Annotated in this window: 42 protein-coding genes and 1 pseudogene; 30 read left to right on the forward strand and 13 right to left on the reverse strand. The window is 68.8% G+C overall.

All coding sequences use genetic code 11. From position 1 onward, the window contains the following. The 15 genes and pseudogenes from B4M62_RS12580 to B4M62_RS12650 form a co-directional block, all read left to right on the forward strand. Window positions 1-1,666, forward strand: a pseudogene (locus B4M62_RS12580) (hypothetical protein); the annotation flags it as partial. 22 nt (window positions 1,667-1,688) lie between these two features. After that, entirely contained in the window at window positions 1,689-2,279 is a 591-nt protein-coding gene (locus tag B4M62_RS12585; protein ID WP_290713463.1) for a phosphatase PAP2 family protein, read from the forward strand. Between the two features lie 205 nt (window positions 2,280-2,484). Further along, window positions 2,485-4,830 (forward strand): hypothetical protein, encoded by a 2,346-nt coding sequence (locus B4M62_RS12590; RefSeq protein WP_290713466.1) that lies wholly within the window; start codon window positions 2,485-2,487, stop codon window positions 4,828-4,830. Between the two features lie 5 nt (window positions 4,831-4,835). Continuing rightward, the gene (locus B4M62_RS12595; RefSeq protein WP_290713469.1) at window positions 4,836-5,648 is read left to right on the forward strand and encodes an MBL fold metallo-hydrolase; all 813 of its coding nucleotides are present in this window, start codon (window positions 4,836-4,838) and stop codon (window positions 5,646-5,648) included. Continuing rightward, the gene (locus tag B4M62_RS12600; protein WP_290713472.1) at window positions 5,648-6,616 is read left to right on the forward strand and encodes a hypothetical protein; all 969 of its coding nucleotides are present in this window, start codon (window positions 5,648-5,650) and stop codon (window positions 6,614-6,616) included. The genes B4M62_RS12595 and B4M62_RS12600 overlap by 1 nt, the downstream gene beginning before the upstream one ends. 15 nt (window positions 6,617-6,631) lie before the next feature. Then, complete coding sequence (locus tag B4M62_RS12605) at window positions 6,632-9,331, forward strand: beta-ketoacyl synthase N-terminal-like domain-containing protein (RefSeq protein ID WP_290713475.1); 2,700 nt, start codon at window positions 6,632-6,634, stop codon at window positions 9,329-9,331. Next, window positions 9,328-12,390 (forward strand): non-ribosomal peptide synthetase, encoded by a 3,063-nt coding sequence (locus B4M62_RS12610; RefSeq protein WP_290713478.1) that lies wholly within the window; start codon window positions 9,328-9,330, stop codon window positions 12,388-12,390. The genes B4M62_RS12605 and B4M62_RS12610 overlap by 4 nt, the downstream gene beginning before the upstream one ends. Beyond that, on the forward strand, window positions 12,387-15,788 hold the full coding sequence (locus tag B4M62_RS12615) for an AMP-binding protein (RefSeq protein ID WP_290713481.1): 3,402 nt from the start codon (window positions 12,387-12,389) through the stop codon (window positions 15,786-15,788). Before B4M62_RS12610 ends, B4M62_RS12615 begins: the two co-directional genes overlap by 4 nt. A 34-nt stretch (window positions 15,789-15,822) precedes the next feature. Beyond that, window positions 15,823-16,083 (forward strand): acyl carrier protein, encoded by a 261-nt coding sequence (locus B4M62_RS12620; RefSeq protein ID WP_290713484.1) that lies wholly within the window; start codon window positions 15,823-15,825, stop codon window positions 16,081-16,083. After that, window positions 16,076-17,170 (forward strand): SDR family oxidoreductase, encoded by a 1,095-nt coding sequence (locus B4M62_RS12625; protein ID WP_290713487.1) that lies wholly within the window; start codon window positions 16,076-16,078, stop codon window positions 17,168-17,170. Before B4M62_RS12620 ends, B4M62_RS12625 begins: the two co-directional genes overlap by 8 nt. After that, window positions 17,158-17,856 (forward strand): ABC transporter ATP-binding protein, encoded by a 699-nt coding sequence (locus tag B4M62_RS12630; protein WP_290713490.1) that lies wholly within the window; start codon window positions 17,158-17,160, stop codon window positions 17,854-17,856. Before B4M62_RS12625 ends, B4M62_RS12630 begins: the two co-directional genes overlap by 13 nt. Continuing rightward, on the forward strand, window positions 17,853-20,330 hold the full coding sequence (locus B4M62_RS12635; RefSeq protein ID WP_290713579.1) for an ABC transporter permease: 2,478 nt from the start codon (window positions 17,853-17,855) through the stop codon (window positions 20,328-20,330). Before B4M62_RS12630 ends, B4M62_RS12635 begins: the two co-directional genes overlap by 4 nt. Then, entirely contained in the window at window positions 20,327-23,038 is a 2,712-nt protein-coding gene (locus B4M62_RS12640) for a phosphoenolpyruvate synthase (RefSeq protein ID WP_290713493.1), read from the forward strand. The genes B4M62_RS12635 and B4M62_RS12640 overlap by 4 nt, the downstream gene beginning before the upstream one ends. Then, window positions 23,035-23,670 (forward strand): hypothetical protein, encoded by a 636-nt coding sequence (locus B4M62_RS12645; RefSeq protein ID WP_290713496.1) that lies wholly within the window; start codon window positions 23,035-23,037, stop codon window positions 23,668-23,670. Before B4M62_RS12640 ends, B4M62_RS12645 begins: the two co-directional genes overlap by 4 nt. Then, a complete protein-coding gene (locus B4M62_RS12650) occupies window positions 23,667-24,506 on the forward strand; it encodes an AAA family ATPase (protein WP_290713499.1) in 840 nt (279 codons plus the stop codon). The genes B4M62_RS12645 and B4M62_RS12650 overlap by 4 nt, the downstream gene beginning before the upstream one ends. 20 nt (window positions 24,507-24,526) lie before the next feature. Here B4M62_RS12650 and B4M62_RS12655 read toward each other — a convergent pair whose 3' ends face one another. Continuing rightward, entirely contained in the window at window positions 24,527-24,793 is a 267-nt protein-coding gene (locus B4M62_RS12655; protein ID WP_290713502.1) for a DUF2530 domain-containing protein, read from the reverse strand. Window positions 24,794-24,816: 23 nt separating this feature from the next. On the opposite strand from B4M62_RS12655, the gene B4M62_RS12660 reads away from it, so the two are divergent. Beyond that, the gene (locus B4M62_RS12660; protein ID WP_290713505.1) at window positions 24,817-26,295 is read left to right on the forward strand and encodes an NCS2 family permease; all 1,479 of its coding nucleotides are present in this window, start codon (window positions 24,817-24,819) and stop codon (window positions 26,293-26,295) included. A gap of 95 nt (window positions 26,296-26,390) precedes the next feature. Here B4M62_RS12660 and B4M62_RS12665 read toward each other — a convergent pair whose 3' ends face one another. Next, window positions 26,391-27,629, reverse strand: a complete 1,239-nt coding sequence (locus B4M62_RS12665; protein WP_290713508.1) for a GNAT family N-acetyltransferase — start codon at window positions 27,627-27,629, stop codon at window positions 26,391-26,393. An 18-nt stretch (window positions 27,630-27,647) separates the two neighbouring features. Here B4M62_RS12665 and B4M62_RS12670 point away from each other — a divergent pair, with 18 nt between their 5' ends. Then, entirely contained in the window at window positions 27,648-28,502 is an 855-nt protein-coding gene (locus tag B4M62_RS12670; RefSeq protein WP_290713511.1) for a TrmH family RNA methyltransferase, read from the forward strand. A 98-nt stretch (window positions 28,503-28,600) separates the two neighbouring features. Next, window positions 28,601-30,022, forward strand: a complete 1,422-nt coding sequence (locus tag B4M62_RS12675; RefSeq protein WP_414651840.1) for a lipase family protein — start codon at window positions 28,601-28,603, stop codon at window positions 30,020-30,022. A gap of 3 nt (window positions 30,023-30,025) precedes the next feature. On the opposite strand, the gene sepH is transcribed toward B4M62_RS12675, so the two are convergent. Further along, window positions 30,026-30,865 (reverse strand): septation protein SepH, encoded by an 840-nt coding sequence (sepH, locus tag B4M62_RS12680; protein ID WP_290713514.1) that lies wholly within the window; start codon window positions 30,863-30,865, stop codon window positions 30,026-30,028. Window positions 30,866-30,988: 123 nt separating this feature from the next. Next, window positions 30,989-32,125, reverse strand: a complete 1,137-nt coding sequence (serC, locus tag B4M62_RS12685; protein WP_290713517.1) for a phosphoserine transaminase — start codon at window positions 32,123-32,125, stop codon at window positions 30,989-30,991. 94 nt (window positions 32,126-32,219) lie between these two features. On the opposite strand from serC, the gene B4M62_RS12690 reads away from it, so the two are divergent. The 5 genes from B4M62_RS12690 (at window position 32,220) to B4M62_RS12710 (ending at window position 38,227) form a co-directional block, all read left to right on the forward strand. Next, complete coding sequence (locus tag B4M62_RS12690) at window positions 32,220-33,137, forward strand: ABC transporter ATP-binding protein (RefSeq protein ID WP_290713585.1); 918 nt, start codon at window positions 32,220-32,222, stop codon at window positions 33,135-33,137. Further along, window positions 33,134-34,732, forward strand: coding sequence for an ABC transporter permease (locus tag B4M62_RS12695; protein WP_290713520.1), 1,599 nt, complete (start codon window positions 33,134-33,136; stop codon window positions 34,730-34,732). The genes B4M62_RS12690 and B4M62_RS12695 overlap by 4 nt, the downstream gene beginning before the upstream one ends. A 161-nt stretch (window positions 34,733-34,893) precedes the next feature. Beyond that, window positions 34,894-36,381: an NAD(P)/FAD-dependent oxidoreductase gene (locus tag B4M62_RS12700; protein ID WP_290713522.1), complete on the forward strand. Its 1,488-nt coding sequence runs from the start codon at window positions 34,894-34,896 to the stop codon at window positions 36,379-36,381. Further along, complete coding sequence (locus B4M62_RS12705; RefSeq protein WP_290713526.1) at window positions 36,381-37,625, forward strand: hypothetical protein; 1,245 nt, start codon at window positions 36,381-36,383, stop codon at window positions 37,623-37,625. The genes B4M62_RS12700 and B4M62_RS12705 overlap by 1 nt, the downstream gene beginning before the upstream one ends. Next, the gene (locus B4M62_RS12710) at window positions 37,622-38,227 is read left to right on the forward strand and encodes a TetR/AcrR family transcriptional regulator (protein ID WP_290713529.1); all 606 of its coding nucleotides are present in this window, start codon (window positions 37,622-37,624) and stop codon (window positions 38,225-38,227) included. The genes B4M62_RS12705 and B4M62_RS12710 overlap by 4 nt, the downstream gene beginning before the upstream one ends. Here the strand turns inward: B4M62_RS12710 and nhaA are convergent, their stop codons facing one another. Both nhaA and B4M62_RS12720 read right to left on the reverse strand, forming a co-directional pair. Beyond that, window positions 38,228-39,487 (reverse strand): Na+/H+ antiporter NhaA, encoded by a 1,260-nt coding sequence (nhaA, locus tag B4M62_RS12715; RefSeq protein ID WP_290713532.1) that lies wholly within the window; start codon window positions 39,485-39,487, stop codon window positions 38,228-38,230. It abuts the gene before it with no gap. Window positions 39,488-39,493: 6 nt separating this feature from the next. Next, window positions 39,494-40,630, reverse strand: coding sequence for a citrate synthase 2 (locus B4M62_RS12720; protein WP_290713535.1), 1,137 nt, complete (start codon window positions 40,628-40,630; stop codon window positions 39,494-39,496). Between the two features lie 76 nt (window positions 40,631-40,706). On the opposite strand from B4M62_RS12720, the gene pdxH reads away from it, so the two are divergent. Beyond that, on the forward strand, window positions 40,707-41,414 hold the full coding sequence (gene pdxH / locus B4M62_RS12725; protein WP_414651841.1) for a pyridoxamine 5'-phosphate oxidase: 708 nt from the start codon (window positions 40,707-40,709) through the stop codon (window positions 41,412-41,414). Between the two features lie 6 nt (window positions 41,415-41,420). Further along, the gene (locus B4M62_RS12730) at window positions 41,421-42,698 is read left to right on the forward strand and encodes an MFS transporter (protein ID WP_290713538.1); all 1,278 of its coding nucleotides are present in this window, start codon (window positions 41,421-41,423) and stop codon (window positions 42,696-42,698) included. A gap of 74 nt (window positions 42,699-42,772) precedes the next feature. Here B4M62_RS12730 and B4M62_RS12735 read toward each other — a convergent pair whose 3' ends face one another. The 3 genes from B4M62_RS12735 to B4M62_RS12745 are packed head-to-tail and all read right to left on the reverse strand — an operon-like array spanning window position 42,773 to window position 45,388. Further along, on the reverse strand, window positions 42,773-43,792 hold the full coding sequence (locus tag B4M62_RS12735; RefSeq protein ID WP_290713542.1) for an oxygenase MpaB family protein: 1,020 nt from the start codon (window positions 43,790-43,792) through the stop codon (window positions 42,773-42,775). 49 nt (window positions 43,793-43,841) lie between these two features. Continuing rightward, a complete protein-coding gene (locus B4M62_RS12740) occupies window positions 43,842-44,726 on the reverse strand; it encodes a biotin-dependent carboxyltransferase family protein (protein ID WP_290713545.1) in 885 nt (294 codons plus the stop codon). Beyond that, window positions 44,723-45,388 (reverse strand): 5-oxoprolinase subunit B family protein, encoded by a 666-nt coding sequence (locus B4M62_RS12745; protein WP_290713548.1) that lies wholly within the window; start codon window positions 45,386-45,388, stop codon window positions 44,723-44,725. Before B4M62_RS12745 ends, B4M62_RS12740 begins: the two co-directional genes overlap by 4 nt. A 160-nt stretch (window positions 45,389-45,548) precedes the next feature. Here B4M62_RS12745 and B4M62_RS12750 point away from each other — a divergent pair, with 160 nt between their 5' ends. Both B4M62_RS12750 and B4M62_RS12755 read left to right on the forward strand, forming a co-directional pair. Then, window positions 45,549-46,820, forward strand: a complete 1,272-nt coding sequence (locus B4M62_RS12750; RefSeq protein WP_344716369.1) for a citrate synthase — start codon at window positions 45,549-45,551, stop codon at window positions 46,818-46,820. A 2-nt stretch (window positions 46,821-46,822) separates the two neighbouring features. Next, entirely contained in the window at window positions 46,823-47,191 is a 369-nt protein-coding gene (locus B4M62_RS12755) for an FKBP-type peptidyl-prolyl cis-trans isomerase (protein ID WP_290713555.1), read from the forward strand. Here the strand turns inward: B4M62_RS12755 and B4M62_RS12760 are convergent. Beyond that, window positions 47,184-47,627: a hypothetical protein gene (locus B4M62_RS12760; protein ID WP_290713558.1), complete on the reverse strand. Its 444-nt coding sequence runs from the start codon at window positions 47,625-47,627 to the stop codon at window positions 47,184-47,186. The two genes, B4M62_RS12755 and B4M62_RS12760, sit on opposite strands and share 8 nt — an antisense overlap. Window positions 47,628-47,683: 56 nt before the next feature. Here B4M62_RS12760 and B4M62_RS12765 point away from each other — a divergent pair, with 56 nt between their 5' ends. Then, on the forward strand, window positions 47,684-48,415 hold the full coding sequence (locus tag B4M62_RS12765) for an enoyl-CoA hydratase (RefSeq protein WP_290713561.1): 732 nt from the start codon (window positions 47,684-47,686) through the stop codon (window positions 48,413-48,415). Window positions 48,416-48,471: 56 nt separating this feature from the next. Here B4M62_RS12765 and B4M62_RS12770 read toward each other — a convergent pair whose 3' ends face one another. The 3 genes from B4M62_RS12770 to B4M62_RS12780 are packed head-to-tail and all read right to left on the reverse strand — an operon-like array spanning window position 48,472 to window position 51,679. After that, a complete protein-coding gene (locus B4M62_RS12770; protein ID WP_414651842.1) occupies window positions 48,472-49,791 on the reverse strand; it encodes a D-arabinono-1,4-lactone oxidase in 1,320 nt (439 codons plus the stop codon). Further along, the gene (locus B4M62_RS12775) at window positions 49,779-51,029 is read right to left on the reverse strand and encodes an alanine racemase (RefSeq protein ID WP_290713567.1); all 1,251 of its coding nucleotides are present in this window, start codon (window positions 51,027-51,029) and stop codon (window positions 49,779-49,781) included. The genes B4M62_RS12770 and B4M62_RS12775 overlap by 13 nt, the downstream gene beginning before the upstream one ends. An 11-nt stretch (window positions 51,030-51,040) precedes the next feature. Next, window positions 51,041-51,679: a TetR/AcrR family transcriptional regulator gene (locus B4M62_RS12780; RefSeq protein ID WP_290713570.1), complete on the reverse strand. Its 639-nt coding sequence runs from the start codon at window positions 51,677-51,679 to the stop codon at window positions 51,041-51,043. A gap of 86 nt (window positions 51,680-51,765) precedes the next feature. Here B4M62_RS12780 and B4M62_RS12785 point away from each other — a divergent pair, with 86 nt between their 5' ends. Together B4M62_RS12785 and B4M62_RS12790 are read left to right on the forward strand one after the other, a co-directional pair. Further along, on the forward strand, window positions 51,766-52,926 hold the full coding sequence (locus B4M62_RS12785; RefSeq protein WP_290713573.1) for an MBL fold metallo-hydrolase: 1,161 nt from the start codon (window positions 51,766-51,768) through the stop codon (window positions 52,924-52,926). Further along, window positions 52,923-55,323 (forward strand): HAD-IC family P-type ATPase (locus tag B4M62_RS12790; protein ID WP_290713576.1); only part of this gene is annotated, 2,401 nt, incomplete at its 3' end. The genes B4M62_RS12785 and B4M62_RS12790, both read left to right, overlap by 4 nt.

The following is a 55,323-nucleotide window of genomic DNA, read 5'->3' on the forward strand; positions in this document are numbered from 1 at the left end:
CGCGGATCTGGTGCCGGCGCGCACCCTCATCATCGCGGACCTGTCCGACGACCTCGCGGCGTGTCTGGGGCCGGTGCTCGGTTCGCTCGCCCACCCGGGCGTGTCCGGGCCGGTTGCGCGGGCCGGGCTGATCGCGGTCGGGGCGCGCGCGATCGGGTTGGCCGACATTGCCGAGGCGCTGGCCGGCATCGACCGCCCGGATCGGTGGTGGGCCGACCTCTACGAGGCGCTCGCGCCGCTGGTCGGAACCGCGGGCGACGCCGAGGAGCTCGGCGCGCTACCGGTACCGCGCGTCGACGGCCGGCGCAACCTGGGCGCGCGCGGACTTGGTCTCGCGCCGCCCGGCGTCCGGGCGTCGTGGGCGCCCATGGTCGCCCCCGACGCGGTGCACCCACTCCTCGAACGACTGGGGGCACATCGGGTCGGAATCGGGGAGCTGGTTGCGCATGAGGGCCTCGCCGCCGCGTTGGCCGATGTCGCCGACAACGGCGCCGACGCCGAGGTCCGCGCGCTCGGCGATGAGGTGCTCGCCCTGCTGGCGGCCGATCCGGATGCGGCACTGGCACCCGTCGTGGCCGCCGAGCTCCTCTTGCCCGACAGTGACGGGGAGCTGGTCCATGTGGACGAGCTCTTGCTCCCAGACTCACCATTGGCGGCGGCCCTCGGCGACGACCTGCCGTTTGCACTGGTCGACGCTGCGGTGGCGGATCGGTACGGATCCTCGGCGCTGCGCCGCGCCGGAGTCGGATGGGGGTTCCTGACTATCTCGGCGCAGTGGCCGACCGCGCCGGACCACGACCTCGACGACGAGGATCGGTGGTGGGCGACGCTCCCCGAGCCGCCGGCGGCGATCGTTGCGGTGCGCGACCTTGATCTGGTTCCCGATGACCGTTGGAGCGAGGCTTTGACACTGCTCGCCGGCGACCCGGTGACCGCCCCGCTGCTGGCCGACCGCGACGGCTACACCGCCTGGTGGCTGCGCACGAACGCCCGGATCGATGGCCGCGCGCTGGGGTCCTACCGCAGTCCGGACGCGCCCGCCTTCGCCGGCATCGTGGACCCCCTCGCGCATCCCGCAGCGGCCGCCCTGACCGGGGTCCTCCTGGGCGAAGCCGTGTCCGACGCGGCCTCGGCGGCGGCTCTTCTGACGAACCTCGGAGATCGGAACCGGGTCGTCGAGCCGGGGGCCGCGGTGCGGGCCTACGGCGAGGTCGTCGCCGCGCTCGGACGCCGCGACGTCGATCCCGAAGCGCTGGACGCGCTCCTCGACGGCCGGCCCGGTGTCCGCGTCCTCGACGGGTCGGTGGTCGAGGCTGCGGTGGTGATCGACGCGGTGCACTATCTGTTTGTGGTGGACCCCGGCCGGGCGGTCATCGCCGGCCTGCCGGTCGGTGCCGATGCGGCACACGAACTCGCCGAACTCCTCGATCTTCCGGTGGCGACGGAGGCGGTCGCGGCGCGGGTGGTCGGCGCGGGCCGGGCGACGACGTGGGGTGCCGACGCCGGCACCGTCGTCTTCGCGGCCGAGCAGGGGTTGGTGAACCCGCGCGGGACGGTCGTCGTGCACGACGACCTGATCGTCGCGACCGATACCGGCGACCATCACCTCCGGTGGTGGCGCGACGCTGCCGGCATCACCCACGTCGCACCCGCGACCCGGGCATAGCGACCTCCGATACGGTGGCGCCATGCGAAGCGATCTGTTGGGTGCGATGTCGATCCCGCCGGTGGACACCGGGGTCCTCGGTTTTGTTGTCGACAACCGCAGCGGATTCTGGACGGCCCTCGCGTATGGGCTGAGTTGGCTCGGCTCGACGGCGACGCTGACCGTTGTCACGATAGCGGCCAGCGCGGCATTCGCGGTGTTTCGCCAATGGCGCAGTTCCGCAATGATCCTGGCCGGTTCGTGGTCGGCGTATGTGGTGATGATCGTCCTCAAGCGGGCGTTCGACCGCGACCGTCCGCCGGCCGGGGATCGCCTTGCCCACGCCGCCTATCAGTCGATGCCGTCGGGGCACGCGATGATGAGCGCGGTCGTCTTCGGGCTGATCGCCGTCGCCCTGTTCCGGGGGTCGGCCTGGATCCGCGAGCATCCCGATGTGCTGCTCGCCGCACCGGTCCTGTCGCTCGCCATCGGACTGAGTCGGGTGTATCTCGGTGTGCACTGGATGACCGATGTGGTCGCCGGATGGGTCCTCGGCGCGCTCTGGATCACCGTCGTGGCGACCGTCGCGCGGCTGCGCCACCGGCGTGCTGCGGTGCCCGCTCCCACGGGGTGAGCGGTCCCCGGCAAATGCGGTGAATCACGCTCCGGCCATGAAGTGCTGTTGACCAGCGGGGGCGAATTGTGTGGACCGGGTAACACCAAGGCTGTGTTAACCTACCGGCTGGCAAGTTGCGGCCGTAACAAATTTTCGGTTGCGCGACCCGCTGATGCTGTGCCTGGATGGGGCGCATCGCGACCTGGAGAGAGGCGCTTTGCTGATGGATTCGACCGAGCCCGCGATGATGCGGGTGCCCGATCGTGGTCACGAGAACGAGCCCGCCCGGCGGCGGCGCCTGGACTGGGTCCGCGGCCTGAGCGGTTCCGCACTCAAGTCGCTCGACCGCTTCGATCTGGATCCAGCGCGCTTGGTCGGCAACATCGAGAATCTGGTTGGCAGTGTGGCGATTCCGGTCGGCCTGGCCGGACCGTTGCTGTTCGACGGTAACCGTGCCACCGGGTGGATTCCCGCGCCGTTCGCCACCACCGAGGGTGCGCTGGTCGCCTCGGCGACCCGCGGGGCGCACGCGGTGTCGTGCGCGGGTGGCGTGCGGACCCGGGTCCTCGGCCAGCAGATGGTGCGTTCGCCGCGCTTCGATTTCACCGACATTGTCGCGGCCAGCCGGTTTGCCACCTGGATCGCCGAGCAGACGCAGGACCTGTCCGTGCAGATCGCCGAGGTTTCCCGGCATGCACGTCTGATCGGGCTGGTGCCGTTGCAGATCGGTCGCAGCGTTGACGTGGTGTTCGAGTACGAGACCGGCGATGCCTCCGGGCAGAACATGACGACGGCCTGCACCTGGCGGTCGTGCCTGTGGATCGAGGAGCAACTTGCGCGGCACCCCGAGATGGCGCTGCGCTCGTTCTGCATCGAGGGAAACTCCGCAGGGGACAAGAAACTGAGCCAGCGCGCCCTGGCCAACGGTCGCGGGATGCGGGTCACCGCCGAATGTCACGTCGACGGCGAAACCCTCGAGCGCGTCTTGAAGGTGACCCGCGACGACATGCTGCGTGCCTACGGCATTTGCGTCACCGGCTCGGCGTTGGCGGGCGGCTTCCCGAACGTCAACGTCGCCAACGCGATCGCCGCGGTCTTCGCCGCCACCGGCCAGGACATCGCCTGCGTGCACGAGTCCGGGTCCGGCATCCTCACGATGGAGCCCGACGGCGACGGCATCTACGCCTCCCTGCTGCTGCCTACGCTCTCCATCGGAACCGTCGGCGGCGGCACGCAGCTGCCGCAGCAGAACGACTACCTCGAGATGATCGGCTGCACCGGCACCGGGTCCGCTGCGCGGCTCGGCGAGATCATCGCCGGGTACGCACTCGCCCTCGACCTGTCGACGATGTCGGCGGTGATCGGCGGCCAGTTCGCGACGGCGCACGAGCGTCTCGGCCGCAACCGGCCGGTGCAGTGGTTCACCCGGGACGACCTCAATCCCGCACTCTTGGGGTCGGTGCTCGATGCCGGTGCGGTCACCGCCGTCGACGTCGTCGGTGACACCGACGGCAACAGTGTCATCAGCGAACTCACCCAGCGGGTGTCGACGCAGAAGCTGGTGGGCGTCTTTCCGGTGGACGTCACCATCGACGGCGGGGCAGAACCGCTCGAACTGATCGTCAAGTCCAAGCCGCTGGACACCGAGGTGATGCTTGCCGCGCACCGCATGGTGACCCTGGCCGGCGGGCGCCTGTCCGAGGCGTGGTCGCGCGGTGGTGATGCCAGCGGGTTCCTCGGCACCCACATGCGTGAGCTGCAGCTGTACCGCGAGCCGGCGGTGGCCGCCGGACTGCTGCCGCATTGCTACGGGATTGTCGAGGACCCCGCACGCGAGGCCTTCCTCCTGTTCCTGGAGCGCTTGGGCGACGATGTGATTCTGATCGATTCGGCGGAGCGGCCGCAGGACTGGCGGCCCGAACACATCACCGGTGCGCTCACCGGGATAGCCCGCCTGCACGGGCGGTGGTATGGCCGGGTCGGCGAACTCGGTGAATTGGACTGGCTCGGCGAGCCCACCGAACCGGCGCGCGTGATCGACATGAGCGAACTCTGGCTGGGGCTGTTCGAGCACCATAAGAAGGAGTATCCGGACCTGCTCGACGATGCCTGGCTGGCGCAGATCGTCGCCTGGATCGACGACAGCGCCGACTGGTGGCCGGAGATGGCGGGCCTGCCACAGACCCTGGTGCACAACGATTTCAACTCGCGGAACATCGGTTTGCGCGTGGTCGCCGATGCTCCGGAGCGGTTTGAGTTGGTGGCCTACGACTGGGAGCTCGCCACCGTGCACCTGCCCCAGCGGGACCTGGTGGAATTCCTCTCCTACGTGCTGACGCCCGACACCGATCTCGACACGATCCGCGGCTACGTGGAATTCCATCGTGCAGCGGTGGCCGCCGCCGCGGGGGTCGCCATTGACCGCGACGAGTGGGCGCGCGGCTTCCAGCTCGCCCTCGCGGACTTCGTGATGCGCCGGATCTCCCTGTACCTGATGGTGCACACACTGCGCCGGCTGCCGTACATCGAGCGCGTGGTGAACGTGTGCCGACGACTGAGCGAGGTCTGACCACCATGCGGGTACACCACTTGAACTGCGGCACGATGCTCGGCGGAGCCGTGGTCTCACACTGCCTGCTGATCGAGCGCGACGATGCCCTGGTACTGATCGATACCGGCTACGGTCGCGCCGATATCGCCGAGCCGGATCGGGTCCTGGGGCTTTCGCACCGCTTGCTACGGCCAGTGCTGGACCCCGCGGAAACCGCCTACGCGCAGATCGAAGCGCTGGGACTTGAGCCCCGCGACGTGACGGACATCGTGTTGACGCACTTGGACTACGACCACGCCGGCGGGCTGGCGGACTTCCCCTGGGCACGGGTGCACGTGCACGACCGCGAATATCGCGCGGCCATGCACCCGGGTCGTACCGGCCGCGTCCGGTATCGCCGGGAGCAGTATGCCCACGGCCCGAACTGGCAGCTCAGCCAGGCCGGTCACGGCGGCGATCGCTGGTTCGGCTTCGCCGGGGTGCATGAACTCGCCGGCCTGCCCGGGCTGGCAATGGTGCCGTTGTACGGGCACACGACCGGGCACGTCGGGATCGCGGTGAACGTCGACGGTGGGTGGCTGCTGCATGCCGGCGACGCCTACGTGTCTGCGCTGCAACTGAATCGATACCTGCCGGGCCTGCTGCTCGGCGGTGCAGCATTCGGCGATCCAGATCCGCTGCTGGCCGCGCGGCGGGTGCGCACCGCGGCACGTCTGGCCGCGCTGGTGCAGCAGCACGGCGACGAGGTCACCGTCTTCTGCGCCCACGATGCGCACGCCTACGGCGAACTGGCCCGTCACAACCCCACCCCATCCCCCGAATCGAAAGAGGCATGATGGCGCTGTCCGAACTGACACCGGAATCCAACCTCGGCCTCCGACTGCTCGCCTACTCGAATGAGCGGTTTCCGCTCTGGCAGGCCGCCGGGCAGTTCCCGATGTTCCTCACCGCCTACACCGTGGGCCGCATGATGGTGGGCGAGCGCCCGGCGTTCACCCTCAACCTATTCCTGGGCTGCCTCGCCCTCATCGCGTACACCCTGATGGTCCGCTGCATCGACGACCACAAGGATGCCCCCCACGACAACGCGTACTACCCGGAGCGGGTGCTGCAGCGGGGGATCGTCACCTTCACGAACCTGAAGGTCGTCGCGATCCTCTGCGTGCTGCTGATCGTGGGCGTTTCGCTCTACATCGACCGCGGTATCGGCCTGGCCACGATGTGGTTGTTGCTGATCTTCATCACCAACAACCTGGTGCAGTTCGTCCAGGTCAAATGGGCATCACTGGGGGAGTGGCTGGAGGCGCGGCGCGTGCTGCTGGCGCTGACGGTGATCCCGTTCTGGGGGTTCGGCTCGGTGTGGGCCGCCCAGATGGGTGCCGGCAAACAACTGGTGACGGCGCAAGTCTGGTGGCTAGTCGCGAGTTGGTGCGTGGCGGCCCTCTTGCTGGAGATCGCCCGCAAGTCGCGGACCCCGGAGGACACCCGCGACTCGGTCGTCGACTACACCAAGGAGACGAGTTCGTGGACCACCTCACTGGGGCTGCGCGGCACAGTGGTGACGTTGCTGGTCCTGGCCACGGCGGTCACCGCGATCGAAGCAGGCATGCTGAACGCCCTCGGGGTCGGCGTGTGGTGGGCCTACCTGGCGCTGGGGCTGACACTGCTGCTCCCGATCGGTGCGGGCATCCGGTTTGCGGTGCGTCCCGACCGCTTCACCGCCAAGGACGTCTCCGAGACCTCCGCCGGGCTGTGGCTGATCGGGCAGATCATTTGCTCGGTCGCACTGTTCCTGGTCCACTGAGCGGCCGATAGTCCAATGACGGAGTTCGCGGTTGTCGGCGCATCGGTGGCGTTGCCCGGTGTCACCGACCTTGCCGGTTTGCACGACGATCTGCTTGCCGCCCGCGTGCATATCGAGGGGCTCAGTGACGCCGATCTGGCTGCGGCGCGACGTGCCGGCGTCGATGTCGGGCATCCCCGGTACGTTCCGGTCGGCACCGATTTGCCCGAGGCCGGACGATTCGATGCCGCATTCTTCGATATGACGCCGGCCGAGGCGCAGTGGACAGACCCACAGCAGCGACTCCTGCTGACCTTGACCCACCGTGCCATCGAGTCCGCGGGTGCAGTGGTCGGCGGCGACGGAGTCGGCGTGTACACGACGGTCTCGTCGTCGAGCTACCTGGACGGACGGGTCTCCGCCGCCGACCGGCCGGTGCTGGGCAGCATGGACTACCGATCGCTGGTGGGCAACGATCGCGACTTCGCGGCCAGCCGGATCGCGCACCGCTTCGGGTTCACCGGTCCGGCGATCACCGTACAAAGCGCCTGCTCGAGTTCCCTGGTCGCACTACACCAGGCGTGTTTGGCGCTCAGCTGCGGAGACATCGACGTCGCCCTGGTAGCAGCTGCATCGATCGCTTTTCCGCAGCGCATCGGTTACCGGTTCGCCGATGGCGGCATCATGTCGCCGACGGGGCGCTCCCGGCCCTTCGACGTGCAGGCAGACGGCACGGTCCGCGGCACCGGGGGCGGCGCCGTGCTGCTGCGGCGGCTCGACGATGCGCTGGCCGGCCCGGACGCTGTCCTGGGCATCGTGTCCGGTACCGCAGTCAACAACGACGGTGGCACGGCGATCAGCTACTCCGCGCCCTCTGCGGGAGGACAGCAGCGCGTGCTCACCGCAGCACTCGCCCGCTCGGGCGCCGCCGCCGGCAGCGTGCGGTATATCGAGGCGCACGGCACCGGTACGGCACTGGGCGATCCCATCGAGTTCCGGGCGCTGCGCCGCGTCTACGACGACCCCGGCGCCGCCCTCCCCGAGTGCGGTCTCGGCGCGGCCAAGGCGGCCTACGGGCACCTTGACACCGCCGCCGGGATGATCGGCCTACTCAAGACCATCTCGGTCCTGCGTCACCAGACGGTGTATGCGCAGCCGGGCTTCACCGAGCCCAACCCCAGTCTCGACCTGGCCGGGTCTCGGTTCGCGATTGCCTGGGAGCCGGCGGCGGCCGACGTGCCGTTCGCCGCGGTCAGCTCATTCGGGATGGGCGGGACCAATGCACACGTGGTGCTGCGGCGGCCTCCGGAGCCCGCATCCACCCACGCGGACGGCCCGGCGACGATAGTGCTCTCCGCGCGCACCCCGGCCGGCTTGGCGCGCTATCGCCGTGACCTCGCCGACTTCCTGACCGCGCACCCGGGCCTGTCCGTCCACGACGTCGGCGCCACGCTGGACGCCCGTACCGCCGCAGACGTCACCTGGCGGCACACGGCGACCACACTGAGCGACTTGGTGACCGCGCTTGCCGGAGGGTCCGGCGATGACGCCCCGGGCACGACGTCCGCGGTGGGGCGCCCCATCCTGCTACCGGTTGCACCGCTCGATGAGCGGGAACTGATGCTGCCACTCGTTTCGGACAGTCAGCCGGCGGCGGCGGTGTCGGCCGGCCCGGCGCGGCCCGACGTGGCCGAGGCCTTCCGTCGCCTGGTGATGGCGGAAATCGGCGTCCCCGTGCCCACCGGTGCCGACTTCTACGAACTCGGTGGCGAGTCGATGGGGCTGGTGTCAGTGGTCGGCAAACTTGCCGATGCCGTCGGCTTCTCGCCCGACTTCACGCGCCTCGACGGCCTCACCGGCGTCGACCCGATGGCCGCCGAACTAGCCGCCCAGGCGGCTGCCGAACTTGCCGCCCAGGCGGCTGCCGAACTTGCCGCCCAGGCGGCCGTGACCCAGCCGGCGACGGATGCCCGGCGGCCCGCCGGACTCATCGCGATGGGGGACGGTGAGCCGCTGGCGTACCTGTATCCGCCTGCCGGCGGTACCAACTTCTGCTACACGGCGCTGCGCCGGTCGGCGCCGCAGCTGTCGTTTGCGGCCTTCCGAGCGGTGCGGCCGGGCGACTCGGTGCCCGACGTGGCGACCGCCTGTGTCACGACCCTTGTCGACGGCGGACATGTCCGCGACGACATGGTCGTCGGCGGCTACTCGTTCGGCGGCAACGTCGCGCTGGAGATCTGCCGGCAATTGGAGGGCCGCGGCGTGCGGATCGGCCGGGTGCTGTTGATCGACTCGTTCGCACCGGACGCCTTCGGTGCGCCGGGTTCGGATGCCACCGGCCTGGGCGTGGAGGTGGCCGACCTGTTGGCCACCGCGGCCGGTGCGCTGCCGGACTACCGTGCCGACGCCCGGGAGCAACAATTGCGCGACTACTTCACCGAGATCTGGCTGGAGAACTGCGCGGCCTTGAACGCGTATCGGCCGGCGGCCGCGGTGACCGCGCCGATCACCCTGTTGCGCGCGCGCACCCCGCTGAGCGCGCCGCGATCGGCCGCCCTGGGGATCGACCCCGACCGCACCGCCGACTGGGCTGGCTGGACCCGGTCCGGATTTCAGGTGATCGACGTCCCCGGCGATCACTACAGCGTCTTCACCAACGCGGCCCATCGTGCGGTGACCGCGGCGGTGGTGGCGCGGGTACTCACCGGTGCTGCCGACCGAAAGGCCACTCGATGACGACGCGCGACAGCCTGCCCGCCTCCCCGATTCAGCGCCGCATCGTGCTGGCCGCCGAGCTGCGGCCCGACGATCCGGCGCCGAACTGGGCGCTCGCCTCGTCGTTGCCGGGCCAAACCGATCCGGGCCGGTTCGCCGCGGCGGTGGCCTCGGTGCTGAACGAGAGTCGCGCGTTCACCGAGTCGTTCGAGCTGACCGCCGAGATGGATGTGCTGGTCCGCCGCGACGGCATCGTCCACGACGTACCGGTGGTCTCCTACCCGGACGAGATGGCGGTGGCAGGTCGGGCCGGCGAAATCGGCGACGTCGTCTACCCGCCGTCGGCGGCCCGACAGTTCCACGCGGAGGTTGCGACCTGCGGCGAGGACGCCTACTTCCTTTTTGCGGGCTCGCATGCCGTCTCCGATGGCTTCGGCTACCTGCAGCTGATCGAGGATTTCGCCGCGCGCTATCGGGACATGGCGGCCGAGCTGCCCGATTCGAGCTCCTCGGCGGAGGTCCTCGAGCGGCTCGATCGCCCCCGGGCCGAGGCCGTCGACTACTTCCGCGCGTTGTTCGCCGGGATTGAGGATCTCTCGGTGCCAGGGTGGGATCGCCGGGACGAGTTTGGCCGCATTCCCGGCTCGATCGGCCGGCATGATCTCGATCCCGAGCTCTACCGGGCCGCCGGTGCACTCGCCGGGCAGGTCGGCGTCCGCCGCTACTCGGTGCTGGTGGCGGCCTTGGCCGTGACCGTTTCGGCAATGACCGGGGCCGACAGCGTGGTGATCGCCACCCCGATGGCCAACCGCCGCTGCGGCCCGTCGGCGGCGCGCACCCGCGGTGTCCGGGTCAACGTTCTGCCACTGCGCTTCGACCTGGATCCCGAACTCACCGTCGTCGACCTGGCCCTGGTCGCCGACAGTCAACTGGACCAGTTGATCGAGTTTGAACAGCATCCGTTTTCCGAGTTCGCGCGATCGGTGGTCGCCGCCGACGGGCTTGACGCGGCAGCGCCCTCGGTCGGTTTCACGCTGTACCCGCGGCCACTGGCCGTCGCGGTCGACGGCACATCCGGCCGTCCCGTCCACGTCGACCGCCGCTTTCTGCAGCGGCCGCTGTCGGTGACGGTGGAGGTGGGCGACGACGCGAAGCAGTTGATCGTCGAACGCGCCGACCATCTTCCGCCGGTCGACGTCGCCGGGATGTATCAGCACGTGCTGGCCCATGCCGTCGGCGGTCCGGGGAAACGGTTGATCGGCGAGCTCGTTTGGGATGTCGAGACGCTCACCTCACGGGTCGATGCGTCGACCGAATTCCCGACCGCGACCCTGGTGTCGGTGTTCGCCGACGCGGTGGCCGCTCATCCGGATCGGCCGGCGGTCATCACCGACGACGTGGTCCTGACTTTCGGCGAGCTCGCCGAGCGGGTCGGTGTCGTCGCGCGGTGGCTCGACGAGAACGCCGGCCACCACGTCGCCGTTTCGTTGCCGGCAGGTCCGCAGTTGGTCGCCACGATGCTCGCGGTCTTCGCGTCGGGGCGGGTGTACGTGCCGATCGACCCGGACAACCTCGCCGTGCGGCTGCCGAAGATCGCCCAGGCGATACGCGGCCTGACGGTGGTTGTTCCGGCCGGCGCGGTCGCCGCCGCAGCCGCGCGTTCCGGGGATGCCGTGGTGCTGTGCGAGCCGCTGGATCTGCCGGCCGGCGCCTGGCCGCCGGCCCCGGTCGATCCCGATCAGGTTGCGTACATTTTTTTCACCTCGGGCAGCACCGGTGTTCCCAAAGGGGTTCAGATCACCCACGGGGCGGCTGGCCGATTCTTTGCCGGCCTACAGGCCGACACCGGGATCGGTGCGGCGCGATGGCTCAATTTCCACTCCATTTCGTTTGATATCTCGATGGTGGAGTTATTGTCGGGACTGGCGGCCGGGGGTGCGGTGGTGATTCCCGAACTCGCGGTCAAGCGCGATCCGGATGCGCTCGCCGCGTTCGTCGACCGCCATCAGGTGGAGATCGTCTCCCAGACTGCCTCGGCGTTCAGCATTTTTGCCGACCGACTGGTCGCCGCACCCTCGATCACCCACATCATCCAGGCGGGGGAGCGACTCGATTTCGCCGCCGCTGGTCCGTTCGTCTCGGCCCGGCCCGATGTGACGGTGATCAACGCCTACGGCATTACCGAGACGGTGATGTACCACACGGCCTACCGGCTGCCGGCTGATCCGGCGGATTTCCCCGACGAATCGGTGATCGGCCGCCCGTTCGCCGACATGTCGATGGAAGTGGTCGACGATGAGCTCCGCGTGCTGCCGCGCGGGGTCATCGGGCAGCTCGCGGTGGGCGGTGCGGGCCTGATGGCGGGCTATCTGGATGCCGAGGCGACCGCTCGCGTGCTGCGCCGCGTGAACGGTCGTCTGGTGTACCTCACCGGTGACCGCGGATACCTCAATGCCGACGGTGACTTCGTAATCCTCGGCCGCAACGACGGCCAGGTGAAGCTCCGGGGTCACCGCTGCGAGCTCGGCGAAGTCGAGAACGCCTGCCTGCACAGTGGTCTGATGTCGGTCGCCCGCGCACTGGTGATCGGGTCGGGACTGGAAGCCGAGCTGGTTTGCTTCGGCGTCCCCGTCGACGGTGCCACCGAGGCGGCCATCCGCGACCGGCTCGCCGGCGAGTTGCCGAGATATGCCATCCCCGACCGGGTGATCCTGATCGACGCACTGCCGACGACGGTCAACGGCAAGGTGGATCGCGACAGTCTGATTCGCTGCTACACCGACACCGATCAGGTGGACGGTCCGATTGCGGGTGCGGTCGGCGATAGCCGGATGCAAACCGTTGTCGAACAGATCTGGGGCGCAGTGCTGGACGGCGCCGAATTCGGTCCGGACACCAGGTTTTTCGATGCCGGTGGCACTTCGGCGACGGTACTGCGGGTCCGCGAGCTACTGCGCCGCGAGCTCGGACGGCAGATCGACGTCGTCGACCTGTTCGAGTACTGCACGCCCCGGGCCCTCGCGGGCTTCCTCGAGGAGCAGGCCGCTGCGAACACCGCCCCAACGAAGGAGTACCAGTGAGTCTGGAATCGCCGACCCGCGCCGATGCCGCCGAGTTCCACGACCTGTGCGCGTGGATCGACACGCCGCCGCCGGACGGGCTGATCCGGGTGGCGAACGATGACGGCGAGACGTGGACGACCCGCTCGCACGTGGAGGTCGCGACCGCGGTGCGGGCCTTCGCCGCTGTCCTTGCCGCGGCCGGCGTGGGTTCGGGGGATACCGTCGCCGTCGCCGTGCCCACCGGATTCGACGCAATCACCGCTATCTTCGGCGCGTGGCGCGCGGGCGCGGCCATCAGCATGCTGCCGCCGCCGGTCCTGGGTGGGGGGGAGGACTACCGCACCCATTTGACCGCGCTACTCGGCAACGCCGGCGCGTCGGCGGTCGTGGTGGCCCCGGAACTGAGGGACATACTCGCCGGTCCCGCCGAACAGGCCGGCATCACCACCCTGCTGCAGGTGGGCGAGACTGCCATCGGGGCCGCTGTGCTTCGCCGTCGGGCGCTGACGGCCGACGACACCGCCGTCGTGCAATTCACCTCTGGCTCATCGGGCACGCCGAAGGGTGTTCGCATTTCCTGGCGCAACCTGTCCTCCAACACGGGATTCATCCTCGCCTCTGGCGGCTGGCAGACTGGCGACTCGACGTCGAGCTGGCTCCCGCTCTACCACGACATGGGACTGGTCGGCGGGCTGCTCACCACCCTCGCCCGCGGCGGTGACCTGTGGCTGATGCGGCCGGACCACTTCATCCGCGACCCGCGGCAGTGGCTGCGATCGCTCGCCCAGTGCCAGCACACCGTTGCCCCCTCCTTCGGGTTGGGCTATGCGGCCCGCCGGGTGACGGCACCGGAGGTCGCCGGTCTCGACTACTCCAGGCTGCGCACGGTGATCACCGGGGCCGAGCCGATCGGATCAGCCGACATGGCCGGCTTCAGTGCCCTGCTTACTCCCGGCGGTTTCGACGTTGAGGCGCTGCGCCCGGCATATGGGCTGGCCGAGGCCACCCTGATGGTCACGATGACCGGCCGCGGGCCCTTGCGCGCCATGCGCATCGACGCCGCCGACGCCGCCTTCGGCGCCCCCGTCCGCATCCACGACGAGACCGTCTTCGCCGGCGACGAGTTTGTCGGCGACGGCTGGATCTGGGCGCTCGGCACAACTGCGCCCGATTCTGGGCTGACCATCGTCGACGACGACGGCGCGCCCCTGCCGGCCGGAGTGCTCGGCGAGATCGTCGTCCGCGGGCCGGGCGTGGCGGTGGACTATCGGCCAGGAGTGACCGCCGACGCCGGGGCCGGCGCTACCGCGATCGACGGCGATGAGCTCCGCACCGGTGATGCGGGCTTCGTGCACGACGGTGCGCTGTACGTTCTCGGCCGGATGGGAACGAGCCTCAAGGTGCGCGGCAAGGCATTGTTCATGGAAGCAGTCGACGAGCGCATCGCGGCGGAGACCGGGGTGCCCAAACAGCGAATCGCCGCCGTCGCGATGCAGGACGGCAGCACCAATCCAGGGCTGGTGCTGTTCGCCGAAGAACCTCCCGGCGAGTGGATGGCGAAGGCGCGGAACCTGCTTCGGGCTGATCTGGGTCCGGCGCCGCGGATCGTGCTGGTCACCGGGACGCGCGGCCTGATCTTGCGCACATCGAGTGGGAAGCCGCGCCGCCGGGTAATGTGGGAGCGGTTCCGGACCGCCGGTTTCGGTGCCGACGTCGTGGTGCACACCGGTGACGGCGCATCCGGTCAGGGCACCATCGAGGACCGGCGGGCGTCGCTATCGACCCTGCGCGACACGGAGATCGGCACCCTGCTCGATCATGCGCTGACCCGGGTCGAGGTGGATTCGCGGGCATCGATCGTGCTGGAGGGATCGATTGCGGAGGGCTTCGGCAACGAGGGCTCCGATATCGACTTCCTGGTGATCTCCCCGGGTGACGCGAATACCCCAGACATGCCGACGGTCCTCTTCGTCGACGGACGCCGCGTGGAGGTCCGGACCCGCTCCGAGCGGCAACTGCGCGATCAGCTCGCCTATGCCCGCACCGCCCTCGAGGCCTCCGACGACATTCTGATCGGCCTCGATCAGGACGTGCTCAACCGGTGCCAGCGGTTTCTGCGGGCGGCGACGGTCCGCTCCGGTGACGTCGACGTGGCCGCGGTCAAAGCGGCCCTGCCCTATGACAGCTTTGCCACGGTGATGAACATGTGGTGGCGCGCCCGGGCGGCCCAAGCACTGCGACAGGGTCTGGCGATGTCGGTGCTCGGGCAGGCAGACGGCCCGGCATGGATGCGTGACGGTCTGCTGCAGGCGCTCAAGAGCTGGGCCGCCGCGGCCGGCGAGACATACCTCGAGTCGAAGTGGACCGGCCCGCAACTCGATCGCATCGGCGACGCCGGCGTGACCGATCGCTATGACCGGTTCGATGCGGCGCTCGCGGCCGGCCGTGCCGATCCCGCGCAGGTGCTCGCTTTCGCCCGCGAGCTGGGTGTCGACGTCGCGGGCGGCGAAGACTCGATCGTGCTGGCACGGGCCCCCGGGGTAACGTCCTGGCCGATCGACGGACACGTCCACGTGGTGCGCGGAAAGCAGGATGTCTTCGTACTCGGCGAGCATGCGGCGCAATGCTGGCGCGCGGTGGTCTTCAGCCGTCCCTTGGTCGAGCTGGCCGGTCGTCTCGGCGCAACAGGCCGGGCGACGGTGGCCGAATTCGTGCGGCTCGGACTGGTCGGATTGCGCTGGTCCGGTGGCGGTCCGCTCGTCCCGGCCGTCGCGATGGTCAAACCGCAGCGGCCGGTCACCCCGCCGCCGTCGGCGCAGGTTCTGGTCCTCGGCCTCAGTGGTGGCGCCGTCGAGCGCCGGATCACCCTGAGTCCGCTGCCGGCGCAGCGCTTCGTGGAATGCGCCTCGGCCCTGGTCTGGTCCAACGTGCTGATCGAGAATGCCCGCGAAGACCTGATGGGCGCGCTCGCGCAACAGCAACTGCGAGTCGCCGATCGGGCTGCCGATCGGTTGGTCAAGGCGGCTGTCCGTGCGGTGCTGTCGGCCGCCGGCGTCAGTCCGCTACCGGCCGACGTCGCCCCCGCCGACACCCTGGAGTGGCTACTGCCGGCGGCATTCCCCCAGCGAGGCGAGCTGCTCGACCGGGTACGGGCGGCCGCGGCGGCGAGCTTCGCCGCGGCCGATGGTGCTGCCGGCACCGTCGAAGAGCTCGACGGCATGGTTGCGCTCGTCCGGTCCGCTGCCGGGATCACGTTCCCGGCGTCGTTCAACTCGTATGCGCAGTGGCGGGCGACGCTCGACATCGCCTACGACTGGTTGCGCCTGGCGGCCTATCTCGATGCAGAGCTGCCGATCGACGAGGTCGCCGATCTGCTCGCCTCCGGTGGTACGCAGCCACACGAACCGAGCGCCTGATGTCCCGAAGCACCCAAACGATGAGGAAGTCCCAATGATGTCCGACGACCTGGCGACCGCCACCCGCGATCTGATTGGGCGGATGGCACCCGACCCACCTGCGGCGATCACCGACGACCAGCGGCTGATCGAGGATTTGGGTTTCGACTCGATCCGGCTCGTCGAATTGACGATCGCTCTCGAGCGCACCTTCTCGCTGCCGCGCCACGACCCGGCGCAGCTGGTCGACGTGCTCCGGGTGGGCGACGTCGTCGAGCTGGTCGCCCGCGAACGGTTGGCGGCCGCCGATGACTGAGCGTGCTGTCTTCCTGACCGGGGGGAGCGGGCTGGTCGGCGCCGAGGTGGTCTCGCAGCTGCGGGCGGCGGACCGGCGGGTGATCGTCCTGACCCACCGTAAGCAGACCATCGTCGACTCGGCGGGCCGGGAGTTCCCGGCCACCGACTTCGCCGCCGATCCGGCGGCGCCGGTGACATACGTGTGCGGCGACGTGCGCGAACCCGGCTTCGGCCTGTCCACGGAACTGCGGGCAGCATTGGCCGAGCGGGTCGAGGTGCTGGTGCACTCCGCCGCGACCACCGACTTCGCCGCTGCCGAGGAGCTGTACCAAGAGCTGAACGTCGGCGGCGCCCGCAATGCCGCCGCACTCGCCCTGGAGTGGGGCGTGCCGCTGGTCTACGTCAGCACCGCATATGTGTGCGGCCGGCGGGACGGCGTCATCACCGAGGACCAGCACGGCGAGGACAGTGGCTTCGGCAACCCGTACGAGCAGAGTAAGTTCACCGCCGAGCGATACATTCGGGACTGCCCGGGACTGGACTGGGCCATCGTGCGGCCGGGCATCGTCACCGGGCGCACCGGCACCGGCGCGATCCGCGACAAGAAGAACCTGTACACCGTGGTGCGACTGATCACCGAGGGCAAGCTGCGGACCCTGCCCGGCCGATACGACGCCGATCTCGCGCTGGCTCCCGTCGACTTCGTCGCCGCGGTGGTGACCGCGGTCGTCGCCGATACCGGTCGGGCGCGCGGGCGGACCTTCCACGCGGTGGGCGCCGGCGGCGTCTCGCTGCGCGTCATGTCCGATGTTTTCGCCGAGTATCCCTCGTTCGAGGTCGCCCGTTTCGTGCCGCCGTCCTCGTTCCGGGTCGACGACCTCGACGACCTGGAACGCGAATACTACGAACGGATCGGCGTCCAGTACGTCTCGTACTTCGATCGCAAGCGGGTCTTCGTCACCGACGAGGTGACCACGACGCTTCGCCTGACCGTCCCGGTGACGGACACGGATTATCTGCGCACGCTCCTCGACAGATGTCTCGAGGACGGCTTCCTGGGCGCCGCGCTGCCCACAGTCTCGGAGGTGGTCGAATGCTCGAACTGAAGAATGTCATCAAGCGGTACGAAGTGGGAGAACGGCCGGTGGTCGCCCTCGACGGAGTCGATTTGTCGATCGAGCCCGGGACCTTCGTCGCCGTCGTCGGGCCGTCCGGCTCCGGCAAGAGCACCCTGCTCAACATGCTGGGTGCGCTCGACCGCCCGGATTCGGGGACCATCGCCTTCAACGGCCGGGAGATCGCGGCACTCGACGAGGAGGATCAGGCTCGCTTCCGGCGCGAAAGTATCGGCTTTGTCTTCCAGTTCTTCAATCTGCTGCCGGCGATGACCGCCTGGGAAAACGTGGCGATGCCGGCGCTGCTGGCGGGCACCAGCCTGCGAAAGTCCAAGGGACGCGCGGTGGAACTGCTCGACTTGGTGGGGCTCGGCGATCGGACCGAACACCGGCCCGCCGAACTATCTGGCGGTCAGATGCAGCGTGTCGCCGTCGCCCGGGCACTAATGATGGATCCCCCGGTGATCCTCGCCGATGAGCCCAGCGGCAACCTGGACAGCAGGTCCGGCGCGGAAGTGATCGCGCTACTGGCCTCGCTCGCACGTGACGCCGAGCGGCCGCGCGCCATCGTGATGGTGACCCACGATGTCGCGGGTGCAGCCGTCGCCGATCGGCGGATCACCGTGGCAGACGGCCGCATCGTCGCCGATGAGCGGGGTGCTCCGTGCGCGCAATGATCGACCGGTTCGCCGTCTTCACCCTGCGCGAGTTGTCTGCGCATCGTGGGCGTGCGATCGCGTCCACCGTCGTCGTGGCGGCCGCGACGGCGCTCCTCGTAGCAGTCTTGTGCATCCTCACCTCGATCAACGGTGCCATTGATTCATTGGGCGATCGCCTGGTGGGGACCGCGAGTCTGGAAGTCTCCGCGTCGTCCGGCGCTGGCATCCCCGGGGAACTCCGCGACACGGTCGCGGCGGTCGACGGGGTCGCCGCCGCCGTCCCGCTGATCCAGGCACGGGTTGCCACCGCCAACGGCGATCTGCTGTTGCTCGGTACCGACGCCTCGGCGGGCCGGCTGCACAGCCCGGTCCAGAACATGGTCGCCGAGCATCTCGGTGCGCTCGTCAACACGCCAAACGGGATTCTCGCCGGTCCGCAGTCGGGCTTCCCGCAGGGTGCGGCGACACCGATCAACGGCCGGGCTGCCACGATCGTCGCCGTCCTGCAGGGCGACGACGCCGAGGCGTTCAACGGCGGACGCTTTCTCTTCGCCACGGCCCGGACGGCACAGCTGCTGGCCGGTCGCGGAAACGCGATCGACTCGATCCTGGTGGTGACCGACCCCGGTGCGGACACCGCAACGGTGGCCGAGCGCATCCGCCGGGCGGTTGACGGCCGTGCCCTGGTGGGACCACCGGCCGCGGCGCAGGCCAAGGCCAGCAACGGTGTGCAGTTGATCCGCTACGTCGCCGTTTCGTCGGCGGCGATGACCTTCCTGGTGGCGGGCTTCCTCATCTATACGACGATGAGCATGGCGGTCGCCGGTCGGCGTGCCCGGCTCTCTATCTTGCGGGCCCTCGGCGGCACGCGGCGCGCGCTGGTCGGCGACCTGCTCGCCGAGACCGCGCTGTACGCCACCGTCGGTGCCGTGCTGGGTGCCGGGATCGGCATCCTGATCGGCCGGTACTCCGTGGGTAGCCTGCCGGCGGTGTTCATGCAGACGCTGAGCGCCCGCGTCGCCTTCTCCGTTCCGCCGCTGGTGGTGGTCGCGGCGGCGCTTGGCTCGATCGTCGTCGCAGTGGCGGCCGCGGCCTTCGCCGCGCGTGCGGTCTACCGCGTCTCGCCGGTGGAGGCGCTCGCCCCGGTCGGGGTGTCCCGGATCGACCGGACCCCCGGCTGGCAACGCGTCGCAGCCGGGGCCGCCGCAGTGGTGCTGGCCGCCGCCTCGGTGTTTGCGGCGACCACCCAGCCGGGCATCCTCGCCAACTCGGGCATCTCGGTCATGTTCGCCGCCCTGCTCGCATTCAGCTTCGCGATCGGCGACTGGTTGGTCCGTGCGGCTGCTGCGCTCGCCGCACGGTGGGGTGGTCCCGGCGCGCTCGCGGGGGAGACGATAGCCCGATCGCCGCGCCGTTCGTGGGCGACGTTGATGGTGGTGGCGGTGGCGGTGGCCGCCAGCCTGGCGATCAGTGCGGGCAATGCCAACGCCGTCGACTCCGCGGAGCGCTCGTTCGCCCCGCTCGCCGAGGCCGACGCCTGGGTGTCGACCTCGGCGCCTGGGACGTTCGCCACCGGTGCCGCGCTGCCCGCCGAACTCATCGACCGGGTCACCCAGACCGACGGCGTGGCACGAGTGGTCCGCGAGCAGGCGATGTTCGTCGACGTCGGGAGCCAGCGCGCCCTGCTCTTCGGACTGGCCGCGGGCTCGGTGAACCCGCTCCTGCGACAGGTTGCCCCCGAACTCGGTGCCCGGGTGGTGGCCGGTGACGGTGTCGTCCTGACCACCGACCTGGCCGAGTCGCTCGGACTCCGCGCGGGCGACGACCTGTCGATCACCACGCCGACCGGGCGACACACCATTGCGGTGCTCGCCACCGTCCCCTACTTCTCCGGCCTCAACGGCGCCATCGCGATCGGATACGACCGGGTGCAGGAATGGTTCGGCGCACCCGGCGCTACCGCGTTGCAGGTGGTCGCCCAGCCGGGTGCCGGCGCAGCTGTCGTCGATCGACTGGAGGCCGGGGTTCCGGCCGGGGTGCACGCCTTTTCCGGCCGAGCGGCCGTGGCCGGCTTTCGGGACGCACTGGCGCAGGCGACGACCCTCAACCACGTGATCTGGGTGATCGTGACGGCGATCGCCGTGGTGGCGGTCTTCAACGCCCTTTTCCTGTCGGTCCTGGACCGTCGTCGCGAACTCGGGGTGTTGCGCGCGATCGGCGCGTCCCGCCGGTTCACGGTCCGCACCGTCTTCGCCGAGTCCCTCGCCATCGCCGTGATCGGTGCGCTCTGCGGCATCGCCTTCGGGCTCATCCAGCAGGTGATCGCCGACATCGCCTCGTCTCGGGCGTGGAACGTCGACGTGGGCTTCGCCCTCGTGCCGGCCTCCTTTGCGATCGCCTTCGGCGTCCTGGTGGTCTGCACGCTCGGCGCGGTGCCACCGGCTCGCAAGGTTTCCCGACTGTCCATCGTCGATGCCATGAGGATCGAATGACGAATCAGAACACCGCCCCCGCGTCCACCTTCCTCTCGGGGTGCGCCCTGCTCGACGGCACCGCGGTGACCGTTGACGATGAGTCCCGGTTCGGTGGCAAGGCGGTGGGGCTGGCGCGCCTGGATTCCGCCGGCGCGGCCGTCCCGCACTGGACGGCGATCGGCGTAGACGCCTGCGCCGAGCATGTGCGGCGCAGCGGTGCGGCCGATCTGATCGGTCGGCTCGAGCGCCCCGCGGACGACGCCGATCGGGCGGCGCTCGGCGAGCAGATAGCCGCGGCGATCACCGCGACCGAACTCTCGCCGGTACTGACGGCAGCGCTGGCCGTCTTCCTCGACGGCCGAGGCGAAGTCGCCGTACGCAGCTCCGCAGTCGGTGAGGACGGGGCCGATCGCTCCTTCGCCGGGATCTATGAGTCCTTTCTGTACCGCACCGGGATCGAGCAGGTCGCGTCGTCGGTCAAGGACTGCTGGGCGTCGGCGTTCAGCGTGCGCGCGCTGCAGTACTCGGCAGGCGACGATGCCGTCGCGATGCAGGTCCGCCCGGTCGGCGTAGTCGTTCAGGAGATGGCTGCCGGTCAGACCTCCGGCGTGCTGTTCACCGCGCACCCGGTATCCGGGGCGCTCGACGAAGCGCTGGTGAGCGCCTGTTGGGGCTCTGCCGAAGGCGTCGTCAATGGACTGTGCGCCACCGATGAGTTCACGGTCGCGCACGACGGCACCGAACTGGCCGCCACCGTGGCCGAGAAGGATATCGAGGTCATCCGGGCCGACGGGGGAACCGCGACCCGCGAGATCGGCGACGATCGGCGTCACGAGCGCTGCCTCGCCCCGGCGCAGCTCTCGGATCTGGTCCGCACCGCGGTCGGACTCGCGGAGCGGCTCGGTGGCCCCCAAGACATCGAGTGGACCATCGACGGCGACCGCATCGCGTTCCTGCAGGCGCGACCGATCACCGCGCTGGCCGGGCGTGTCGGTGACTGGCGCATCGTGTGGGACAACAGCAACATCCAGGAGAGCTTCAACGGCGTCACCACACCGCTCACCTTCTCCTGGGCCGCACGCGTTTACGACGTGATCTTCACCGAGACGCTTCGCATGATCGGCGTCCGGTCCACCGTGATCACCGAGCATGAGAAGGTACTCCGGAACATGGTCGGCCTGGTGGACGGCCGCGTGTACTACAACATCAACAACTGGTATCGGGTCCTCAAACTCGCACCCTTCTTCGATCGCAACAAAGAGGACGTCGAGCGGATGATCGGCGTGGAAAAGCCGGTTGACTTCATCGAGGGCACCCACCGGACCACCCGGGAACGGATTGCCGCGGTGCCGCAGATGCTCCCGGTGGTGGCGACCCTGGGGTGGCGGATGGCCAACCGGGCCTCGATCGTCGACGCGTTCCAGGACGAGGTCGGCGGTCAGGTCCGCGCGATCAGAAAAGAGCTGGGCGGCGCGCGTGATTTGGAGGCGCTGCTCGACCTCGGTGATCGGGGCCTGGCGCTGTTCAGTCGATGGGCGGTGCAGATCCTCAACGACCTCTACCTGAGTAATCAGGCGGGACGGGCGCGGCGGCTGCTCGCCTCCCTCGGGCACGAGGAGCCCGATGAGATCGTGGCCGGCCTGCTGGCTTCGGAAGAGGCCGTCGAGTCCCTGCAGCCAACCCTGATCCTGCTCCGCCTGGCGGAGAGGATTAGAGACGATCCCGCGCTCACCGCGGCCCTGGAGACCGGTGACGGCTATGCCGAGCTCTGCGCCGCATCCCCCGAGGTCGCCGACACGCTGGCACAGTTCATCGACGAGTTTGGCGACCGCTGCATCGGTGAGCAGAAGCTCGAGACGATCTCGCTGCGACAGGACCCGGTTTTCGTCGCCCGCGTCCTGCGCAACTATGTGCGCGACCGCTCGGTCGGCGTTGACACCTTCGAGAAGGCGCACCGCGAGCGCAAGGCCCGCTTCGAGCGCGAGGTGCTCGACAGCCTTCCGCCGCGCCAACGGCGCCGGCTGGCCGGCATCATGCGCAAGGCCCGCGCGTCGGTCCGCGACCGGGAGCGGATGCGGCTCACGCGCACGCGGATCGTCGGTCTCGGGAGAGAGGTCTATCTCCGGATCGGTGAGGTGCTGCACGCCTCCGGTCAGATTCAGGAGCCGCGCGATGTTTTCTACCTGACCATGGAGGAATTGTCGGCTTTCGCCGAAGGTCGGTCGATGACCGCCGATCTCGCCTCGCTGGCGGCTGCGCGGCGCGCCGAGTTCGCCGCGCACGGCCTCGTCGAACCGCCGAACCAGTTCGAGACGCTGGGGCCGCCGACGATGCGGCGCGGCCCGGCCGCCGAAACCCACGAGGGCACCGACCAGCGCGTGCTGACCGGCACCGGCTGTTGGCCCGGCATCGTCGAGGCGCCCATCCAGGTGGTGATGAGTCCGGACGATGATCTGGACGTTCGGGGCAAGGTGATGACTACGATGCGCACCGACCCGGGCTGGGGGCCGCTGTTCCCGAGTGTGGCCGCGCTGCTGATCGAGCGCGGCAGCACCCTGTCGCATTCAGCGGTGCTGGCCCGGGAGCTCGGGATCCCGGCGGTGGTCGGCGTGCCAGGATTGATGAGCTTCATCTCTGACGGGGAGCGGGTTCGGCTCGACGGTGGCTCCGGCCGGGTCGAACGCCTCGACTTCCCGGACGTCGCCGACGGGGCGGGTGAACAATGACCGCTCCGCTCGATACCCACTGGGTCTGTCTGGCCGGTGGGGACGGATCGGGCAAGTCCACGCAGGCCGCCGCGCTGGTGGCGGCGCTGGTGGCCGAAGGCGTCGACGCGGTGGAGGTCGGCATCTGGGACGGGTTGACCGATCCCGTTACCGCTCCGCTGCTGGGCTTTTCCGATCGGGCGCAGGTGCAAGAATATTTGCGGGTGCTGGGCCCCCGGGCCCGGGCGCTATTCCTGTTCCACGCTTTGCACGCTGCGATTGATCTCGCCGCGTCCCGCCAGCCACAGGTCGCGATCCTCAATGCGCACTGGTACAAGTACTTTGCTTCCGAAGTTGCGCTGGGCGGTGATCCGGCGGAGCTGCGGGCGTGGGTCACCGGCTTCCCCGAACCGGCCCGGACGTTCTACTTGAGGGTTGAACCCGTCGTCGCGATGGCCCGTAAGTCCGAACTGAGCCCGTACGAGAGTGGCTTCGGTGCCGATGAGGAGTTCGTGCAGGTGCAGGCCGATGCCCAGGTGACACTGGACCGGTTGTCCGCGGAGCTGGGGTGGATCGAACTCGACGGTGCCGCCGATCGTGCGGTCCTCACGGCGCAGATCGCCGGGGAGATCTTGGCGCAGGTGCGGGCATGACCGCGCGGGTGGCGGTCGTCGGAATCGACGGCAGCGGCAAAACGTCGGTGATCGAGCGGCTCTGCGAGCTGGTGGACGACAATCAGGCCGGCGCCGTCGCGATGCACTGCCCGGACTTCCACGACAACCGCGATGTCCCGGCGGCGGAGCTGTCCCGGCAGCTGCGCGCGGTCGGTGAGGCCGCTGATCGGGCGTCCGACGCACGGATCAAGGCGGCCACCCTCTTCCTGCGGATCACGATGTTCGGCCAGGTGGAGAAGTTCCTTCGGGAGCGGCACCGTCCGGGACTGATGATCAGCGAGCGCCATCCCATCGTCGAGACGATGGTCTACGCGCCGGTCTACCAGCGGCTGGTGGCGTCGTCGCGCACTCCGGACGAGACGATCGCCGCAATCTTCGCCGATGCGGATCGGCAGTGTCGTGGCGCCAGTGCGGCGCTGCTGGACTGGCAGGCGCAAATCGTGGCGCGCAGCGGGCTCGCGGCCGACTTGCCAACCGTCGTCGACGATGTGGCCGCGCTGGTCTCGGGTGGTCCGGCGGCCGCAGCAGCGGCACTGGGCGAGGTCTGTGAGACCACCCTTCCGGACTTGGTTCTCTGGCTCGACACACCGCCGGAGGTGTGCGCCGCGCGCCTCGCGCAGCGGGCGGAGCGGGAGATCCACGAGGATCCGGCCACCTTGCGGAAGTTGCGGGCGCGATACGAGCAGACGTCGCAGGAGTTGGCCGAGGAATTCGGTCCGGCGATGATCTCCCGGGTGGACGTCACCGGACTCGACGGCGTGGAGGCGTATGCGCGCCGATGTCTGGCCGCGGTGGAGTTCGCCGGCCTGGCGTGATCGCCGGAGGTTGCGGCCGGCTACTCCAGGCCTTCTTGCGCCGTCTTCGAACCGCGCCGAACCGCCGCCAACTGCACCCCGACGATCATCGTGCCGAGGACGCCGACCCCCAATCCCCACAGGCAGACGGCGAGGGTCAGCCCGCCGACGCCGGCGATGACCGCGACGATGGTCGCAACGAGCCACCCGGCCATCCCGACGACGATGACCGGTGCGGGTTCGCGCAGCACCGCGGGCAGTTCGGGGATGTTCTCGCCGGTCGGGGAGTCGTTACGCACGTCGGCCATAGGATCCAGGTTAACGTCTTCTCGTGAGCGCGCCCCAGGTACCGTCGACACCTTCGCTCGTCCGAGCCCGCGTGGACAAATTCTTCGCCCTTACCGCCCGTGGGTCCACGCCGCTGCGCGAGGTGCGCGGCGGAGTCGTCACCTTCTTCACAATGGCCTACATCGTGGTGCTCAATCCGATCATCATCGGCGGCACGCCCGGCAAGCCGCTCAACGCCGACATTGCGGGCAACGTGCTGCCGATGGCGGCGGTGGCCGCTGTGACCGCGCTCGTCGCCGGTCTGATGTGCCTGATTTTCGGCGTGATCGCGAACTATCCGTTTGCCTTCGCCGCCGGGCTGGGCATCAACAGTCTTCTCGCGGTCAGTGTCACGACACAGGCGACGTGGCCGCAGGCGATGGGACTGGTGGTCCTCAACGGCGTGATCATCGTCGCGCTGGCGGTGACCGGGTTCCGGACGGCGGTGTTCAATGCGGTGCCGGCGGAACTGAAGGCGGCAATCGCCGCGGGCATCGGCGCGTTCATCGCCTTCATCGGCTTCGTCGACTCCGGGTTTGTTCGGCGCGTCCCCGACTCGGCGCACACCACCGTGCCCGTTCAGCTCGGCCACTCCGGTTCGATCGCCACCTGGCCGGTGGTCGTGTTCGTGATCGGGCTGCTGGTCATGGGGGTGCTGACGGTGCGGAGGGTGCCCGGCGGACTGCTGATCGGCATAGTCGTGACGACGGTGCTGGCCATCATCATCGAGGCGGTCGCCCAGCCGGGCGGGTGGGCCTTGAACACCCCGCGGCTGCCCGATTCGATCGGTGGTCCGCCCGATCTGTCGCTCGTCGGGGACGTCGATCTGTTCGGTGCCTTCACCGAGCACGGGACCGCCGCGCACGTCATCGCCGCACCGGCGATCGGTGCCACCATCTTGTTGTTCACCATCGTGTTGTCGAACTTTTTTGATGCGATGGGCACGATGACCGGGCTGGGCAAGGAAGCCGGTCTTGCCGACGCGAACGGGACGCTGCCGGGCATCGGCAAGGCGCTTGCGGTGGAGGGTACCGGGGCGATCGCCGGTGGATTGGGCTCGGCCTCGTCGAACACGGTTTTCGTCGAGTCGGCCGCGGGCATCGCCGAGGGTGCCCGTACCGGTTTGGCCAACGTGGTCACCGGTGTGCTGTTCCTGGCCGCGATGTTCTTCACCCCGCTCTACACGGTCGTGCCGCTGGAAGCGGTCGCCCCGGCACTGGTGATCGTGGGTGCGTTGATGATCGGGCAGGTCCGCAGCATCGACTTCACCCGGTTCGAGTACGCGCTGCCGGCCTTCCTGACCATCGTCACGATGCCGTTCACCTATTCGATCGCCAACGGCATCGGCCTGGGTTTCATCAGCTGGGTGGTGCTGGCGACTGCGCGGGGCAGGGCGCGTCAGGTGCACCCGATCCTGTGGGCAACCGCCGCGGTCTTCGTCGTCTATTTCGCCCGTGCCCCGATTCAGGGGCTGCTGACGTAACGTCGATCCCACCTGGTTTCGCCAGTTCAGCGTCGATCCCACCTGGCTTCGCCAGTTCAGCGTCGATCGAAGTGGGATTGGCGAACCCGGGGGAGTCAGAAGTCGGTGCCGGTGGCCGGAGGTGATTGCGTACGCCACACGGCGGCGAAAGCGGTGAGCAGCTCGGGGTCACTTGCCCGCACTCGTCCCGCCGCGGCCAGTGCCCGCGCGTCCACCGCCCCGAAGAACAGACTGGCCAACACGGTGATGTCGCAGGCGATCTCGCCGGCCGCGCCGTCGCCAGGGACCACGTCGGGGGAACCGTCGACGATGCGCAGCCGGTAGCGGCCGCCGGTGGTGCCCAGCGGATCGTCGACGACGAGCGTGGTGTCGATGTCGGCCGCATAGGTTCGCGCGCCCAGCGCGTCCGCGACGTCCAGAATGGCGATCCACAGGGTGTCGTGGCGCGAGGTCGTCTTCACCCCGCGCAGATCGGCGAGTTTGAAGGGGAGTGGGTCCCCGACGGGCAGGGTCGCGGTCGTGGTGGCGACCAGGTCGAGCGACGCAAGGATTCGCCACAGCTCGGTGTGTGCCTCATCGGTGACGGCGACGACCTCGTCGACGTGTGCGGCGGGCAGGTTGTCGGGACCGGTGTTCGCCGTATCGAGGTGGTAGACGGCGTAGCCGTCGGGGTGGAGCAGGTACTGGCGTTCGCCGGTGGTGATCAATCGGTGTGCCGGCCGGTCGTCGAGTACCGACTGCCACCACAGAAGGTCGCGACTCATCACGCCCGGGTGGACATCGGCCCACCGGTCATAGAGGGCCGGCGCGTGGCCGGCGAATTCCTCGGCGGTGGCGAAGCGGACCTGCGCCTGGGCGGGGGCGGGCAGGCGCAGCGACTGGCGCTCGTCGATCCGCACGTCCTCGGCGAAGACCGCCGGGCCGAATCCGAACCGGCCGTAGATGGTGGCCTCCGACGCCCAGAGGGCCGCAATGGGCTGGCCCTCCTGCGCCCACTTCGTTCGCAGCCGCATGATCAGTTCACGAAGAATGCCCCGGCGGCGGTGGGTCGGCGCCACCGACACCCACGTCAGGCCCGGAAAGTCGAGTCGGCCGCCGCCGGGTACCGACATGGTGAGGCGGTAGTACATGGCCTTGCCCACCAGCGGATCGCCGGGAAGGGCCGGGTCGCGCACTACGACGATGTCCTCGTTGTTGATTCGCGCTCGCGAATTGGCGCGCTGGTACTCGTCGATCGGCGCGGTGATGCCGAATGCCCGGGCATCCGCGGCAAAGATCTCCGGCCAGTCGGAGTCGATGGCGGGGCGGAACTGCAGATCGGGACCGGAAGCCATGCGACTACCGTATCGGGGGTGCCCGCCCCTACGACACTCCCGGTGCAGATCGTCGACGTTATCGACCCCGACGATGAGCGGCTCGACGACTTTCGCGACCTCAACTCCGTCGACCGCCGGCCAGATCTGCCGGTGCTGCCGGGGGGCGCGCTCGGTAAAGGGCTGGTGATCGCCGAAGGGGTCCTCGTGGTGGAGCGCATGGTGGCCTCCCGCTTCGCGCCGCACGCATTCCTCGGGGTGAACCGTCGACTCGACGAGCTGTCGACGAGCCTGGTGCCGACGGCCGATCCCGGCGCCGTGCCATTCTTCCGGGCGAGCGCCGAGGTGATGGCCGAGGTCGTCGGCTTTCACCTGAACCGTGGTGTCCTCGGCGTCGCGCGACGGCCGGCCGAACTCACTGCCGAGCAGGCCATCGACGGGGCCACAATCGTCGCGGTCCTCGAAGGCGTTAACGACCACGAGAACATCGGCTCGATCTTCCGCAATGCCGCCGGACTGGGCGTCGATGCGGTGCTATTCGGTTCGGGCTGCGCCGATCCGCTCTACCGTCGCTGTGTGCGGGTGTCGATGGGGCACGCGCTGCTCATGCCGTTCGCGAAACTGCCGCAGTGGCCCCGCGAACTGGATCTGCTCGGCGAGCGGGGCATGACGACGGTGTCGCTGACACCCGATCCGACGGTCCCACTGCTGCCGGAGGCGGTTGACGGGGTGGGAAAGGTGGCATTCCTGGTTGGTGCGGAGGGACCGGGCCTGACGGCCGCGGCGATGCGCGCCAGTCATGTGCGCGCCCGCATCCCGATGAGTCGTGGCACTGACTCCCTCAACGTCGCCACCGCCGCCGCCATCGCCTTCTACGAGTTGGCGCGACGGTAGCGGCAGGAACCCGGTTTCCACCCGGCAACCCGGTGAAACCGCCGACACGCCGCGACGCCGAGCACTAGCGTTCCTCCAAAGTCCAAGGGGGACACATGATGAGGCTGCATCGCGCCCGGCTCGTCTTCTGGGTGGCCGCGCTGGCCGCCGCGACCGTCCTCGTGACGGCACCGGCGGGCATGGCCAAACCGATGCCCGACGAGCCGTTCACCATGGGCCCCATCCCCAACGAGGTTCCCCGGGCGATCAACGCCCTGATTCCGCCGCCACCCTTTCCACGTCTCGCGCGGATTCCGCAGCGCGCACAGACGCCGGGATTCAGCCATCGCATGCAGGAGTTGCGGGAGGCGGTGCTGCCCGATCCGACTGGCGACCCGTTCTTTGATCGCTGGGCACCGGACCTCGCGCAGCGAGCGCCGGGCGAGTTGCTGGCCAGTCGCGACGTCACGTGGCCGGCCGGGCTGCTCGTGACGGCGCCGATCTCGAGCGCGACGCAGGTGAAGTTCGCATCGCGCGACGCTCGCGGACGGCCCTCGTTCGGCACCGCGACCATTCTGGTCCCGCGCGACCGGTGGCTCGGCCGGGGGGCGCGGCCGATCGTGGTGAACAATCTGCCGATCGATTCACTCGGTGCCGCGTGCACGGCCGGGATGACCCTCGCGCACGGGGTGAGTATCGCGACTGGGGCGTCGGATTTCATCCCGCCGACGACCCAACTCGCGCTGGCCCGCGGCTACACGGTGATCGTTCCGGACCATCAGGGCCCGCGCCAGTCGTATGCCGAACCAGTGGTCGCCGGGCACGTCATTCTCGACTCGCTGCGGGCGGCCGCCAATCTGGACCGGGCGAAATTCGGCAACAGCCGGATCGGCATGTTCGGCTACTCCGGCGGTGCCATCGCCACCAACGGTTCGGCCAAGCTGATCGGTTCCTATGCGCCAGAGCTGGCGCCGCGCATGGTCGGGGCGGCACTCGGCGGGGTGCCCGCCGACTTCCAGATCCTCGTCGGGTCGATGAACGCGAACCTTGCGACCGGCGTATTCCATGCCGCGACGCTGGGAATTGCTCGCGAACGCCCGGAGATGCTGACGATGGTCAACAATGCCGCCCAATGGTTCGCGACGTCGCCACTGAAGAACGTGTGCCTGATCCCGGAGGCGCTGGCCGGACAGACCTTCCTGCCGATGCAACTGTTCTCCAATGATCCCGACCCGTTCCATTCGCCGATCGCCTACCAGGTCTATGCCGCAACCAAGATGGCGGACCGGCGGGCCGGCGTGCCGCTGTACATCTTCAACGGAACCCAGGAGTTCTGGATACCGGCGACGGGCGCCCGCAACCTCTTTCGCAGTCAATGCCGGCTGGGCGCGAACGCGACCTACCGGGAGGCATTGGGCGAGCACGGCATCGCTGCTCTGACCGGATTTCCGGAGGCCGTGATGTGGCTCGACGCCAGGTTGCAGGGGCAACCGGCGAAGAACGAGTGCCCGCGCGATCTTCGGCCGCGCAGCGGCCGGTAGCCGTTACTGGTTGGGGGTACTGCGCACGCCGAGGAGGACTTCCTCCCAGCCGGGGACTTCGGGCTTGCGCTGCTTACGTCCGCGCCTGGGGCCCGGCTGCGCCCCGACCTCCGGAGGTGCCGGGCTGGGTGGCTTCGCACCACTGCGCGTGCGCTGATTCGGGTCGGCCTCGGTGGTGCGCTGCTGCGCGTGGATCACCGTGTCGGCATTGACGGTCACCGACTCGACGGGATCGGCGACGGGCTGGAGTTGGTGGCGCGCACCGGCGTCCGGATGGACCAGTTCGTCGGCAGCATTGTCGAGGGGTTCAGCGGTGCCGCCCTGAGAACCGGCGGTGTACCGCCAATGCGCATGGTTCTCGGTATGCCCGGCGGTCCAGGCGAGCTGTCCGACCCACTTCCCGTCCTCGGCTTTCCACGCATCCCAGGTGGCCACCGCCGGATTGATCCCGCGGGCCCGCAGTGCGGTGGCGACGACATCATCGAGGGTGGCCAAGGCTGGGCCGTCCTCACGCATCGGGTGGGCCGCACGGATCAGTTCGGTGGCGCGCCCGCGCTCGAGGAGTACGGGATGGGCGAACCGCTGAACCCGGTCGACGGTCGTACCGGCGGCCGCGGCAACCTCGTCGACGCTGGCGCCGGCGCGTATGCGGGCCTGGATTTCGCGGGGCCGCAGGGCGGACTCCATCTCGATCTGAATCTGACCGAGGCGGGTGACGTCACCGCGCGCAGCCGCGCGCAGCCGATCGTCGGCGGGGATGCGGAACTTCTCGCCGGTATTGCTGTCGACACAGATGACATAGCTGGCGTCAGCGTCGACGCTGGTGACGCGCAGCTCCCGCATCTGCCCCTCCTCGTCGCTGGTTCGGTGGTTTGTCCCAGGCTAGTGCACAGCGGGTGTGTCGGAGGCGCAGACACGCAGGTTAACGGCGCCCCGTGACGGTATGCCGGTGGTCGACCGGACGTGTCAGAGGTGGTCGACGACGTAGTCGATGCAGTCGGTCAGGGCGGACACGTCGTCGGGATCGATGGCCGGAAACATGCCGATCCGCAGTTGGTTGCGGCCGAGTTTGCGGTAGGGCTCGGTGTCGACGACGCCGTTGGCGCGCAGGACCTTGGCGACGGCGGCGGCATCGACCGAGGCGTCGAAGTCGATAGTCCCGACAACCTGGCTGCGGTGCGGCTCGTCAGCGAACGGAGTGGTGTAGGCAGTCTTCTCGGCCCACGAATACAGTCGTGAGCTGGAGTCGGCGGTGCGCGACACACACCAGTCGAGGCCGCCGTTGGCATTCATCCACTCGATTTGGTTAGCCAACAGCAGCAGCGACCCGACGGCCGGGGTGTTGTACGTCTGGTTCTTGGCGCTGTTGTCGACGGCGGTCGACAGCGACAGGAACTCGGGGATGTAGCGGTCGGTAGCGGCGATCTCGGCGATGCGCTCCAGTGCGGCCGGGCTCATCAGTGCTACCCACAGGCCACCGTCCGAGGCGAAGGACTTCTGCGGTGCGAAGTAGTAGACATCGGTGGCGGCGACGTCGACGGGCAGGCCACCGGCCCCCGAGGTGGCGTCGATGGCGACCAGCGCATCGCCGGCGGTGCCCGGTCGCAGAACCGGGACGGCGACACCGGTCGAGGTCTCGTTGTGCGCCCAGCCCACCAGGTCGACACCGGCGGCATCGTCGGCGGTGATGGCTGCCGGGTCGGGTGCGGTGCCCGGATCGGTGGCAATCACCTTCGGGTCGTCGAGCCACGGCGCCTTCTTGGTGACCGTGGCGAACTTCGACGAGAACTCGCCGTAGGTCAGGTTCAGCGCCTGCTTGCGCACCAGGCCGAATGCGGCGGCATCCCAGAACGCGGTGGTGCCGCCGTTGGACAGGACCACCTCGTAGCCGTCGGGCAGGGTGAACAGCTGACTCAAACCGTCGCGGATCGCTCCGACGACGTTCTTGACCGGGGCCTGTCGATGGCTGGTACCGAATACCGACGCGCCCGTGTCCACCAGGGACTGCAGCTGCTCGGGGCGCACCTTGGAGGGGCCGCAGCCGAAGCGCCCGTCGCGCGGAAGCTTGTCGGCCGGGATAATGATCTGCGCGGTGTCGGTCATGGCTGGCAATTCTAGTGGCGAGCACCGCCGCCGCCGCACCGGCCTGTGCCATTGTGGGAAGACACACGGCAAGGCGAGCGGACTGGGGTGCGCCATGGGCGACGTCATCGAGGTCGAGGGCCTCGTCAAGAGGTTCGGGTCGTTCGCGGCGCTGGACGGGCTGGACCTGACCGTCGCGGCCGGCGAGGTTGCCGGGTTCCTCGGACCCAACGGCGCGGGCAAGTCGACGACGATCCGCGTCCTGCTCGGGTTGTTCGGCCGTAGCGGTGGGACGGTGCGGGTGTTCGGTGCCGACCCGTTTGTCGATGCCGTGGCCATCCACCCCAGATTGGCCTATGTGCCCGGCGAGGTCAGTCTCTGGCCGCAACTCACCGGCGGCGAGTGCATCGACGTGCTCCTCCGGCTGCGCGGTATCGATCCCGCCACGAGTGGCCGGGCCGAGATGATCGAGCGCTTCGAACTGGACCCCACCAAGCGCAGCAGTACCTATTCCAAAGGCAATCGGCAGAAGGTGGCGCTCATCGCCGCATTGTCGGCCGAGACCGAACTGCTCATCTTCGACGAGCCGACGTCGGGCCTGGACCCGCTGATGGCCCAGCAGTTCCAATTGTGCGCGCGCGAGGCGGCGCAGCGCGGATCGTCGGTTCTGTTGTCGAGCCACATCCTCAGCGAGGTCGAGGAACTGTGTGAGTCCGTCACCATCATCCGGGCCGGAAAGACGGTGCGGACAGGGACGTTGGAGGAGCTGCGGCACTTGCGGCGCTCCCGCGTCCGGACGACCGTCGTCGGCGGGGGCGAGGAGCAGCTGAGCGCCATCGCCGGTGTCCACGACTTCTCGGCCACCCACACCCCGGGCGGGGTGGAGGTGTCGTTCACCGTCGCGCAAGACGACCTGGGAGTGGTGACGCGCTCGCTCGGCGCGTTGACGGTGAGTCGGCTGCTGGTCGAGCCGCCAAGCCTGGAAGAGCTGTTCTTGCACGCCTATGACTCCGATGCCGGCGGCCGGGCATGAGTGCCGACCTCACGTCCGTCGCACTGCTCACCCGGCTGAACCTGCGGCGGGAGCGGATCATCGTCCCGGTCACGGTCGTGGTGTTGATCGTAACGAGCGCGGCAACGGTGTCATCGATCCGCACGCTGTACGGCACGGCGGCCGAGCGTGCATCGCTGGCCGCCGGGGCCGCGGCCAATGCGGCGTTCAAACTACTCCTCGGCCCGCTCGAGCACGTGCAGTCCGCGGCGTCGATCGCCTCGTGGCGGGCCGGGCTTTTCATGATCGCCACGACGGCGGTGTGCGCAGCGCTGATGGTCACCCGGCTGACCCGTAAAGAGGAGGAACTGGGCCGGGTCGAGCTGATTCGCGCCGCCCGAACGGGGCGGCTGGCACCACTGGCCGCGGCGGTGTTCGTCGCGGCCGGATTTGCCGTGGTCGTCGGGGCCGGGATGGCGCTCCTGATGGGGTCGGCCGGGGCGACCGGCGCGGAAGCCGCCGTGGTCGGCGGGCAATATGCCACCACGGCGCTGGCGGCGATCGGGCTGGCCGCGCTGACCGCCCAGGTGGCGACGACTGCCCGGCTGGCCAACCTCTTGGCCGTGTCGGTGGTGCTGGGCGGCTACGTGGTCCGCGGCATCGCCGATTCCACCGGGCTGAGGTGGCTGCAGTGGACGAACCCGGTGGGGTGGGCGCAGCGGATGGATCCGTTCGGTGCGAACACCTGGTGGCCGGCCGTGCCGAGTGTCGCGTTCTTCCTCGTCGGGGTGGCCGGCGCGGCCTGGGTCAGTGAGCATCGGGACCTCGGCGGCGGGCTGGTCGCGCCGCGACCGGGCCCCCCGGCCTCGGACGTGTCGTCGCTGCCCGCGCTTGCGGTGACTCTCCATCGGGGCGGATTCCTCGGCTGGATGGCCGGGATCGGGGTATTCGCCCTTTTGATCGGGGTGCTGGTCAACGCGGCGGCATCGCTGACGCAGGACAACCCGCAGATGGTCGAGTACCTGCACCGACTCGGCGGTCCGGGCGCACTGTCCACGGTGTACTTCGCCGTCATCATGAGTTACCTGGGCTTTGCGGCGTCGACGTGGGCGGTGACGGCGATGGCCCGGGTGCGCGGCGACGAGAGCGCGGGCCGCGCCGAGTCGGTGTTGGCGACTCCGGTTTCGCGGTCGGGGTACATCATCAGCCAGCTCGGCGTGATCGTCGTCGGAATAGTCGTGCTGCTGCTGGTGGCCGGCCTGTTGGTCGGCTTTGGTGCGGGCGCGGTCACCGGCGACTGGGCGTCGATGATGTCCAACGCCCTGCGCGGTGTGGCGGTGCAGATTCCGGCCGCCCTGGTCATCGGGGCCGGTGTGGTGGCACTGTACGGGATCGCCCCCCGGCTGGTGGTGGGCGGCGGGTGGGCGATGGTCGTCGCCGCATTCCTCCTCGGTCCGATGGGGGAACTGTTCGGACTGCCGCAGTGGGTGCGCAGTCTCTCGCCGTTCACGCATCTGCCGGCGGTGCCCGCCCAGCCGATGCGGTGGGGGCCGGTCGTCGTGTTGGCGGTGGTGGCGGCCGGGCTCGGGACGCTCGCCTGGTGGCGCTTCCGCCGGCGCGACGTCGAAGGCTCGTAGTCGCGAGAGTGCCGGGATTGACGTGAGCCGACTCACATTCTAGGGTTTTGAGCAGTGGTTTGACGCGAGACAAAATCTGTATGACGTAATTGAGAAAGCGATGGGTGGATTCCATGCGACGTGGGAACAGAGTGGTCGTCCTCGGCGGTAGCATCGCCGGGATGTGTGCCGCCGGGGCTGCGGCACCGTACTTCGACGAGGTCGTCGTGCTCGAGCGCGACGTCATCGGTGCGGCCGCCGAGCACCGCCGTGGTGTGCCGCAGAGCAAGCACCCGCACTTCTTGCTCAACTCGGGCCGCCGCGCACTCACCCAGATCTATCCTGGGTTTGAGGACGCGCTGATCGACGCGGGCGCGTTGCACCTGATGCCGTCGCAGGCGGCGGCACACTGCGAGGGTGCCGGCTGGATTCCGCGCGGGGAGACCACCATGACGATGGTCTTCTCGTCGCGACTACTCATCGAGCGCACCCTGCGCGACAAGATGGCGCAAGTCGCCAACATCGTCGTGCAGGAGGGGATGGTCGTCGCCGGGCTGTCGACGACCGGCGATCCCGGCCGCGACGGCCGGGTCACCGGGGTGTGGGTCACCGGCGGCGCGGAGGGGGACCGACGGCTCATCGAGGCCGACCTCGTGATCGACGCGCTGGGCCGCGGCTCGCCGGTGTCGAAGTGGCTGGCGAAGGCGGGGTGGCCGGAGGTCCCCGTACAGTCCCTCGACGCGGGGGTCACCTACACCTCGCGCTGGTATCAGAAGCCGGCCGAACTCCCCGAGGCCTGGTGGTGGGAACAGATGTCGGTGATGCCCACGGCGGACACCGCGCCCCATCCACCCGAACACGACTTCCTGTGCCAGATCTTCCCGATCGAGCGCGACCGCGTCCTGGTGACGATGGGCTCGTGGGGACACCCCATGCCCCGCGAGGAGGACGAGTTCGTCGAGGCCACGCGCAAGGTCCGGGCGCCCGCCTTCGGTGCGGCTGTCGCGATGTGCGAGCCGATCTCGAAGGTGTTCGTCACCAAGTCGACGGGGAACCGCCGGCGACGCTACGACCGTCTGGACCACCCGCCCGCGGGCCTCGTCGTGGTCGGGGACGCAATCTGCGGGTTCAACCCGTTCTACGCGCAGGGGATGAGCTCGGCAGGAAAGTCGGCGGTCCTGCTGGCCGACCGGTTGGCCCAGGCCACCGAGATCGATGCCGCGTTCACGGCCGGCTATTTCGCCGCCCAGCGCAAGCTGCTCGATGACATCTGGACGCTCGCACTGGCGCGGGACCAGGGGTATGAAAACGCCGAGGGCACCGAACTCCCGCCGCGCTGGCGTCAGCGGCTCGCCTACCGGGCGTCCTGGCCGATCTTCAACCACATCTCGGCGACCACCCGGGAGGATAGGAAGGTTGAGGAACACTTCACCGCGGTCTTCAACCTCGACGAGTCTGTGACCGACATGATCAAGAACCCGCGGGTGCTGGCCGGATTCGCGTGGTACGGCGTCAAACGCGTCCTGGGTCGGACCCGCAAGCCAATCGGCTTCGACTGGCAACAGGATCCGCCGGCAGAGATCTGGCGCGACGGCAAGCCGACCCCCGGGGGGCGCGCGCAACGCCTCGGCAAGCCCAGTGAGATTGCCGCCGCCGGGACGGCGCGCTGATGGCCATCTGCGAGCCGGGGACACCGGCCCACATCATCACCCGCTACCTGGGATTCCTCTGCGAGGACGCCAATCCGGTTGTGGCTCTGCGTAACCCGGCCGACCTGGCAAACTGGACGCTCCCCGTCCTCGAGGTCACGATCATCCTCGGCGCCGTCCTGGCGTTGATCCACGCGATTCGCCGGTTGCGCCGCGACGGTGACCCGACCAACCTGGCGATTTGGATCGGCTCGCTGGTCTACCTCTTCATCATCGAGCCGCCGCTGTATTTTCCGGAATGGTTCGGCATGCAGGACGCGATGGGCTTCATGTTCGCCCATAACGTCTTCACCGTCGAGTTCATGTACGACCGCCTGCCGCTCTACATCGTCTGCTTCTATCCGGCGATGAGCCAGGTTGCCTACGAGATCGTCCGGGCACTGGGCTTCTTCGACGGCCGGAAGTGGTCGGCGCTTCGCGGTGCGCTGGTCGTCGCACTGGTCTACCAGGTCTTCTACGAGATTTTCGACCAGCTCGGGCCGCAGCTCAAGTGGTGGGCGTGGAATGTCGACGAGCCCTTCTACAACGCGCCCGCCGGCGCATTGGGCAATCCGTCGGCGATGCCGCTACTTGATTCGGTGCCGTGGAGCAGCGTCTGGTTGTTCGCCACGGTGTCCTTTGCCGTGCTGATCTTCGCGTGCGTGCTGCTGGTCAAGAACCCCACGATCCGCGGCCGCCGGGTGCGCGGCTGGTCGCTGGTCTGGCGGGTCGTGGTGGCCGGTGCCGTGGCCGTCGTATCGATGCCGCTCATGTCGATCACGACGGCGGTCTTCGGGCGCAGCGAGAGCGCGAACCTCGGTGCGCAAACCATCGTCTTCGCCGTCCAGGTCTTCGGCATCTGGGTCGCCGGTCTGGGGCTGCTGGTCCACCAGTTGCGCCGGTTGCGGGCCGACCCGGCGTTGTCGGCGGTGCCGGCCCGGCAGGCCGCACCGTTCCTGCGGTTCTTCCCCTGGCTCTTCCTCGGGGTGCACGCCGTACTGTGGCTCGTCGCGCTGCCAGCCTATTTTGGCGCGACCGACGGTGTCACGGCCGCCGGCGCGTCGCCGATCGGCACCACCCCGGTCGGGAACCTGCCCTATGTCGTCGGATGCTTCGCCGTCGCGGTGGGCGCCCTCGTCCTGGCGCTGCGTCAGGCGCGCGGCGACCGTCCCGACGCCGACCGGTCGGTGTGTTCGGCGACGGACCTGGAATCATCGGGGAGATGAGAACGCGCGGCTGGCAGGGGGACATCCCCGCGGACTCTGACGAGGCCCGGGAACGGATTCTGGCGGCGGCATCGCGGTGTGTCACCCGCTTCGGACTGCAGAAGACGCGGCTGGCCGATGTGGCCGCCGAGGCCGGGGTCACCAGGCAGACGGTCTACCGCTACTTCTCGTCGGTCAACGAGATGCTGGCCGCGGTTGCCGCCGACGGTGTCGGCGACTTCCTTGATCGGATGGGGACGGCGCTGGCGCACGTCCACACCGCTGAAGACGCGATTGTCGAGACGATCGTCTACTGCCTCGAGGTGCTCCCGGAAGAGCCCGCGCTCGGTTTGATGCTGCGGGTCGGCGAAACCGAATTCTTCACCAGCGAGGCAACGTCGTCGGGCGCGATAGCCCTGGGTGCCGAGATGCTTCGGCGACTGCCGGTGGACTGGGCGGAGCAGGGCTACGACCAGGATGCGATGACGGGACTGGCCGAACTCGTGATGCGGATCTGGCTGAGTTTTCAGATGTACCCGAACCATCCCCCGCGCAGTGCTGCGCAGATGCGGGCGTTCATCCGCCGCACGGTGGTGCCGGGCACCAGATCGCACCAACCCTAGTCAGTGCTCCGCGTGGTGCCGGTTGCGGGCGAATAGCAACGCGCCGGCAAGCACCGCCGCCGCCGTCGACGCCGTGAGGATCGCGATTTTGGCGTGGTCCAGCGAGACCGGGTCACCACGGAACGTCAACTCCGCGACCAGCAGTGAGACGGTGAACCCGATGCCGGCGAGCAGCGACATGCCAAAGATGTCGGGCCAGCGCACGCCGGGGCTGAGCTTGGTCCGCGAAACGGCCAGGGTGAGCCACGTGGTTCCCATGATGCCGATGGGCTTGCCCAACAAGAGCCCGGCGATGATTCCGACCGCGATCGGGTCCGAGAGTGCGCCGCCCAGTGAACCGCCGCCGCTGAAGCCGACCCCGGCCGAGAAGAAGGCGAAGACGGGTACCGCGAAACCTGCTGACAGGGGCCGGAAGCGGTGCTCGAACTGGCCGGCCAGCCCGTCCGGGTTGGCCGGGGTGCTACCGCGCCGTACGGGTACCGCAAAGCCCAGCAGGACGCCGGCGATGGTGGCGTGGATCCCGGACGCGTGGACAAAGCCCCAGCACACGATTCCGAGCGGCAGGAGCACCACCCATGCCGCCCAGGGCGAGCGCGAAAACCAGTCCGAATATCGGTGCGAGAGGCCGGCGAAGACGGCCAGCGGGATGAGGCTGACCAGTAGCGGCACCCATTTCAGGTGATCGGTGTAGACAACGGCGATGATCACGATGGCGATCAGATCGTCGACGACGGCGAGCGTCAGCAGGAACAGTCGCAGGGATGCGGGCAGACTGGATCCGACGACGGCCAGCACCGCCACCGCGAACGCGATGTCGGTGGCGGTCGGAATCGCCCAGCCGTGGCTTCCCGGCCCCCCGCGGTTCACGAGCAGATAGATGACCGCAGGCACGACGACACCGCCGACTGCCGCGAGTACCGGGACCATCGCGGTCCGCGGGGAACGCAGATCACCCTCGACGAACTCCCGTTTCAGCTCGAGTCCGATGAGGAAGAAGAACACGGCGAGCAGGCCGTCGGCCGCCCAGTGCCCGAGGGAGAGGTCCAGGTGCCACGGCCCATATCCGACGACGGTGTCGCGGGCCGTCGTATACGCGCCCGAGAACGGACTGTTGGCGATGATCAGCGCAGTCACCGCGGCGCCGACGAGCAAGAAGCCGCCCACTGTCTCCTTACGGAGGGTATCGACGATCCGCAGTGTCTCCCGTGTCGACGCGGGACTGAAGGCCTGCTGTCCGGGCGGTCCCGGTTGTGCCGGCACCCCGTCTCACACGGCGGGATCGGGGGTAAGGCTGTCCCAGCCGGGCACGTCTTCCGGGCGTCGCGGCGGCGGTCCGGTATAGATCGCGGCCGGGCGCACCAGTCGGCCGAGCTTCTTCTGCTCGAGGATGTGCGCACACCAGCCAGCCGATCGCCCGCAGGTGAACATGGCCGGCATCATCGGCGCGGGCACCTGCGCGAAGTCGAGGATGACCGCCGCCCAGAACTCGACATTCGTCTCGATGGCGCGGTCGGGACGGCGTTCGCGCAACTCGGTGAGCGCAGCCTGCTCGAGGGCCGCAGCTACCTCGAAACGGGGGACGGCCAACCGGCGCGCCGTCTCGCGCAGCACACGGGCGCGCGGATCCTCGGCGCGGTAGACGCGGTGCCCGAAGCCCATCAGCTTCTCCTTGCGATCAAGGATGCCCTTGACCAGCGCGCGCGGATCGCCGGACGCCTCGACCTCGGCGATCATCGGCAGTACGCGCGCGGGGGCACCGCCGTGCAACGGGCCCGACATGGCGCCAATGGCGCCGGACAGCGCGGCCGCGACGTCGGCACCGGTCGAGGCGATGACGCGTGCGGTGAAGGTCGAGGCGTTCATGCCGTGCTCGGCGGCGCTGACCCAGTAGGCGTCGATGGCCTCGGTGTGGCGCGGATCGGGCTCGCCGCGCCAGCGGGTCATGAACCGCTCGGTCACGCTGGCGCACTCGTCGATTCGGTCCTGCGGCACCGGCGGCAGGTCGCCGCGCGCGGACTGCGCCACGTACGACAGGGTCATCACCGATGCGCGGGCGAGGTCGGCGCGGGCCTGCTCGTCGTCGATGTCGAGGAGTGGTTCAAAACCCCATAGCGGTGCCAGCGTCGGCAAAGCCGCTTGAACGTCGACACGGACGTCGCCGGAGCGGGTCACCAATTCCAGGGGTGGTGCCGGGGCAAGCGATTGGCCGAACCGGCCGTCGACGAGCAGGGACCACACATCACCGAAGGTCACCCGGTTCTCCACGAGGTCCTCGATGTCGACGCCGCGGTAGCGCAAATTGCCGCCGTCCTTATCGGGTTCGGCGATCTCTGTGGTGAAGGCGACGACGCCCTCGAGCCCGGGGACGAAGTCCGCGGGCACGGCGGGACCGGATGCGGTCATGGGGAAACTCCTGATTGTCCGAATTGGCGGGGACCTGGATCTGATCCTAAGCGTCCCGAGAGTAGCTTGGGCACCTATGGAACCGCGCAGCGAACACCCGCTCGATCTGGCTGCGATGCGCGTCGGGTACGGCAGCGCCGCGACGGCCGGCGCCGACGGCGTTGCCGTGCACCTGGACGTGTCGTGGCTGACGGGCGATCCGCCGTGGTTGGAGCTCTTCGAGCGGTGGCTGGCCGAAGCGGTCGCGGCCACGATCCCCGAGCCCAACGCGATGGTCGTCGGCACGGTCGGCGCCGATGGTCGGCCCGCGACGCGAACCGTGCTGTGCAAGGGGGTTGGCGCGCCGGGAATCTCCTTCTTCACCGGCTATGAGTCCGCCAAGGGGCTCGCGCTGGCCGCAAACCCGGTCGCTTCGTTGACCTTCCCGTGGATAGCACTGGAACGCCAGGTCCACTTCCGCGGCCGCGTCACCAGGGTAGGCGCCGAGGTGACGCAGGCGTATTGGGACTCGCGACCGCGCGGCTCGCAGATCTCGGCCTATACGTCCGCGCAATCGCAGCCGATCGCCGATCGGGCGGCGCTGGAGGCCGCCGCACAGCGCACCGCCGAGCGGTTCGGCGGGATCGACGGCGATAGACCGATTCCCGTGCCGCCACACTGGGGCGGCTACCTCGTCGACGTCGACCGGGCCGAGTTCTGGCAGGGTCGTGCCGACCGTTTGCACAACCGTGTGTGCGCGGTGCGCGGCGAAGGGCGCTGGGATACCGCCAGGCTCCAGCCGTAGCGCGCGGTGCGCCGATTCCTGGCCGATACCCGGCCGCTGGGCAATGACGACTTTCGCCACCTGTGGGTGGCCAACATCGTCACGGTTGTCGGTGCCCAGCTCACCGTCGTGGCGGTGCCGCTGCAGATCTATGCGATTACCCAGAGTTCGCTGTACGTCGGCTTGACCGGCATGTTCGGTCTGGTGCCGCTGGTCGGATTCGGATTGTGGGGCGGGGCGCTGGCCGACGTCGTCGACCGGCGAACGATTCTGTTGGTGACGACGACCGGCCTCATCGCGACGGCAGTCCTGTTCTTCGCCCAGGCCGTGGCCGGATTGAACAACGTGTGGCTGCTGCTCGCGCTGTTCTCGGTGCAACAGGCGTTCTTCGCCGTCAACCAGCCGACGCGCAGTGCGGTGCTGCCGCGCATCCTGCCGCTGGCCCAACTGCCGGCCGCGAATTCGCTGAACATGACGGTCGTGCAGGCCGGTGCGATCGTGGGGCCGTTGCTCGGCGGTGTGCTGGTGCCGGTGCTGGGGTTCTCGTTGATGTACCTGTTGGACAGCCTGTCCCTGTTGACGACGCTCTGGGCGGTGTGGCGGCTGCCGTCGCTGGTACCCGAGAGCGTCAGTGGCGACGGCCCGCGCCCGACGGTCGGGCTGCGGGCCATCCTCGACGGACTGGGCTATCTGCGCGGGCACAAGGTGCTGCTGATGTCGTTTGTCGTCGATCTCATCGCCATGGTTTTCGGTATGCCGCGAATCCTGTTCCCGCAGATTGCGCACGAGAGTTTCGGCGGTCAGACCGATGGCGGGTGGCAGGTTGCGCTGCTGTTTGCCGCGATTCCGCTGGGTGCGGTGCTCGGCGGCATCTTCTCGGGCTGGGTCTCGCGAGTGAGCAGACAGGGGCTGGCCGTCGTCGTGTGTGTCGTCGTGTGGGGGGTGGCGGTGGCCGTGGCCGGCACCGCCCTGTTCTTCGCCGACGGCGCTTGGTATCCGGTGTTGCCCCTGGTGGCGGCTGCGCTGGTCGTCGGCGGTGCCGCAGACATGGTGTCGTCGGCTTTTCGGCAGACAATGCTGCAGTCGGCGGCCGACGATGCGGTGCGCGGGCGGTTGCAGGGAGTGTTCATCGTCGTCGTCGCCGGTGGTCCGCGGCTGGCCGATGTCGGCCACGGCTGGGTGGCCGCCGTCGCCGGGACCGCGGTCGCGACGGCCGGCGGCGGGCTGGCGGTCGTCGTGCTGACGATCGTGGCCGCTCTTGCCGTCCCGGTGTTCGTCCGGTACCGGGTCACGCCGAGCAGCTGAGACCAGCGAGCAGTCGGCGACCCGCCCGTCGGACGAACGGCCAGGACGACGGGTTCACGAAGGGCGGTGATGCGCTATTCGTGAGTCTCGTTGGACTGCCAGGGCAGGTTCGCGCGACGAGACGCCTGGACGGGGCAGTAGTGGATCGGGTTGTCGCGCTCGGCGCCGGTGGGCAGGTTGCGGGCCGGGGTCTGCAGGATTGGGGCATCGGACCGTACCCGGCCGGACCGGCGATCGTCGGCGTCGCGGGCTCGCGGGTGCCGGCGGTAGCGCGGCGGCACCAGCGCCATGGCCGCGTTGACCGCCTTCCCGAACCGGCGGAACAACCGCTCGTCGCGCTCGCTCCACCGCAGGCCCAGCATCTCGCGGATCGGTTCGTCGTAGAGGCCGGTGGTGATCCACAGGAACACCTTCTGGCCTTGGGTGGCCTGGATCTTCCAGAGCCACTTCGGCGTCCACGACGGCATCCACGGCGGGGGCGGCAGTTTGGTGATGTCGAGGACGGTGCGTACCGCAGCGTGATCGCGCAACTCGTGGCGGCACATGTGCTCCCAGTAGGCGAGGAATTCCTCGTAGGAGTCGGGGCAGGGGCGCATCGACACGCCATAGCGCGAGTACCAGGTGCGCGACTCCTCGAACAGCTGGCGCTTGGTGGCCTCGCTGATCGGCGGTCCGAACACCTCGGCGCACCGGATGTTGCCGTACCAGAAGGTCGCGTGGGCCCAGTAGAAGACGTCGGGGTCCAGGGCGTGGTAGCGGCTACCGTCTTCCAGTTGGCCTTTGATGGTGAGGTGGTAGTCGCGGACTTCTTGGCCGGTCTTGGTGGGATCGGGGTCGAAGACGACGCCGCCGATTGGGTACATCGACCGGAACAGTCGCTCCCAGCGCTCGCCGAAGAAGTCGGAGTGTTCCCACACCCCGGCCGCGAGTTTGGGGTGCATGTTTTGCATGGAACCGGACCACAGGCCCAGGAATAGTCCGCGCCAGTCGCCGAAGTAGGCGAACGTGGCCGACTTGGCGTCGACCTCGGGAAGGTCGTCGAGAACAGTGTCGTCGACGATGGCGGCTGTGGTCGGCTCGATCACCTCGGTCATGAGACGAAAGTCTAAATCTGTCTCAGCCTGGAGTCAATCAGGGCCGGTCTTAGTCCACGCGGCGCAGCCGAACCGTTGTTCCGGCCGTCAGCTGGCCAGCGCGATCGAGTGATTCGGCCGTCAGTACCGCGATCACCGGATAGCCGCCGGTAACCGGGTGATCCGGTCCGAACAGGACCGGCTGCCCGCTCGGCGGCACCTGCACCGAGCCGTGCGCGATGCCCTCGGAAAGTAACTCCGGCAGGCCCGGGCGATGCTCGAGGCGAGGGCCGTCGACGCGGTCCAGGCGCGTCCCGACGCGATTGCTGGCCGCGCTGACCGTCCAGGTGCCGGCGAAGAGTGCCGTCGAGTCGACCAGACGGTCGGCCCGCGGGCCCGGCGACGCGGCGAGAACGACGGTGGGTGCGGCGTCGTCGCGATGCGGGGCAGACTGGGTGGTCGGCCAGGCCGCACCGGAGCCGCCCGCCGTCACCACATCGTCGACGGCCAGCGGCGAGGGCCCCAGACCCGACAGGGTGTCGGTGGAACGCGAACCGAGTACCGGCTCGGCGCCGACACCGCCGCGTACCGCCAGATAGGTCCGGCAGCCGTGCGCGGGCGGCCCCACGAGCAGGTGCTGCCCATCGTGCACGAGCAGGGTGGCGTTGCGCCCCGTCGGGCGGCCGTCGAGGAGGAGCTGCGTGTCGGCCCCGGTTGCCGCGATGGCGATGTCGCCCACCGCCCGAACTGCGAACCCACCAAGACTCACTTCGAGTGCTGCCAGGTGTTCCGGGTTCCCGACGAGCCGGTTGGCCAGTCGCAGTGCGCCGCGGTCGGCGGCACCCGAACGCGGCACACCCAGGTGCGCGAAGCCGCTGCGGCCGAGGTCCTGGATCGTCGCCAGCGGACCGGTGGCGACCACCACGAGCCGTGGCGGCGGTGCGGCGGCCCTCACCCCGATACCTGCGCGGCCAGGTCGCGGAAGTGCACAATCGTGCCGGTCTGCAGCGGGGTAGGCGGGTCGGCCAGGGCATCCCAGAGCTCGACGTCGGTGTGGCCCAAAAGGTTCCAGCCCCCGGGGCTGATCCCCGGGTACACCGCCGAATATCCGGCGGCGACCGCGACCGACCCGGCCTCGACACGGTGGCGCGACTCGGCGCGGCGCGGGGATTCGGCCGGTGGACAGCGGTCCTGCGGATCGTCGGGGACGAGATAGCCGAAGCCGGGGGCGAACCCCATGAACTCCACACGCCACCGGGTCGAGGTATGCGCCGCGACTACCGCGCCTGTCGTCCAGCCGAGGTGGAGTGCCACATCGTGCAGGTCGGGCCCGGTGTAGCGGACGTCGATGATGACTTCGCCGGGGGACGTGTCCGCGGCGCTGGCGGCACCGGCCCGCAGGGCCCGGTGCAGCGCCAGGTGATCAACGCCGCGCGACGGTGACCCCTGCACGAGGATCGTCGTGGCGGCGGGGATGAGGTCGACGACACCGGGGAGTTCGCCGGCCGAGAGCGCGGCGCGCAGGGCCACCGCGGCATCGGCGGCCGCGACGCGGGGTGCGGGGGTGGCCTGAAAATCCAGCAGTACCGCCCCTCGCCCCGCCGGCCGCTCGCGCATACGACCAACCTAGCGGCTCGCCGTTTGCCGGTGGCCGAGATGGCGACCCGAGTGCGGCGAGGCGGATCGGATGGGTCTACTTTGTAGGAGAAACTCTCACCTGAGTAAAGGGGTTCTCGTGTCGGCTGAAAACAGCGCACCGAGCGATTCGGCCTCGGCAATGTTCACCTACCCCGGTGGACAGCTGGAGCTTCCGATCCTCACCGCCACCGAGGGAAGCGATTCGGTGGCGCTGGGGAACTTCCTGTCCCAGACAGGATTGACGACGTATGACGGCGGATTCGTCAACACGGCCGCGACGAAGTCGGCGATCACCTATATCGACGGCGACGAGGGGATTCTCCGCTACCGCGGCATCCCCATCGATCAACTCGCCGGGCGCTCGACCTTCATCGAGGTCAGCTATCTACTGATTCATGGCGAGTTGCCCACCGAGGTCCAACTGGCGGACTTCGCCGAGAAGATCCAGCGCCACACGCTGTTGCACGAGGATCTCAAGCGCTTCTTCGACGGCTTCCCGCGCAACGCGCACCCCATGCCGGTCGTCTCCTCCGCTGCCAACGCGCTGTCGGCGTATTACCCCGATTCGCTGGACCCGAAGGATCCCGAGCAGGTCGAACTCTCGACGATTCGGCTGCTGGCCAAGCTGCCCACCATTGCGGCCTACGCATACAAGAAGTCGGTCGGGCAGCCGTTCCTCTACCCGGACAACTCGCTGGGACTGGTGGAGAACTTCCTGCGGTTGACCTTCGGCTTCCCCGCCGAGCCCTACGAGGTGAACCCCGAGGTCGCCAAAGCCCTCGACATGCTGTTCATCTTGCACGCCGACCACGAGCAGAACTGTTCGACGTCGACGGTGCGCCTGGTCGGCTCATCGCAGGCCAACCTGTTCACCTCGGTCTCGGCCGGTATAAACGCGCTCTGGGGACCTCTACACGGTGGTGCCAATCAGGCCGTGCTGGAGATGCTCGAGGAGATCAAGGCGACCGGTGGTGACACCGCGGAGTTCATGCGCCGCGTCAAGAACAAGGAAGACGGCGTGAAGCTCATGGGCTTCGGGCACCGCGTGTACAAGAACTACGATCCGCGCGCAGCCATCGTCAAGAAGACCGCGGATCAGATCCTGGCGTCGCTGGGCGTTTCCGACGAACTCCTCGACATCGCGAAAGGCCTGGAAGAGGTCGCGTTGAGCGACGATTACTTCATCGAGCGCAAGCTGTACCCGAACGTGGACTTCTACACCGGCGTGATCTATCGGGCGATGGGCTTCCCGACCCGGATGTTCACCGTCTTGTTCGCCCTCGGCCGCCTTCCCGGCTGGATCGCCCACTGGCGCGAGATGCACAACGATCCGACGACCAAGATCGGGCGCCCTCGTCAGCTGTACACGGGCTACACCGAGCGCGACTACATCGAGATGGGACGGCGATAGTCATGGCGAAGCTGGAGAAGCCCGAGGTCGAGTTCCCCGACGGCCCGGCCCCGACCAGGCTGGAGATCAGCGATGTCGTCGTCGGAGACGGTGACGAGGCGCTGCCCGGCTCGACGGTCGACGTGCACTATGTGGGTGTCGAGTACGACAGCGGCGAGGAGTTCGACTCATCGTGGGGCCGCGGCGAATCCGCCGAATTCCCGTTGAACGTGCTGATTCCCGGATGGCAAGAAGGCATCCCGGGCATGAAGGTCGGCGGCCGTCGCCGACTGACCGTGCCGCCGGAACTCGCCTACGGCCCCGCCGGGGCCGGGCACCGCCTGTCTGGCAAGACGCTCGTCTTCGTGATCGACCTGCTCGGCGTCAGCTGAGCGGCCGCGGCGGACGGTCGTTACGCATCGCGCACAACGCATTTGCGCGTTCGCCATAGCCGGTGCGCGCAATCTTCAGCTTGTGGTTGACGCTGATCGCGCAGCTGGCACGCAGGCCCTCCTGCTGAATCTTCACCGCGAGAATCTGCTGCGGCACTGAGCTGCGGAAGGCAATGACGCGGTGGTAGCGGCCATCGGGGAGCCGCTCGTCTTGGCGGAAGTTGAAGTGTTGCTGGCGCAGGATGTTGACACCGTTGTAGTAGGACACGGTGGTCCACGTGGTGTCTGAATAGACGTCGAAGCTGATCAGGTCGCCGGCACCCGGGTATTGCCAGCTCGCGTCGGCGTCGCCGGCGGCCGCGGCCCCCACGCCAACGATGGCGCCGACGCCGATGAAGGCGGCCGCTGCGGTCATTCGGAGTATCGGCTTGCGCATGGGTAGAAAGTGTAGACATACTCCGCACCCACGAGACGGGCGGTAGGTTGACGGCCATGATCCATAGTTCACACACCGACCGAGTCGTGACCATCGAGCTGGCCCGCGAGACCAAGCGCAACGCGCTCGACGAGGAGATGGTCGCCGGCCTCGCCGCCGCCTTTGCCGCGGCCGTCGACGGCGGCGCGCGGGCGATCGTGCTGACCGGGCGGGGGCCGGTGTTCTGTGCCGGCGCAGACTTGTCGGGCCCGGTCTATGACAAGGACTTCCTTGATCGACTCGTCGCAACCCTGCAGCAGATCGAGTCCACCCCGGTGCCGGTGATCGCCGCCCTCAACGGGCCCGCGCTCGGCGCCGGGCTACAGCTGGCGATGGCCGCCGATCTGCGGGTGATGGCACCGGACGCGGCGGCCGAGATTCCCGCCGCCAAGATCGGCGTCGCCGTCGACGAGTGGACGATCCGGCGCCTCGTCTCGCTCGTCGGGGCCGGGCCGGCCCGTGGCATGCTGATCGGGTGTGAGGCGCTGACGTCCGAGCGCGCGTTGGCGGTCGGGTTTGCCAACCGCATCGGGGATCTGGCCCACGCCCAGCGGTGGGCGGCCAGCATCGCGACACTCGCCCCGCTCACCCTCGCGCACTACAAGCTGGTCCTCAACGGTGACGGTGCCCGCGACGCGGCGCCCGCCGATCGTGCTGCGGCGATGATGCGGGCCTGGACCAGTGCCGACCTCACGGAAGGCCGGACGGCCCGGGCCGAACGTCGGACGCCGGTCTTCCGGGGTTGCTGAGGCCGTGGTGCCGCCCCGGCGTTCTCGGCGTCGTTCTCGTCCGCCCGGGGGCGGGTTCAGTCGCCCAGGACGCCGGTCAGATAGTCGTTGGCGAAGACACGATCCGGGTCGTACCGGTCGCGGACCGCACCGAAGTCGTCGAAGGACGGATACACCGATCGCAGGTATTCCGCATCGCGGGTGTGCATCTTGCCCCAGTGCGGGCGGCCCGCGTACCCGGTCAGGATTTCCTCGACGTCGGCGAAGTACGCGGCGGTGTCGGCGGGATCGTCCTTGATGTAGCGGTGCACCGCGATATATCCGCTCCGGCGGCCGGCGGCAGTGGACAGCATCAGGCTGTCCGCGGCGGCCGCGCGCACCTCGACGGGGAAGCTGACGCGATAGCGGCGCCGTTCGATCATCGCGCGAATCTCGCGCAACGCGTCCGGAACCGCGTCGACCGGAATGGCGTATTCCATCTCGCGGAATCGCACGTCGCGAGCGGAGATGAATACGCCGGTCGACGAGTCGACGATGGTGCGCGCCGAGAGCGCGCGGCCACTGAGCTGGTTGATGGCCGGCACCACCGCGGGAGCAAGCCGGCCCACCGAGCAGAGCAGCCCGAAGAGTTTGTTCGACAGCAACTCGTCATCGACATAGCGGCGCAGCCGGGAGGGTCCGCTCGCGGGCGTGGCCGCGGGCAGTCGCGTATTCGACTTCGTCAGGCAGCAGTCGGTGTGCGGGAACCAGTAGAACTCGTAGTGGTCGATCGAGGCGAGGGAGTCGCCCCACCCGGCCAGAACTTCGGGCAGCTTGGCGGGCGCCTCAACGGCCTCCAGGTTGAAGGCGGGCACACACCGCAGGGTGATGTCGACCAGCACACCGAGGGCGCCGAGGCCGAGCGCCACAGCGGATAGGTCGGGCTCGTCGGCACCGAGGTGCACCAGTTCGCCGCGTCCGTTGACGAGGGTGGCTCCGGCGATCTGGGTGCTGATCCCGCCGAAGCCCAGCCCGGTGCCGTGGGTGCCGGTCGACGTGGCGCCGGAAATCGTCTGTCGATCGACGTCGCCGAGGTTGGCCATCGCCAGACCCAACGGCGCCAGCAGCCCCGGGATCTCGTGCAGGTGGGTTCCCGCGGCCAGGGTGACCAGGCGCGCATCCGCGTCCGCTGCGATCACACCGCGCAGGCCGGCAAGATGCACCTGGATATCGGCGGGCACGCCGATGCCGCTGAAACTGTGCCCGGCACCGATCGGTTTGAGCCGTCGGCCCGTCGCAGCGGCGTCGGCGACGAGCCGCGCCACCTCCTCGACGGTGGCGGGCTCCACCACTGTGGGGTCCGCCGATTCGGTTCGGGCCCAGTTCTCCCAGTGCTGGCCGGTGGTCACAGGAAGCACTTCCCTTCGCCGCGATAGGTTGGGACGACGTCGATGACGCGCGGGCCGCCGTCGGCGCCGCGGTCCACGATCGCCACCTCGAGGACATGTTCGGCCGGCTCACCAGATTTGGTGTGGCGGAACCAGATTCGATCCCCAATGTCGAGACGGTGGGTGGCCGGACCTCGCAACGGCGTCTGCACCTCACCGGCGGCCTCGCTCGCCACGTAAGAAAGTCCACTCGGCCACACTGGTTTCGGGAGACGGTCGGGTGCGGGGGGTCCCGAGGCGATCCACCCGCCACCGAGGACGGTGACGATGTCACGGGCCGGTCGGCGGACGACGTCGAGGCCGAACCCCATGGCCGGGGCGGGCTGGAAGTGCGAATACCCGTCGAACAGGTGCCCACCGAAGAACCCGCTGCCGGCTGCGATGTCGGTGACCGACGGATCGGCCGCGGTCGCTTCCAATGAACCGGTGCCGCCGGCGTTGACGAACTCCAGGTCGGCGAATTGGGCGATGGCGTCGATGGCCTTCCCGCGCCGCTTGACCAACTCGCGCATCGAGCGCGACTGGATGGCGGAGACCGCCTGGTTACGCAGGGCAGAGCCGTCCGCATCGTTGGCGAGCCCGGCCACCTGCGCCTCATAGGACATGACGCCGACGAGGGAGAAGCCCGGCCGGTTGGCGATCATCCGCGCGAGGTTGCCGGCATCGGCGACCGAGTGCACGGGTGACCGGCGTACGCCCAGGTGCACCAACCCGCGGGCGTAGCGCAGGGAGGCGTCGAGATCGATCGCGACCCGCACGTCACCGCGCGCGGACGGCGGAACGATCAGGTCGATGGCATCGAGGTGTTCGGCGGAGTCCACCAGCAGGGTGACGCGCTGGCGAGCGGTGTCGTCGGCGATCAACCGTGCGATCGCGGTCCGCGACACCGATGGATAGCCCAGCAGGACGTCGGGGATTTCGGCCACGGTGGCCAGCCAGTGTGCTTCGTCGACGGTGTACGCGAGTACCCCGGCGAACCCGTCACGACGCAGGATGTCGCTGATCACCGACCTGACCCGCAGAGATTTGCTCGCCACCCGAATGGGTATGCCGCCGGCGCGGCGTCGCAGGTCGGCGATGTTGTGCTCGAGTGCGATTGCATCGATTACCAAGACTGGCGACGACAGGCGCGCCGCGCGCACGGCGGCGTCGAGCGCCGCCCAGTACGCCTCCGGCGCGTCGAACCAGACAGCACGATCGGTAGTCACAAGGGATGAATCTAGCCGGTGGCGGGTTCGGCGATCGAGTCCAGCACCGCATACGACATCATCCACCGCACGGTGCCGTCGACGACATGCTGAGTCGTCGTCGGGTCGCCGGTGGTCAAGAAGGTCATTGTGATGGCGTTGGTGGCGGCGATCAGCAGCGGTCCGAGATCGTCGGGATCCACGATCCAGGCCGTTCCGTGTTGCCCGGCGATCGAGGCAAGGGTGGTTGCCGCGATCGCGCACAACCGATTCCACATCTGCCGGCCGGCTTCGCGCAATTCGGGGTTGTTGTGCGAGTAGAGGGCCAGCGACACCGTCGCCTGCAATCGGCCGGAATCGACGACCATCAAGTTGTAGAGGTTTTGCAGTGACTCTGTCACTTCGCGCTCGACGCCGCGCAACCCGTCGGCCGGTGTGTTCTCGCGGATTTCGTCGGCGAGCGACAACAGGTCGCGCGGTATCCCCTGATCGATGACGGCCGCGAGCAGTGCCATCCGTGATTCGAAGGCATAGTGAAAGCTGGCGAGGGGCATCTGTGCCTGGGCGCACACCCGTCGGGTGGTCGCGCCTTCCACGCCGTGGTCGGCGATAACCTGATGGGCGGCCTCGATCAGCGCCTCGCGGCGCTCACCCACCGTCATCCGCGCCATGGCGCACCCCTTCCGGCCGGCCCCGACACCGGGGAGTGATTCGAGCGAATCGATCCTAACCCGCTCCCGTCGCTAGATTGGACGCAATGACGGGCAATCGAATTCGTTCTCAAGCGTCGACGACGCTGCGCGGTGCGGTCGCGTCCACCACTAATCGCCTCGCCGGTGCGGGGCTGTCGGGGGCGAAAGCGGTCGGTGCCACCCCGGCGGCCATCGCGGCCGAGGTTGCCGGGTCGCAGTATCTCGTCGGCGGCCGATTCGTGAACATCGATCCGCAGCGGCCGGGCAGCGGTAGTCCCGCCGGGGCACTGGCCGACATGGTCCGCCGCCCGGGCCGGCCGAGCGCGCCGATCATGGTCACCGCACCCGACTTCGCCGGACCGCCCCGCCCCTTCGCGGTGACCTGGCTCGGCCATGCCACCGCTCTCGTCGAACTCGACGGGGCACGGATTCTGACCGATCCGGTGTTTTCCCGGCGTTGCTCGCCGTCCCAGCTGGTGGGGCCGGCCCGGCTGCACGCACCGCCGTGCGCGGTCGACGACCTGCCACCGATCGACGTGGTTCTGCTCAGCCACGATCACTACGACCACCTCGATACCGCCACCGTCGTCGAACTCGCCCGAACCCAGCCGGCCGCGGTCTTCGTGTGCCCGATCGGCGTCGGTGCGCACCTGCGGCACTGGGGGATCGCCGCCGGCCGGATCCGTACCGCACAGTGGGGCGACGAGATCACCGTGGCCGCGGCCGGCGGGCCGGATATCCGCTTCGCCGCCGTGCCCGCCCGTCACTTCTCGGGCCGCGGACTCGACCGGAACCTCACCATGTGGGCGAGCTGGGCGATCATCGGGCCGCACCACCGGGCATTCTTCTCCGGCGACACCGGCTTCACCGAGTCCTACGAAGACGTCGGTGCCGCCTACGGCCCATTCGAGCTGACCCTGATCGCAATCGGCGCCTACGACCCATTGTGGCCCGACATCCACCTCAACCCGGAGGAGGCGTTGACCATCCACCGAATGGTGACCCGCGGGGCGGACTCACTGCTCGTTCCCATCCATTGGGGTACGTTCAACCTCGCGCGACACACATGGGGCGAACCCGCCGCGCGGTTGTCCCACGCCGCGCAGGGCTCGCCGGGCCAGGTGCCGGTCGACATCATGGTTCCCCAGCCCGGGGGTGGCATCGATGTGGTGAACCGCACCGGGACCGCCACCGTCGCGCCGGACTGGTGGAAGGAGTCGGCGTGAGCGTCGAAACATCCGAACGCAGCGACCCGGTTGATCCGGTGCGCGGACTGACCTCCGCCCAGGTGGCGCAGCGGGTGGCGGCCGGGCAGGTGAACGTGTCCGCCGACAAGACCGGTCGCACGGTGGGGCAGATCGTCCGGGCGAACGTCTTCACCCGCATCAACGCGATGCTTGGCGTGCTGTTCGCGCTGGTGATGCTCACCGGCTCGTGGAAGAACGGGTTGTTCGGCCTCATCATCATCGCCAACAGCGGAATCGGCATCATTCAGGAGGTTCGCGCCAAACGGACCCTGGACCGGCTTTCCATCGTCGGGCAGGCGACGCCGACGGTGCGCCGCGACGGGGTCGCCGTGCAAGTGGCCCCGGAAGCGGTGGTGGCCGACGACATCATCGAACTGGGCCCCGGTGACCAGATCGTCGTCGACGGGCAGACCGTCGAGTCGGTGGCGCTCGATGTCGATGAGTCACTCCTCACCGGCGAAGCGGACCCGGTCGACAAGGCCGTTGGCGACCAGATCCTGTCCGGCAGCTTCGTCGTCGCCGGCTCTGGGGCGTACCGGGCGACGAAGGTCGGCGCCGACGCGTACGCCTCGAAGCTGGCCGCCGAGGCGTCGAAGTTCACCCTTGTCGACTCCGAGTTGCGCACCGGCATCAACAAGATCCTTCAGGTCATCACCTATCTGCTGATTCCTGCCGGGATCCTCACGATCATCAACCAGCTGTTCATCGCGGGGGATGGCTCGCTGGCGTGGGAGTCGATCAAGCCGGGAATCCTCGGCATGGTCGCGGCGCTCGTTCCGATGATCCCCGAAGGCCTGGTTTTGATGACGTCGATCGCATTCGCAGTCGGCGTAGTTCGCCTCGGCCAACGGCAATGTCTGGTCAATGAACTGCCCGCTATCGAAGGCCTGGCGCGTGTCAACATCGTGTGCGCCGACAAGACCGGCACGCTGACCGAGAACGGGATGCGGCTGTCGGAGGTGGCGCCGATCGACGGTTCGGGGGTCGGTGCGGAACAGTTGCACGCCGCGCTCGCGGCAATCGCGGCCGCCGACCCGCGCCCCAACGCGAGCATCGAGGCCATCGGGGAGGCGTTCGGCGACGAGCCCAATTGGACGACGACGGCGGTGCAGCCGTTCTCGTCGGCGCTCAAGTGGAGCGGCCTGTCGTTTGCCGACGCATCGGGCGGCGATGCGGGCAACTGGTTGATTGGCGCGCCCGACATCCTGCTCGACCCGGCCAGTGAACTCTCGGCCCGGGCCACCGCGATCGGCGAGACGGGCCGGCGCGTGCTGTTGCTGGGCCGGACCGCGGTGGCGGTCGACCAGCCCGGTGCCACCGAGCAGATGCTGCCGGTCGCTCTCGTCGTGCTGGAACAGCGCGTTCGGCCAGATGCCAAGGAAACCCTCGAGTACTTCGCACACCAGCATGTCGACGTCAAGGTGATCTCTGGCGACAACGCGCGCTCGGTGGGGGCGGTCGCCGCTTCACTCGGACTCGGGTCGGTCGACAATGCCGTTGACGGCCGAGCGCTTCCGCAGAACTCCGACGAACTGGCCGAGGTGGTATCGGACGGCACCGTATTCGGGCGTATCCGCCCCGACCAGAAGCGCGCAATGGTTAAAGCGCTGCAGTCGCGTCACAACACCGTCGCGATGACCGGGGACGGGGTAAACGACGTGTTGGCCCTCAAGGATGCCGATATCGGGGTGGCGATGGGCTCGGGCAGTTCGGCGGCACGATCGGTGGCGCAGATCGTGTTGCTCGACAACAAGTTCGCCACGCTTCCCTACGTCGTCGGCGAGGGGCGGCGGGTCATCGGCAATATCGAGCGCGTGGCGAATCTGTTTCTCACCAAGACCGTGTATGCGGTTCTGTTGGCACTGCTCGTCGGGATTGCCGGCGTGGCGGGCAAGATTTTCGGCTTCGCGTCGCTCGCCTACCCGTTCCAGCCGATCCACATCACGATCTCGGCGTGGTTCACCATCGGTGTGCCCGCGTTCGTGCTGTCGCTCGCACCGAACAACGAGCGGGCGCGGAGCGGCTTCGTCAAGCGCGTCCTCACCCATGCCGTGCCCAACGGGATCATCGTCGGGCTGGTCACCTTTATCACATTCGTGCTGGTCAACCCGGGTGGAGCGACCGGTCCCAGGCTGGGCGTCGAGATCGACAACGTGCCGCCCGATGTGGCCCAGGCGTCGACGGCAACCCTGATCGCCCTGATTGCGACCGCGTTTTATGTCCTCGTGGTCGTGGCCCGCCCGTACAACTGGTGGAAATTGATCCTGCTCGTCGGCTCGGCGCTGGCCTACGTGATCATCTTCACCTGGCATCAGACCCAGCAGTGGTTCAACCTCGACTCATCGAATTGGGGCAGCAACGCGGTGGCCCTCGGCC

The sequence above is a fragment of the Gordonia sp. UBA5067 genome (assembly GCF_002414845.1).
GTDB lineage: Bacteria > Actinomycetota > Actinomycetes > Mycobacteriales > Mycobacteriaceae > Gordonia > Gordonia defluvii.

Bases quoted from the DNA above. Each gene is read 5' to 3' on its own strand.
- B4M62_RS12605 (WP_290713475.1), top strand. From the start codon at position 6,632: ATGACGGAGTTCGCGGTTGTCGGCGCATCGGTGGCGTTGCCCGGTGTC.
- B4M62_RS12665 (WP_290713508.1), bottom strand. From the start codon at position 27,629: ATGGCTTCCGGTCCCGATCTGCAGTTCCGCCCCGCCATCGACTCCGAC.
- B4M62_RS12635 (WP_290713579.1), top strand. From the start codon at position 17,853: ATGATCGACCGGTTCGCCGTCTTCACCCTGCGCGAGTTGTCTGCGCAT.
- B4M62_RS12630 (WP_290713490.1), top strand. From the start codon at position 17,158: ATGCTCGAACTGAAGAATGTCATCAAGCGGTACGAAGTGGGAGAACGG.
- pdxH (WP_414651841.1), top strand. From the start codon at position 40,707: ATGGAACCGCGCAGCGAACACCCGCTCGATCTGGCTGCGATGCGCGTC.
- B4M62_RS12755 (WP_290713555.1), top strand. From the start codon at position 46,823: ATGGCGAAGCTGGAGAAGCCCGAGGTCGAGTTCCCCGACGGCCCGGCC.
- B4M62_RS12710 (WP_290713529.1), top strand. From the start codon at position 37,622: ATGAGAACGCGCGGCTGGCAGGGGGACATCCCCGCGGACTCTGACGAG.
- B4M62_RS12780 (WP_290713570.1), bottom strand. From the start codon at position 51,679: ATGGCGCGGATGACGGTGGGTGAGCGCCGCGAGGCGCTGATCGAGGCC.
- B4M62_RS12745 (WP_290713548.1), bottom strand. From the start codon at position 45,388: ATGCGCGAGCGGCCGGCGGGGCGAGGGGCGGTACTGCTGGATTTTCAG.
- B4M62_RS12640 (WP_290713493.1), top strand. From the start codon at position 20,327: ATGACGAATCAGAACACCGCCCCCGCGTCCACCTTCCTCTCGGGGTGC.
- B4M62_RS12585 (WP_290713463.1), top strand. From the start codon at position 1,689: ATGCGAAGCGATCTGTTGGGTGCGATGTCGATCCCGCCGGTGGACACC.
- B4M62_RS12720 (WP_290713535.1), bottom strand. From the start codon at position 40,630: ATGACCGCATCCGGTCCCGCCGTGCCCGCGGACTTCGTCCCCGGGCTC.
- B4M62_RS12590 (WP_290713466.1), top strand. From the start codon at position 2,485: ATGGATTCGACCGAGCCCGCGATGATGCGGGTGCCCGATCGTGGTCAC.
- sepH (WP_290713514.1), bottom strand. From the start codon at position 30,865: ATGCGGGAGCTGCGCGTCACCAGCGTCGACGCTGACGCCAGCTATGTC.
- B4M62_RS12760 (WP_290713558.1), bottom strand. From the start codon at position 47,627: ATGCGCAAGCCGATACTCCGAATGACCGCAGCGGCCGCCTTCATCGGC.
- B4M62_RS12695 (WP_290713520.1), top strand. From the start codon at position 33,134: ATGAGTGCCGACCTCACGTCCGTCGCACTGCTCACCCGGCTGAACCTG.
- B4M62_RS12690 (WP_290713585.1), top strand. From the start codon at position 32,220: ATGGGCGACGTCATCGAGGTCGAGGGCCTCGTCAAGAGGTTCGGGTCG.
- B4M62_RS12600 (WP_290713472.1), top strand. From the start codon at position 5,648: ATGGCGCTGTCCGAACTGACACCGGAATCCAACCTCGGCCTCCGACTG.
- B4M62_RS12620 (WP_290713484.1), top strand. From the start codon at position 15,823: ATGATGTCCGACGACCTGGCGACCGCCACCCGCGATCTGATTGGGCGG.
- B4M62_RS12645 (WP_290713496.1), top strand. From the start codon at position 23,035: ATGACCGCTCCGCTCGATACCCACTGGGTCTGTCTGGCCGGTGGGGAC.
- B4M62_RS12785 (WP_290713573.1), top strand. From the start codon at position 51,766: ATGACGGGCAATCGAATTCGTTCTCAAGCGTCGACGACGCTGCGCGGT.
- B4M62_RS12610 (WP_290713478.1), top strand. From the start codon at position 9,328: ATGACGACGCGCGACAGCCTGCCCGCCTCCCCGATTCAGCGCCGCATC.
- B4M62_RS12650 (WP_290713499.1), top strand. From the start codon at position 23,667: ATGACCGCGCGGGTGGCGGTCGTCGGAATCGACGGCAGCGGCAAAACG.
- B4M62_RS12705 (WP_290713526.1), top strand. From the start codon at position 36,381: ATGGCCATCTGCGAGCCGGGGACACCGGCCCACATCATCACCCGCTAC.
- B4M62_RS12655 (WP_290713502.1), bottom strand. From the start codon at position 24,793: ATGGCCGACGTGCGTAACGACTCCCCGACCGGCGAGAACATCCCCGAA.
- B4M62_RS12700 (WP_290713522.1), top strand. From the start codon at position 34,894: ATGTGTGCCGCCGGGGCTGCGGCACCGTACTTCGACGAGGTCGTCGTG.
- B4M62_RS12625 (WP_290713487.1), top strand. From the start codon at position 16,076: ATGACTGAGCGTGCTGTCTTCCTGACCGGGGGGAGCGGGCTGGTCGGC.
- B4M62_RS12595 (WP_290713469.1), top strand. From the start codon at position 4,836: ATGCGGGTACACCACTTGAACTGCGGCACGATGCTCGGCGGAGCCGTG.
- B4M62_RS12735 (WP_290713542.1), bottom strand. From the start codon at position 43,792: ATGACCGAGGTGATCGAGCCGACCACAGCCGCCATCGTCGACGACACT.
- B4M62_RS12765 (WP_290713561.1), top strand. From the start codon at position 47,684: ATGATCCATAGTTCACACACCGACCGAGTCGTGACCATCGAGCTGGCC.
- B4M62_RS12750 (WP_344716369.1), top strand. From the start codon at position 45,549: ATGTTCACCTACCCCGGTGGACAGCTGGAGCTTCCGATCCTCACCGCC.
- serC (WP_290713517.1), bottom strand. From the start codon at position 32,125: ATGACCGACACCGCGCAGATCATTATCCCGGCCGACAAGCTTCCGCGC.
- B4M62_RS12675 (WP_414651840.1), top strand. From the start codon at position 28,601: ATGAGGCTGCATCGCGCCCGGCTCGTCTTCTGGGTGGCCGCGCTGGCC.